We start from the raw sequence: 57,671 nt of genomic DNA, 5'->3' as shown, positions 1-57,671 counted from the left end.
ACACCGCAATTGTCAAATTCGTTGAGGATTGGCATCCACCGTCTCGCCAGTTCCGTAAAACCGGCATCAACCAGTCCTTCCGGGCGCTGAGGCCAGGGGTGGAACATGTGCCAGAGCAAGGATCCACTGAAGGTGGCGTGTGCATTTAAACCCAGGTTTTGGGATGCTTTGGCGGCATATTTTAATTGCTGTACCGCCCATTCTGTACGTGCTTTGGGATTGTTCTTATATTGATCTGGGGCAAAAGCATCAAAGGCCAGGTCGTAAGCCGGGTTAACGGCTACGAGTTGTCCTTGTAAATGTGTAGATAGTTCTGTGATTTCCAGTCCATAAGATGCAATTTTCCCCTTCAGCTCGTCTGCATAAGTTTTGCTTTCAGCAGCCTTTTGCAGATCGATAAACCTTGCGTCCAGTGTAGGCATCTGAATGCCTTTGAAACCGAGTCCCGCAGCCCATTCGCAGATGCTGTCCAAAGAGTTGAAAGGAGCTTCATCGCCGATAAACTGTGCGAGGAAAACTCCAGGTCCTTTCATTGTTGTCATGATCTATACCTTAAAATCTGTCCATTTTTCATTTGACTCGCTGGAAGCCACTACGGTGTCGATGAAGGCCATTCCCCTTACACCATCTTCTACACGAGGAAAATCCAGCATGGCTTCAGTAGGCTCGGTACCACTTAGTTTTGCGCCTACAGTTAAAGCGAAGTTCCTGTAGATATTTGCGAATGCTTCCAGGTAACCTTCAGGATGTCCGCCTGGTACCCGTGTGTTGTGTTTAGCTGCGTCTGACAGATAAGCTTGTCCGGCACGATAAACCTGTGCTGGCTCGCTCAGCCATTTTACGATCAGGGTATTTGGTTCCATCTGGTGCCATTCCAGGCCGCCTTTTTCACCGTATATTTTAATTTTCAATGCATTTTCTTCACCGGCTGCTACCTGTGAAGCGATCAATACGCCATTGGCACCATTATCAAACTTCAGCAATACGTTGCCGTCATCATCTAGTCCTCTTCCCGGAACAACAATGTTCAGGTCTGCACATACTTTTGTGATTTTCAGGCCTGAAATGTATTCTGCAAGTTGTGCAGCATGTGTACCTATGTCGCCCATACATCCGCTCTTGCCACTTTTCTTAGGGTCTGTACGCCATGCAGCGCCCGCATTTCCTTCTCTTTCGGTCAGGGTACTCAGCCATCCCTGAGGATATTCCACCATGATCTTCCTGATTGCGCCAAGTTTTCCCTCTTTTACCATCGCTTTTGCCTGCTTCACCATTGGATAGCCGGAATAAGTATGGGTCAGGCAAAGTGTCAAACCAGTTTCTTCTACTTTTTGCTGCAATTGTTTGGCCTCTTCCAGTGATAGTGCAATTGGTTTTTCAATTACAACATTGAAACCTTTGTCCAGGGCAAGCATTGCAGGGGCAAAGTGCGCAAAGTTTGGTGTAACTATCGTGACAAAATCGATGCGTTTGTCGGCCGGGAGCTGACTTTCCTTCTCGATCATTTCTTCGAAGTTCATGTAAATCCTGTCTGCAGGAAGATACAACATTTCGCCAGATTCTTTGGCTACTTCCGGATTGATACTCAAGGCTCCGCAGCAAAATTCTACCTGCCCGTCGATGTTTGCGGCAATTCTGTGAACGGCTCCGATAAAAGCATCTTTACCGCCGCCAACCATGCCCATTCTAATTTTTCTATTCATTATTAAAGGTTACCTTTTTTTAATTCTGTTACTGCAAAATCACAAGCCCTGGCTGTGAGGGCCATATAAGTTAATGATGGGTTCTGGCAAGCTGCAGAGGCCATGCATGAACCATCTGTTACAAATACATTTTTTACTTCGTGCATCTGGTTCCATTTGTTGAGGACAGATGTCTTAGGGTCGTGTCCCATGCGTGCTGTACCCATTTCATGGATGGCCATGCCCGGTGCAGAGCCATTATCATAAGTTTTTACATCTTTCATTCCTGCAGCCTCCAGCATTTCTGCTGCATCATTCATCATGTCTACACGCATCTTGCGCTCGTTGTCCTTGAACTCACAATCGATGGCCAAAACCGACTGTCCCCACTTGTCTTTTTTACTGTGGTCAATGTAAACCTTATTTTCGTAATAAGGAAGAGACTCTCCAAAACCGCCCAAGCCCATATTCCATGCACCCGGAACAGTCATCTGATCTTTAAATTCGGCACCGAAAGCCATTTCTGCTACTTCAGCATGCCAGTTGCCACGGCTTGCGCCTCCCTGATAACCAAAGCCGCGCACATAGTCGCGGTTTTTCTTATCGCCGGTCATATTTTGATACCTGGGGATGTAAATTCCATTAGCTCTGCGGCCATAAGTGTATTTGTCTTCATAACCTTCTGCACGCCCTGAAGCGCCGCAACGGAAATGGTGATCCATCAGGTTGTGACCCAGTTGGCCACTTCCATTACCCAGTCCGTTAGGGTGTTCGTCTGAAGTAGAGTTCAATAGCAGGAAAGTAGATCCAAGTGTTGAACCGTTTACAAATACAATCTTTGCGAAGTATTCTACTGTTTCTTTCGTTTCGGCATCAATTACCACTACACCTTTAGCTTTCTGTGTTTCTTTATCGTAGATGATCTGGTTTACAATAGAGAAAGGGCGTAAGGTAAGGTTACCTGTAGCTACCGCAGCTGGCAGGGTAGAGGATTGTGTACTGAAATAAGCCCCGTATGGACAACCCCTGCTGCACAGATTCCGGTATTGGCACTGGCCACGGCCACCATGGGGAACGGTTAGGTTAGCGACACGACCCATGATCATGATCCGCTCATCTTTCCATTGCGTTTCTATTCTTTTCTTTACATCTTTCTCTACGCAGTTGAAAGCCATGGCAGGAAGAAACTGCCCGTCCGGCAATGCTGGCCAGTTCTCTACAGAACCGCTGATCCCGGCAAACTTTTCTACATAATCGTACCAGGATGCCAAATCTTTATAGCGAATAGGCCAGTCTACTCCATGACCATCTTTCTTATTGTCTTCGAAGTTGATGTCGCTCAGGCGGTAACTCTGTCTGCCCCACATGAGTGATTTGCCACCAACGTGGAATCCACGGTACCAATCGAAGCGTTTGACTTCGGTATAAGGACAGTCGTGGTCATTTACCCAGAAACTCTCGTTGAATTCCTGGTAAGGATAATCCCGTTTTTGCACCGGGTGCGCTTCTTTTTGTGCTTCTGTAAGTCGTCCCCTGTGCTCAAATTGCCAGGGGTCTTTCATGGCTGTGGTATAGTCTTTAACGTGCTCGATGTTTCTGCCTCTTTCGAGAAGCAGTACTTTAAGCCCTTTTTCTGTCAGTTCTTTGGCGGCCCATCCACCGCTGATTCCCGATCCCACTACAATGGCATCGTAAGTATTATTGGCCGTAGCCTTAAGATTTAAATTGCTCATTTGAATAGTTTGAATTTACGTTGCCCATACCCTCTGACCCGGTTTCAGGTCTACACATCCATCATAGCGTCCCGGTATAGCGATGTACTGGTAAGCTTTAGTGGCGCCGATCTCAGAAGTAAAATACCCCAATAAGGTCAGGTCCCTGACGATACCAAAAAAACGTGGTTCCATTTTCGGCTTGTCTTTTGGAAGGATGGAGATTACACCTGCATTTTCCGTCTGTGATTTTGCTTTTTCCGGATTGGTACTTTGCTTTTCGAGTTCCGCTGCTTTCTGTTTGTCGAGATTTTCTGTCTCCGCTTTTACAGCCGCGATCGTTTCCTCTCTGAGTTTGTTCAGCAACTGCTGTCTCTGCTCAACTGTAATTTCAATAAATGATTTTTTGAATGCCTCTTTGGATTGTTTTTCAAGGTCTTCCAATCCTTTGGTAAAGGCTTTTTGCGCATCTTCCGGATAACAATCCTTGACCATCATGGCAATGAATGGCCCTACACCCGCTGCTTTCGCTCCAGGTGTACTGGTTGTAGGAATGATGATGTCTGCAACCTCTGTGATCAACAATTGTTGGTCTTCAGTAAATAAGCTGCCGCTGGTTTTTGTAGATGGTGAACTGCAACCTTCCAGGAATACTCCGATGGTGGTCGCAGATAAAGCTCCTCCCATGAGGAAGGCCATATTTTTCACTGCTGCTCTTCTGTCCATATTTGGCTATTTAGGTGTTTTGGTGTGCTCTGACTGTGTTTTGTTTTGTAATATTAAGAAAAATTAAATAGTTAGTGTTCAAAATACACGATTAAAGTAAAAATATATTGTTTTTGTTACTTAATCAAATGAACGCAGTTTCGGTGTGCTCTGATATAAAAAAAAGCTTAATTTTTAATAGGTTTGTTCATTTGATTACTTTTGCCAAAACTGAAAGACATCCATGACAGAAAAAATAATAGTATTGGGTTCCAATGGTCAAATCGGTACCGAATTGGTGACTGCTTTGCGGAAAGCCTATGGTGAAAATAATGTGATCGCATGCGATATACGCAGACCGGATTATGACATCAAGAATTCGGGGCCCTTTGAGTTTGTCAACGTACTGGAGAAAGAGATTTTGAATGGCTTGTTCCAGAAATACAGGCCTACACAGGTGTATTTACTGGCAGCCCTTTTATCCGCAACCGGTGAACAAAATCCAAAGCTGGCTTGGGACTTGAATATGAATGGGTTGCTGAACATATTGGATCTAGCCATTACCTATAAGACTGCGAAGGTTTACTGGCCGAGTTCTATTGCGGTGTTTGGTCCTAATTCGCCAAAAAATCATACCCCTCAATACTGTGTCATGGATCCGAACACGGTCTATGGGATTAGTAAACTTGCAGGTGAAAGATGGTGTGAATACTACAACCAAAAGTTTGGCCTGGACGTGCGTAGCATCCGTTATCCTGGTCTGATCAGCTGGAAAGCAGCACCAGGTGGAGGAACCACAGATTATGCCATCCACATTTTTCATGAAGCATTGAAGAAAGGCAGTTATGCGTCCTTCCTAAGCGCGGAAACAGAATTGCCAATGATGTATATGGATGATGCCATCCGGGGGACTATAGAACTTATGGATGCTGAAGCTGGCCGGATTTCCATTCGCTCCAGTTATAATTTTGCAGGTGTAAGTTTTACACCAGAAGTTCTTGCGGCGGAGATCAGGAAGCATATTCCGGAATTTACCTTAACTTACACCGATAATGACCCGCGTCAGGCTATTGCCAATAGCTGGCCGCAGTCGATAGACGATAGCTTTGCTGTGAAAGATTGGGCATGGAAGCCCGAATTTGATCTGGCAGCAATGACAACAGATATGTTAAAAAATTTACAAAATAAATAAGCACCCCGTTGTCCTGAATAAATCCAGGTTGACGGAAAAACTAAATAGGAAATGGGAAGAGCATTTGAATTCCGAAAAGAAAGAAAATTTAAGCGCTGGGCCAAAATGGCTGTGCAATTTACCAGGATAGGTAAGGATATCGTGATCGCGGTGAAAGAAAATGGCCCGCATCCGGAAACGAACTCTCGCCTGCGTACAGCTATACAGAATGCGAAGGCTGTCAACATGCCCAAAGATAGGGTGGATGCAGCCATCAAAAGGGCTTCTGATAAGAGTATGGCCAATTATGAGGAGATCGTCTATGAAGGGTATGCACCGCATGGTGTAGCAGTACTGATCGAGACGGCTACTGACAACACCAACCGTACTGTGGCCAACGTACGTAGTTATTTCAACAAAACCAATGGTACCTTGGGTAAGACGGGGTCATTGGATTTTGTATTCAACAGAAAATCAATCTTTAGGTTTGTACCGGGAGAAATCGATTTGGAAGAACTGGAGTTCGAACTGATCGATGCCGGACTGGAAGAACTTTATGTAGAAGCAGACGAAGAAGGAAATGACATCGCCGTTGCGCAAGGTGCATTTGAAAGCTTCGGTTCGCTACAAAAAGGACTGGAAGAAAAAGGTATCGAACTGAAAAGTTCCAAGCTGGAGCGAATCGCCCTTTCACATCACGAAGTGACAGAAGAGCAAGCTGCTGACGTCTTGAAACTGATCGATAAACTGGAAGAAGATGATGATGTACAGGCCGTTTACCACAACATGGCTGAATAAACTATTTCTTATAATTAGAAAATAACCAGGGCAACAGTTGGGGTTCAGCGAAAGCGGAATCCCAACTGTTGTGATTGGCCTCAGGATATAAGGTCAATTTCGGTTCATAGCCCAATACTTTCAATTGATTCACGACTGTCATCGAATGTGATACAGGCACCACATCATCTTTCTCTCCATGAAAGATCCATAGCGGCACTTTTTTATAGCGTTGTACATTGGCCACATGATCACCTCCACAGATGGCGAAGGCTCCGGCAAAGGTCTTTGGTTTTCTTCTCAATAGCTCGTAAGTACCCATACCGCCCATCGAAAGTCCCGCAACATAAACGCTCTTTTGATCTATATACGGCTTATCCAGCATGTTGTCTACCATCCCGAGCAGAGCATGCATCGCCTTTGTCGGTTTTCCGCCTTTGCGGAAGTGAAACTCGCGCTTGCCATTTACTGTTTGAATATCTACATTGGCCCAGTAGCTGTCTGCCGGGCACTGGGGGAATACAATAATAGCTGGATGGTCTTTTCTGAATTGCGGAGTCAGAAACTGTTTGGCGCCATGCGTCAATTGTTTTTCATTGTCGCGCCCACTTTCGCCTCTACCATGTAAAAAGAACAGTATGGGATAAGACTTTTTGGGATCAAAGTTTTCCGGGAACAGGATCCGGTAGTCAATGCTGTCTTTACCCTTGATGTAACTTCCTTTATCGTACTTTTTCAAATCCTGCGCTTTTGTGCCAGTTTGTAGTACGAAAAGCAGAAAAAGTAATGAGGCGACGAAATTTAGTGGTTTCATATGCGAATGTACAATTCTGATTTATTTTGTTAATGTGAATTTAAGCATATTCAGGTCCCTGGAATTGCCCCCGATGTAGAGATTGAAATCTCCCGGCTCCGCAAGGAATTTCAGGTCGGAATTGTAAAACTTCAAATCTTCTGCACTGATGCTGAAATTGATGGTTTTGTGCTCTCCCGGGTTTAAGCTGATCTTCTGAAATCCTTTAAGTTCTTTTACCGGACGGGTAGAACTACCCACCAGATCCCTGATGTACAATTGGACAACTTCTTTCCCGGCCACCGTGCCGGTGTTCTTTAGGGTAATGCTGGCAGTAATGGTTTCACCTGGTTTAAAACTGGTCCTGCTCAATTTCATGTCGCTGTATACAAAGCTCGTATAGCTAAGACCATAACCAAAAGGATAGAGCGGTTCATTACTGACGTCCAGGTAATTCGATCGGAATTTGCTGAACCATTTGCCTTCTTCCAAAGGCCGACCCGTATTTTTATGGGCATAGTACAGTGGAATCTGTCCTACATTTTGAGGGAAGGTGGTCGTCAGTTTCCCTGATGGGTTGACATCACCAAAGAGTACATCAGTGATCGCTTTGCCAGTCTCCGTACCACCAAACCAAACATTTAGAATGGCTGGCACATTTTCATGCTCCCAATTCAATACCAATGGCCTTCCGGTAAACAGTACCAAAACCACAGGTTTGCCTGTTTTAAGCAAGGCCTTTAAGAGCCGCTGTTGTACCGCCGGTATTTCCAGGTTGGTACGGGAGGAGCTTTCTCCACTCATTTCTGAGGACTCTCCCAGGGCAGCAACTATAACGTCCGCTTTTTTAGCGAGGTTGACTGCTTCTTTAACAACCTCTTCTTCGGGACGATTGTCACGTTGAATGTCGCGGCCAAACATGGTTGCCCTTTGCTGGTATTCTGCATCGTCAATCAGGTTAGACCCCAGGCTATGCAAAATTTTCACTTCATTACCCAATGTTGCCTTCATGCCTTCCAAAAGAGAAAGGGTATTGTTTAAATCGCTGTTGACGCTCCAGGTTCCGGGCATATTGGGTCCGCTATTGGCCAATGGACCTATTAATGCGATCGTTCCTTTTTTCTTTAGTGGAAGCGTTTGTTTTTCATTTTTGAGTAGTACAAAAGATTGTGCAGCCGCTTCCCGTGCAAGAGCAAGGTGTTCTGGTTTTAATATCTCTGTTTTTGCGCGTTCTTCATCGCAGTAGCGGAAAGGATCGTCAAACAGGCCCAATTTATATTTGGCCTGGAGGATCAGCCGGCAGGCGTTGGTAACCTGGGATTCCTTTACCTTTCCCTCTTGCACAGATTTTTTTAGGGTTGTGAGAAAGCCCTCGCCAACCATGTCCATTTCTACACCTGCATTCAGGGCGAGCGCTGAAACCGTCTTCAGGTCGCCTAAGCCATGGTCTATCAGCTCATTTACACCAGTATAGTCTGAAACGACAAAACCGTTGAAGCCCCATTGCCTGCGTAAAACATCAGTCAGCAACCATTTGTTGGCAGTAGCAGGAACACCGTTGATGTCATTGAAAGAGACCATCACACTCCCTGCTCCAGCGTCCACGGCGGCCTTATATGGGGGCAGATAATCGTTGTACATCCTATCCAGGCTCATGTCTGTGGTGTTATAATCGCGACCTCCTTCTGCAGCACCATATAGTGCGAAGTGTTTCACACATGCCATGATCGTATTGTATTTGGAAAGGTCATCGCCTTGAAAGCCCTTCACCATCGCCCTCGCGATTTTTGAGCCGAGATAGGGGTCTTCTCCCGAACCCTCTGAAATCCTTCCCCAGCGCGGATCACGTGAGATGTCGACCATTGGCGAGAAAGTCCAGTTGAGCCCATCTGCGCTAGCTTCTATCGCCGCAATGCGGGCCGTCTTTTCTATCAAAGACATGTCCCAGGTACAGGATAGTCCCAAAGGGATCGGAAAAGTAGTTTTATAGCCATGGATCACATCCTGACCAAATATGATTGGGATTTTCAACCGCGTTTGGTTGATCGCAATTTCCTGTGCTTTGCGAATTTTTTGAGGCGTAGTAAAACTGAACATACCACCCACCTGGCCTTTTTTGATCTTGCTTTCTACATCTGTACTCATCACTGATCCTGTGGTGGCCTCACCCCCCGTAAGCAGGTTCAATTGTCCTATTTTTTCATCCAGAGTCATTTTGGATAGCAATTGGCTGATGAATGTATTCATCTTCTGGTCGGCAGTGGAAATCTTCTGTTTTTGCTGGGCAAAAGCTGGAAAAGTAAATATGATCGTTAATGCAACAATAAGTTTTTTCATCTGCTAGTAGTTTATTTTGAATAAGTGAAACCAAGTTTTGTCAATCCCTGCTGTATTTCCGGGGCACTCATGAATAGTTTCCACAAGAGTCCGCTGCGACCATTTTCTATCATCACCACAATAGGACCTTGATCTATGCCAATATACCTTTTTGGATACCAGTTAGCGCTTTCGCTGTAGGCATCGTAGAACCCGAATTCGCCCCATACTTTAGCTTTCATATCATCATAGAGGTGCCGAATCATTCCCATGCTCTCTTTGGGCGTGTAGGGGTAGGAAGAAAGCGCGGCGGTTGGACTGATTACTCCCTTATCTTCTAAAGGCATGTGGGCAGCATAGCCGTCCACGGAATAGCTGGCGGTTAATCCCCAGGAATTTTTACCATAACCTTTGAAATGATTGGGATTGGCAATCGCATGGTCATAGTTAATTAAAGTATGGCTTTTGTTTTCCTGCCAGTAGTCGGCATATTTATCTTTAAGCCCCTTCGGATTTAAGCCCAGATAGGAGTAGTGTGCCCAGAAGAGTGGACCTACGCTTTCTCCCACCACATTATGTTTTAGTTTTACAGGATGGCCATATAAGGAGATATCGGTATTTATTGCGCCATTTTTTGCCCAACCCTGGTGATATACTTCTGAGGGCACTCCGTGAGTAGGTGAGCATGCGGCCAAAACATACGTGATCAAACATTCATTATAACCGGTTATTGCAAAATTCATTTTCCATCCGGAATTGGGTGACCAATGCCAGTATAATACATTTTCGTTGTCTTTTCTATAGAAATTCCAGTCAATATCTTTCCATAGCCGATCTGCCTTTTTAGCCAAAGCCTTTTCCTGAGTATTGCCATTGGCATAGTACTGACGTACGCAGATCAGTGCCTGTGCCAGAAATGAGGTCTCTACCAAATCTCCTGCATCGTCATCTTTACCAAATGTCTTAGCTTTCCCTGAGGGTAATATCCAGTGAGGCCATGCACCGTGGAACCTATCGGCCTTTTCAAGAAAATCGATGCCTTTTTTAAGGTGATTATATCCTTGTTTTCTAGTGATGAATTTTCGCTCGATCGCTACCAGAGTTCCCATTAGGCCAAATCCGCTTGCACCTGTAGCAATTACATTTTTGTCATTTTGAGGATAAACTCCATCACTATGATAGCGCTCTCTGGCTAATCCTGAGGTAGGTTCGGCACCTTCATAAAAATATTTATAGGTTTGTTTTTGAACAAGATTTAGCAATTGATCGTCGGTCAGTTTCTTTTGGGCGTAAGCCAAAGTTGAGATGAGTGTAGCTGCAAGTAGTACTGATGTAAAAAATAAATTTCGTTTCATGTTCATAATCTATAAGTTGGGGCTGCTGAAACCCAATTTAAGTAATCCTGTTTTCACTTCCGGAGCGCTCATGAATAAATTCCAAAGCAATTTGCTTCTGTAGTTCTCTATCATGATGATTATAGGTCCCTGGTCTATAGCCAGGGTAGAAGAGGCAAACCATTGCTCCTGTATGGAAAAGGCGTCTACAAATCCATACTCTTTAAACAATTGATCTCCGAGTTTATAATAAAAGAACCTAAGGGCCTGCATGGACTCTGTAGGGGTATAGGGTAGAGAAGATATTGCTGCGGTAGGAGCTATAACACCGCTGTCATTGGCTGGTGAACTGGCTGTATATCCATTAGGGATATCACTAGCTGTGAGTCCCCAACAGTTTGCGTTATAGCCAGCATATTGCTTTGGATTGTTTACACAATACTGGTAGTTGGTTAAAGTATGTGTCCGGTTTTGGGTTTCATAATTGGCATAGCTGTCTGCTAAACCCATCGGATTGATACCCAGGAAGGAGTAGTGAGCAAAAAATAGCGGAGCATTGTTATTGAAATTTATAGTTCCATTTTGTGCCCATCCCTTATCGTATACGGATTTCGGAATGCTATGGCTGGTTGAGGCAGCTGCCATCACGTAGGTGATCAGGCATTCATTCCAGCCCCTGATGGGAAGGTTCACCTCCCAGTTGTATTGTGGACTCCAGTGCCAGTACAATACCTCACTGTTGTCTTTCCTGTACCAATCCCATTCTACACCGTTGTATATCGAGGTGATGTCAGTCCTCAGTGTCGTTTCAGCAGCATTGTTACCAGAGAAATATTGGCGGGCAGTGATCAGTCCCTGCATCAGCAGGGAAGTCTCCACGAGGTCGCCGCCATTGTCCTTGGTACTGAAAGCGATTGCAGCTCCCGTATTGCCGTCTATCCAGTGCGGATAAGCACCATGAAATCTGACCGCCTTGTTTTTTAAGAAGTCTACTATTTTTTGCATCCTGGCCAAGCCTTCCGCCCGACTGATAAAATCGCGGTGTACGCCTGTGACCAGGGCCATGATTCCGAAGCCGGAGCCTCCTGACGTGACCGTGTTACCGGAGGTATTTCTTTCCCTGGCCAACCCGCTTAGTGGGTGACCGAAATCGTAGAAATACTTAAATGTCTTTTGTTGAACGAGCGTAAGTAGGTCCTCGTCAGAAATTCTAGGGAATTTATCAGTATCGTCAATCCCGGTGTTTAGGACAATACTAACTGGGTTGATCAGTTTTCCACCGGCGGCAGATTTTAAGGTATTGCCGATGGATAAGGTGTACTTAGTAAAGGATTGTAAGCTGTTCTGCGGAGTAATGATGAGTGCTTTATCATCTTCTTGAATAGTAGTGATGAAAGAGATTTCAGCATTTGCACCGTCAACGAGCTTAATTGCTGAAGCTGCACTGTTGGCGTCGATTGCAGCAGTAAAGCTTAATTTAACAGTAGGCTTAGCACTTATTGCATAATTCAAAGTGCCATTGTAAACTCCGTCTACAGAAAAAGACAAAGATACATCTGATGAACCAGGGGCAGAAATAGTATTCTTGCTACAACTGCTAAGAAGAGCCAACAGAATAAAAAACGAGAAAGATGTCCTGATATAGGTTGTCATCGGATTCGTATTTTTGAAATGGCAAAAAATTAGGGTGTCCGGCCTTTGGTTATTATGCCGAAGCACCCTATTTAAATTATTTACCGGCAAGGCCGAGATTGTATAAAGTTTTGATATATGCATCAGGCAGTACCGTGTCGAAAATTCTCAACTCATCAATGCTCCCTGTCATCGCGGCAAAATTTGCGTCAGTGCCAATCGCTTTTCCTGGAATTACATTATAATTGCCTCCAATTATAAATTCGCTAGGCTCATAGGCTTTAAAAAGATTGTTGCCTGTACCACGATTATTGTAAGAACCAATTTCAACTCCATTAGCCCACTCCCTGAATATACCATTGGTAGCATTGTAAGTCAGCAGTAAATGCGTCCATACATCTGCTCCGATTTTAGGCGACTTGTCTGCATTTAAGTTATCTTGGGTACCACCACCAACTGTTGCAAAAACTGGATTCACTTTTAGTATATCTGTGTTTGTAGCGGGATAGGCATTTGTATTCAAATGAAAGTTAAAACTGCCGCTAAAAACTCCGGGACGGGTAATTTGCATCAGCATGGTTCTTTTGGAACCGTTATTGGTAATTTGGATCCAGGCGCTGATGGTGAAGCTTTTTAAAGAGTCAGTTTTAAATGCGCCAAATTGTTTTGCGAAATAGAGGTAGCCTGCATTTAATTTTAAGGCTTTTCCCTTAACACCATTGATGAAACTATTATTTATAGCTTGAGAAGGTGCTGAACCAGACTTTAGCTCATTGTTTGTGTCATCGAATGACCAGTAAGCTTTCAGGTTCTTAGGATAAATCTCATCAGCACTGGAAAAGCCATCGACTTTTCCGATATAGTCGTCCGGGCTCACAGCGGGAAGATCATTTGGATTGTCGCTTTTTTTACAAGCAGACAACGTCGCTAAGCAGATAGCCGTGCTAAAGGCGAAGCGAATGAAATATGGTTTTGAAAAATTCATGTCTTTTATCTTTAGTTATAACCAGGATTTGGAACTAAAACTCCGTTACTTAAATCAATTTGTTGTTGGGGTATAGGAAGTAAGTTGTCTCTCGAAGCAACAAAATTTGGCCTTCCGGAATTTGGCAGTACTTCTCCGGAAATACCCCAGCGAACTAGGTCAAAGAACCGGTCGTGTTCCATTCCCAACTCGACCCTTCTCTCTTGTCTGATTTCCTGTCTGAGTTGTTCCTGATCTGTAGTCGTTCTTGCAGGAAGTATTCCTGGGAGACTGGAGCCTTTTCTGGCTCTTTCGCGTACGGTATTTAATGCATTGCGCGCATCGGTAATGTTAGACTCTCCCCCCAATTCGTTTGAAGCTTCGGCATACATCAATACCACATCAGCATATCTCAAAATCCTAATGTTCATCCATCTGCCAGCCCTGTTGTTGTATTTGGATCTATAAGTAGGATTAGAGTATACTTTATGGTTGTAGATTGGATTCTCCCAATTGGTGGGGGTAGTTTCTCCATATACCGTTTGATAAGTCTTGGATGTAGTGCTTCTGTACAACAAAGTTCTATCTTTTCGCGGATCGTTTGGTTCATAGGCATTTTCCAGGTAGGAATTAGGGACATTAAATCCATATCCTAGATTCCAATCGCCTCCAGCCCTTACGCCTTGCCATTGGATAAATTCTACCCCGTTAGCAGTTGGTATTGCAGCACTTGCAGTTGCCTGCACTTCAAACACCGATTCAGAACTATTCTCTCCGGTTTCTCCAAAAATGTCTTTGTAAGGGGTATTGAGGTTATACACCCCAGAGTTCATGACCAAATTGGCTGTAGATTTCGCCATAGCCCAATTTTTTTGTGTAAGGTATACTTTCGCGAGCAGACCGTTTGCAGCACCTTTAGTTGTGCGCCCAACGAAATCTGCATTATAATTGACAGGAAGATTGGCTGCGGCAAACTGAAGGTCAGCTTCTATAAAAGCATATACTTGTAATACAGTGCTTTGTGGGATGTTTGTTTCCTGAGCTGACAGAACCCTGTCTATCAGGGGAACTCGTCCGAAAAATCGTACGAGATTAAAATAGGCATAGGCTCTTAAGAATCTTGCCTCTGCCTCTGCGCTTAATTTCTGCGTTTCAGTAGCAACAAGTTTTGTATTGTTCTTAATTTGGTCAAGCACAATATTGCAATTACTGATCATATTATAGTGACCTTTCCACATTCCGTTCATAAAGCCGTTACTCGGAGATAAGGGAAATAGATCAGCACTGGATGCATCTGCACCTCCGTCTGTGGGGCTACTTCCTTTGTCTGCATCGTCGCTTCTCACGCTTGTCGCGAAAAAGAAGGCGGGACCGTGTACATCGTAGGATCTCAAATCGTTATATGCGGCATATAAAAAAGGATCGTAAGGTCCTGAACCCTGTGGGTAGGGGTAATTGTCTATGGTATACTGGCCTTGGCGCTCTGTATCCAGGAATTTTTTGCAACCACTCGAAAAAAGGATCATCATAGTGGCAACAAGTACCAGTAAGAAGGTTTTTTCCATTAGAATTTTCTTTTTCATTTTATTTAGATTAAATGAGTGCTGATTAAAGAGTTACGTTAAGCCCAAAAGTGTAGATAGCCGGAATCGGGTAAACTCCGTTGTCACGGCCACTTGCCAACACGTTACCTATTTGAGCTTCTGGAGAATAACCTGTAGCTTTGCTCCAGGTTTTCAGATTCTGAACTGAAATGAATAGTCGCAGATTCTGAATGCCGGCTTTTTCGAGCTTGCCAAAACTGTAGCCCAATTGGACGTTACGCAAGCGGAAATAACTTCCAGACTCCAGATAATAACTACTAAACAGCAAGTTATTTGCTCTCGAAGCCATAATAGGCTCAATGTTGGATGTGCCTGGGCCTGTCCATGCATTCAATCGATTAGATTCGTAATTTACAGGTGCAAAATTGGCAGTTCTTCGTTCGGTAAAAATTTTATTCCCTGCAACTCCTTGTCCCTGTATAGTGGCATCAAATCCTTTGTAATTTAAGATAAGATTTAAGCCATAGCTGTATGGAGGGAAGGGCGTGCCCAGATAAGTCCTGTCTGCATCAGTAATTCTGCCATTGCCATCGGTGTCAGCAAAAGATATATCTCCAGGCAATGATTCTGGTCGAGACGGTAATCTATCCAGATCAGCTGTAGTTTGATAAATTCCGGTTTGTTTGTACCCATAGAAGTAGCCGACAGACCTGCCTGATTCTGTTAAGTTAGCCCCATTGAGCAATTGAAAACCCGACGTTGTACCTATTGAGTTAACTACATTTTTATTATAACTGAAGTTACCTGACAAATTATAGCTGAAATCCTTGCCAATTTGATCATTCCAACCAAGGCTTACTTCCCATCCTTTGTTGGTGAGCTTTCCCGCGTTAGTGAAATATTCTAAAGTCGTGTTTGGCCGAACGAAAGAAGTCAGAATTCTGTCAGTGGTCTTATTGTAGTAGTTGATCTCTGCACTCAGGCGATCGTTAAACATCCTTAAATCCAGGCCGAGATCGAAGCCTTGAACAACCTCAAACTGCAAGTTTACATCAGGCTCATATGCGTTTTGTATGGCCGGATAAATTCCGTCCCCGAATACAGCATTAATCGCATTAGAAACCGTGGTTTGATAATAATTCTGATCTACACTATTAGAATTACCTAATCTACCCCAAGCTGTTCTCAGTTTTAAATAACTGATTCCACTAACTGCGTTTTTGAAGAAATCCTCATCACTGGCTATCCAGCCTAGACCGACGCTTCCGAAGGTACCCCATCTATTTTTAGGTGCAAACCTGGAATTGGCATCTCTCCTTACAGTTCCATTGAATAGATACCTATTCTTGTAGGCATAGCTTAAACGACTGAATACCCCGACCTGTGATTCTTCATTTCCTTTTCCGCTGTTACCTAAAGGGTTGTCTGCATTGATAATATCCAAATACCAAAGATCTGGGCTAAAAGGTACATCTAATCGATTGTCGGTTCTTCTGCCGCTTAGCTCGGTGCTCGAAGTGTATACGCTGGTAAAGCCCAGCATTGCTGTAATCCTATGATCATCATTTATTGCTTTTTCATAGGTTAATGTATGGTCCTGCTGGAACTTTCTAAACTCCGCTGAAGATTGGTCAATCGCCGTTTTAACGGCAGTATCAATATTTACTGAATTATCTTCAAGATGCACCAACGGGAAAGCCAAACGGTTAAATTTCCGTACACTGTTGAATCCAAGATCGGTATACACAGTAGATCTCAAAGTAAAATCTTTCAAAAATTTGACTTCAGCAAATAAACTTCCATTTACCCTGTAGCCCCTGTCGATCGCAGTATTCTTTGAACGTTCCAATGCGTAGAGCGGATTTCCGACCTGTGTGCGTTGGAATTGAGGAGTGGCATTGAATAAACCATTTTCGTTTCTAGGTGAGATAACTGGGGCGGCAAACAAGCCGGCATTGAGTCCCACACCAACGGGCTGTTTCCTAAAATGAAAACCGTTAATGTCGGCTCCAACTTTGATGTTGTCATTGATCCTGATTTCCTCATTGATCCGGGCCATGTATTTCTGAAAATTGTTATTCTTAATTACCCCATCCTGATTCGTGTAACCAAGACTGATCAGGGTAGTCGTTTTTTCATTGTTGTTAGAAATAGATAGCGCATTGGTGCTGATTACACCATCTCTAAGCAACTCGCGCTGCCAGTTCGTATTTCCAGTATAGTTGTCAAAATTAAACGGCGCACCATTGGCATTCGCTACAGCGGTATTATAAAGACGTTTAAAGCCTTCAGCATCTACTACGTCAATAATGTCATTTACATGCTGAATCCCGATAGAGCTTTGCAGATTGATCGATGTCTTTCCTCTGGCTGCGCGCTTTGTAGTAATGGCTATAACACCATTCGCACCTCTCAATCCATAGATTGCTGTCGAAGAAGCATCTCGAAGAACGTCAATTGTTTCTATATCTCCAGGATTTAGATAATCGATGTTATCCTGCAATAACCCATCTACTACATAAAGCGGATTTGAATTCTTAGTGCTGGAGATACCACGCAAACGAACAGTTGGGCTATTTCCCGGATCTCCCGAGTTCGAAATAGTCATGCCCGGCACCTTACCCTGTAAGGCGGCCACAGGATTGGTTACGTTGAGTTTCTCGATTTCTGAGCCCTTAACACTCGAAACAGAACCTGTCACGTCTTTTCGCTTCTGCGTACCATAACCCACCACAACCACCGCTTCTAAATCTTGGGAAGCTTCTGACAGCGCTACATTAATTGTTGTTTGATTGTTTACCGGAACTTCACGCGTGGTATAACCTACGTATGTGAATACCAGTGTCGCATTTGCAGGTACACTTAAAGTGTAGCCACCATCCGCATTTGTCGTTGTTCCTGTTGTCGTTCCTTTTACCAAAACGCCGACTCCCGGAAGGGGAAGCTTATCTGCCCCATCCGTAACCACCCCCTTCACAGAGATATTCTGTGCTGAGGCCGCGTTCATAAAAAGTAAACATAGAAAAGTGAAAACAGAAAATTTTGTAAAGATTCCTTTCATGCTGCTTAAGTTTATTTTTAGTTAGCCTAAATCTCCGTCAGTAATCAGCTGAAAACAAAAAAAACGCCTCTACATCATTACATCAGGAAATCATTTATTAATTTGATAACAAATGAAGGCTTGTTTTGTTTATTTAAGATTTTGATTTACAGTTGATTATACTGTGTTTCTCCTGCTAAACTGATTGAGCAGTCAATTGAGCTAAATGAGTGTGATGAGAGGTAATGATGTAGTGTTATAGCTCCATTAAGAACTCTGAAAGGTTCTTGTCATGGGGTACATTGAGCTTCTTGCGAAGCCGATAACGTCGGATTTCTACTCCGCGTAAAGTAATATTGAGCAGGGAAGCCATCTCTTTACTGCTCATATTCATGTGCAAATAAGCACAAAGCTTCAGGTCATTGGGTACCAGATCGGGATAATTTGCCTTCAGTTTTTTGAAGAAGTTCTCGTGAGCCTCATTGAAACTATGCTCGAATAAATTCCAGTCCCGCTCGTCATTCATGCCTTCTTCGATCACCTTCTGGATCTTTCGGGTCTGGTCTTCTGCAAGTGGTTTGCCATTTCCATCTTTGAGCTTCAGGATTTCTTCACTGAGTTTTTGCAGCAATTCATTTTTATAGACCAGGCTCATAGCAGAATTGGCGAGCTCTCTGTTTTTACCTTCCAGCTCTACCTGGAGCTTCTCTGTCTGTAGGGCGATGATCTGTCTTTCGTTTGCCTCAGCTTCTTTTCTAAGGTGTGCTTCCTTCTCGGCTTGCAGTCGTTCTGTGATTCTTTGTTTGTCGATCTGCAATTTACGGTCATATAGCTTTTTAGAGCCATAGATCAACAAACCAAAGATGATGGCATAAAACGCGAAAGCCCATATCGTTGCATAAAATGGGGCCGGGATGCTAAACTTCATCTCCGTTATTCCCGTAGCAATTTCCTCGTTGATCCTTGCCCTCAGCTTAAATACATAGTCTCCACTGCTGAGGTTGGTGAAATCTTTCTCCGATGCTACGGTCCAGTCTGACCAGTCTTTTGAATACCCTTCCAAAAAATACTGGTATTGAATCCTGGCCTGGCGATAATAAGGGAGTGCGTAAGAAATGTGTTTGCTGTTGCGCCCGTCTTTGATCTCATTGATCTCCCTGATCAAAACAGCAGGGAGCGTGACACGGTGTTTTGCCGATGACGCCGCAGCATTGTAGATGACAAAGCCATCGTCTACGCTGATGAGGTAGCGGTTATCGCTTATGCGGCTGATATTTTCATAATATTGCACCATACGGCCATCCAGGATGCTAAAGCGACTGGAATCTATACTAATCTTGCCAGACTGACGGAAGTCGGCCAGGCTCATTCTGCCATTGCCGATCAGCCAGTACTTGGATGTTCCTGCGGGAATAATCTTACTGGAGAATGCAAAGCTGCCCAATCTTTTATTGAGCTCCGTATAGACCGAAAAGCTGTTGCTGATCTCGTCATGTACAAAAAAACCTTTTGTAGTGGCGTATAACAGTCTTTTCTCCAGGTTGAAAACATTAACGGTATAGTCGCCGGGCAACCCATTTTGCGCACCATAGCTTTCGCGGCGAACTACTTTTTTCAAATCTGCACTTAATTCCAGTTTATAAAGTCCGCGGTAAGCATGGCTCACCCAGATGTTGCCCTTTGAGTCTTGTTCAACATAGCGCGAGGGTTCCGTAAATCCAGCTACTCTATGACTGAAACCCCATTGACCAGAAGCATTTTTTTTATAGAGGGACAGACCCGTATACGTGCCTTGAACCAGGTAGTCTGGATTTGAGTTCAGTTTCTTGATCGTCCATCCACCACTGATGTCAGAGATTTTTTGAATGCTACCGTTCATCACTTTGAAGGTGCCATTGTTATGCCCGCAAAACACCTGCCCGTCGATTTCTGTCAGTTCCCAGACTTGTCCTTGTGAGCCAGGGATGAGTTTGAAATCAAAACCATTTGAGCCAAGGCTCAGTTCGCTGTAAAACAGACCCTGGTTGGTGCCAAGATAGATTTTGTTACCGTAGATCAAGCTGGAATAGACAGTGCCAAATGCTCCGCTTTTATCAAAATAGAAATAGAGCGACGAGTTGAGTTCTATTCTGTCAATTCCGTTATCAAGGCCTGTCCAGAGGTTTTGGTCATCATCTGCATACAGACTCAGTATAGTGTTATTTTGGAGACCGGATGATTTGCTGAAATGTTGCAGGATCTCACCTTGGTCATTAGTGATGATGATGCCGTTAAGGATAGTACCAAAGGCATAATAGTTGTTTAAAACCCGGACGCCATTGTTCAGTTGATAGGTTTTGAGGAAATCCGTGGCCTGCACATTTAAAGGTTGGTAGTCTTTACCATCGTATATATATAATCCGTTCTTACTGGTTCCAATCAGTAGTCCCGCATTTTTATAGGGGAGTACGCTGAGGATATCTGCTGGTACGGAGGCCGATTCATGAGGCAGTGCAATCAGTTGCTGCTCCCTCAATTCAAATAAACCTCTGCCGATCACCTCGGCATATAACTTTTGACCGACCTGATGAAGGAATAACAAGGTCCCCGGACCTTTAATGACTTCGATCTTTCCATTTTCATAACAGTAGATCGCGGAAAAAGACTGGAAGTAGACGCGCTTACCTGATACATAAATCTTCCAGATTTCTTCATTTAAGGCATTTGGTTTGCGAATCAGTGTGGAGAGTGAGGTATAGCTCAGCCGGGCATCGCTGCCAGACCAATAACCAAATTCACCAAATGCACCAACATAGATCTTGCCATCTGCCGATGCCGCTACAGAACGGATAATTTGCCTGTTAGGCATCAGGTATTGATGCCAGTACTGGCCATCATAACTGAGCAGACCGCGCGTATTTCCATAATAAAGTACGCCATTTTTGTCCTTGGCAACAGACCAATTCTGATTTCCGGCCTTGTAGTCCGACTTAGAATAGTTTTGAATATAGGGTACGCCTATACCTTTCAGTTCCTGAGCATCGAGTTTAAGCCCGATAAGGGTCAGGCACAAGAAAAAACGATATGCCAGTCGGATGTTTTTCATCAAGCTTTTGCGGCTTTGTTCACCGGTTGTGGTACCTTTACATAATATCCAGTCCCATCATAGGGGCGTTTCCTAGGGTTCGTTGTGCAAGCTACCGAACAGCATCCCTGCAGTTCTTCTCCGCAGTCATCGCATTGGGTTACATGCTCATTGCATTCCGGGTTGGCACAATTGATCATCTTAGGACTTATCTTGCCACAGTTGTAGCAAGTAGAAATCACTTTCGGGTTTACCGTATTCACATCCACGGCGATCCTGTTATCAAACACATAGCATTTGCCTTCAAAATCTTCTCCCCCTGCTTCTTTACCATATTTGATGATCCCGCCATGCAGTTGATAGACATCATTGAATCCATGATGGAGCAATAGTGCTGAAGCTTTTTCACATTTGATACCGCCCGTACAATAGGTGAGTACCTTTTTATCTTTGTATTGAGCGAGCTCATTGATCTTCTCAGGAAAATCCCGGAAGTTCTCAATATCAAGTGTCACTGCATTTTTAAATCTGCCTAAGTTGTGCTCATAGTTGGAGCGTACATCCAGGATGACCACATCTTCCTGGTCAATCATCTTCTGAAATTCTGCAGGCTCCAGGTGTTTACCGGTCTGTTTATTTGGATCGATGATGTTTGGGTCCCGCAATCCCGAGTGCACGATCTCCGATTTGTACCGGCAATGCATTTTGATGAAGGATGGCTCCTCTACATCGTCTATTTTAAATTCGGTCTTTGCAAAGCGCTCATCTGCGTGTATCGCATCCATATAGGCTTTGCAGTCTTCTGGTGCTCCAGAAACTGTTCCGTTTAATCCTTCGTCGGCCACGATGATACGGCCCACCAGGTTTAAAGATTTACAAAAGGTTAAGTGATCTGCAGCGAATTGTTCTGCGTTTGCTATAGGACTATAGCAATAATAAAGTAAAGTCTGAAATTGTGTCATAAATCATTGATACCGTTGCAAATGGCGTTTAATGCATGGCAAAGATAAGCTTTTTTATTCATTCCATTCATTGCAGCAAGATCCATAACCTAAACTGTCGTGGTGTTGTTATAGTCACAATGCAATTGTTTGTGAAGAACTTCCCGTTTTTTGCGCTACTCTTAACCTTCCTGTTGAGTTGGCAAAATCTGCGTGCCCAGGAGGGGATGGATGTGATTTTTGGTTTTGAAAGCGATACGGTATTCATCAATTCGGGACAAAGCTTTTCTAATAAATTACTGCTGGAGAACCGCCTCGACAGGGCAGTGACATTGAAGGTGTCTGGCGGCAATACAAAAACTCAGGACGGGCTGATCAGCATCCCGCCTGAAATTACCTTAGCGGCCAAAGAAAAGAAGGCCTTCCCAGTCAAATATATGGCAGATCGTAAGACGATTCTGCAGCAGGTTCAGGCTTTTAGCCTTGCTATTTCCGGTTCAGCGGGGATAAGGATGGCATCGCCAAAGAGTTTTTACACTAAACTTCGTGATCAGCTTTTGTTCAGTATGAGCAGCGACCAAACGGAATATTATCTGGATCAGAACACAAACGAAACGCGGATCTTACTCCGTGCCAGAAATCTTGGCTTAGTTGCCATCAACTTCAGGGTTTTGCTGTCGGAAGTTCCGGAGGGGCTGGAGTTTACTGGTGAAATGGGTATGCTTAGCCTGCAACCAGGTGCGCAGCAGGTTATTCCTTTCGTTGTTCGCAACCGGGCATCCCGGCAAGTTGCCGATTATGTGGTAACCATACAGGCCGTGGATCCTACTAACCGTCAACTGTCGCTGAGCAGAATTCGCATCATGAGTCTAAGCCATGTACGGAGGTTTGGTGCAGGCAACCCTACAGGGGAAGGGAGCCCCAACAATACTTTTGCCTTGCGCTATGTAGATATGAACCAAAACTCGTCTTTCTATCAGCTGCAAGCTTCAGGGCAGCTTAATTTGGAGGGCGAAAGAAAACTGGAGTACCGCTTTAATCTCGATCATTATCAGGACATCGCTGCTACCAGTTTATACGATACTTATCTGGACTACCAGGAAAAAGATTGGGGAATAAAGTTGGGCAATGTGTATGATAATTTTGATTATGCCATCAATGGGCGGGGACTAAAAGCTAACTTTCGGTTCCGGAATGGCAACGTAGCAGAGGTTTTTGGCGTCCAAAATAATTTCCTGCTGTACAGCAGGGGCATCAACACCATATCCGGCGCCAACATTGCCGGCGCTAACTATAAGTTTGTAGATAATCAGGAAGATATAGGACAGATCAGCTACTTACACAGCAGTCAGAAGTTTTATGGGCTGTTGTCCGACCAATTGAGTGGTAAGACCCGGCTGCGGCTCAATGAACTGCATGAATTCAATTTTGAAGCTGGTTATAGCCAGGAAAAATCAAGGTCATCCACAGCAAAACAGGGCTTGTCTGCCGGACTCAATTACAATTTCAACAAGGGCAATTTTAACATCTCCAGTATCAATTATTACAGCACGCCGTACTATACCGGACTTCGCCGGGGTCTTTTGCAGAGCGATACCCGTATCATGCGAATGGCGGGGAATGGAAGTCATATCTCAGCACGGGTTAGCTTACTGAAGAATCGCCCGGAGTACCAGTTGGAGCGGGGAGGGCTTGTTTTTAGAAGTAACAAGAGTGTGATCGACATTTACGAACTAGGCTATGGCTTTCGTAAAGGAATTGTGAGCTTGGATTTTCGTCCTTATTTCATGAAACAAAACCTGGAAAATAACATACAGATGAACCAGTTTCCAAATGGTGTGGAATGGAACTCCTCAGCAGCGCGAATTCAGTTCAATGCAAATCTAAACCATCGCCAGCACAGCCTGTCCTTTTACTCAGATTATGGCTACGTGTTTCAAAATACCGCCAATCGTCCCAATCATCCTTTTCATTCTTTCAAACTTAATGCAAATTACAGCAACCCTATTTTCGGACTCAGTAGCTACCTGCAGTTAAATCCTTATTATTTGAGCGATGCACTTTCTACAAACGAACGCTCCAATTATCAATTGTATTCCATCGGCCCAAACACCAAAATCACCGCTTTCAAGAACCAGTTAAATGCTCAGCTCTCGGCGATGTACAACTATTATGGCTTTTCACAGTCTAAAAACTACACACTCACAGCAAACATGCAATGGCGGATCAAAGGCAATTGGTTCCTCACCACAGATGTATTCTACACGCTGATGAAAATGCAACCTGTAATGTTACAGCCTGATGCCAGGATGGACCCGATCAATTTTAGCAACAGGCAAATCAGGCTAGGACTACAAAAGCAATTTAAGGCCCTGGGCGCTTCCGAAGGCAAAAAACTTCAACTGCGTTATTTCTTGGATGCAAACAACAATGGCATCAAGGACGAGAACGAGCTGGATGCAGCTGGTGTGACCATTCGCCTCAATAATGAGGCAGCTGTAACCAATAAGCAAGGCATGGTACGCTTTTATAATTTAGAAGCAGCCAGTTATAACCTATATACGCTAAACAACACGGGATGGGGGATGCTGGAGCCAGTTCAGGTGGTCATGACCAAAAATAAATCTGTAAGTTTACCCTTGGTGAAAACACTTCCTTTGACAGGTCAATTGATCTTATCAGGCAGAAGTTACGCAGATACGGCACCCACACTTTCAGGAATTATGGTCTTTGCCAAAGATGCATCTGGTAAAAAGTATAAGACATTGACAGATGCTGAAGGACGGTATGCCATGCAACTTCCTCCTAACGACTATACGGTTTATATCGAAACTTCAGGAATGCCTTTCGCTATCAAAAATGTCAACAATAAAATCAGTTTGAACAAAGAAGGCCTGGAACTCAATTTTGATTATAGAGACGAACGCAGAAAAGTCGAGTTGAAACGTTTCTGATGCCTAAAGTGCAACAAAACTGTAGATCACTGTGTTGCTGTAATTTCCGGGGCTTTTCCCTAGTAATTGCTGTGTCTGAGCAGCGGGAATTCTATATTGGAGGTTCAGGTTCCGGTCGATTACAGGGCTTGAACCGTTCACCAACAATTGGGGGGTGGTAGATAGTGTTACGGTATTTACCCCCAGTTGTCCAGCCATTGGGCCAATTTGCATGACTCCAACCGGTACCGTATTTGCACCGAAAGTAAAATTTGGATTGGTAGCCCTTACATAAACATTGTAGGGAATAGTGCGGCTGACGCGGATGTGTGCAGGCATATCCTTAGAGATGCCTTGTTGATAGGCTGCGGTACTGTTGAAATTTAAACTTACTGTATTTTGGTTGGCCACGATCTCTGCCAGATCTGGTACGACCACCTGTAAATCTCCACTCCTTTGTACTTGCAAAGCCGTACTGGGATAGGCAGAACTCAACTTCGTCCAGCTCAGGGTATAGCGCAGGGTGTAAGTGCCGGCCTGTACAAAGCCTTGACTTAAATCTGTTCCACTGATGCTGAAAACATTGTTCAGGATTTGCGTATTGCTTGCGGGCACAGCTATTCCTGTGCTGGAAGTGATGGCTTGACTGCTGGTAGAAAGTGCCACATTGACCGCGCCTGTAACGCCGCTCAATGTAGTAGAAACCCGGCCGACTGAGGTGTTTGGTAACTGGCTATACGGCTGACTGGTGCTAAAGCTCATTTGCGGATTTTGAGTTTGGATGTTTAGCGTATAGGGAACAGTGTTAGATACCGTAATGGCGGAAGTGGCAGAAACACCGGCGGCAGCACGGAATATGGCCAGGCTATTTGCATTCAATGTCAGGAGTGGCAAAGTAGCCTGCGGGCTGATGAATGAAGGAACGGTGATGTCCAGATTTTGAACTACAGGTGTCAGATTGGTTCCTCCCAGTGTAGATGTTCGGAATTCCATCGGAGCGCGATATATCCCTGCAATCCAGGTTTGTGGCGCGGTATTGATGCGGTAATTGATAGAAACCGCACCGGAACCTATGGAGGCTACTGCTACGTAAATTGACTGGAAAGCTGTCGTTAAACTTCGCTCTGTAGAGCCACCCAGCAGGTTTGCCGAGCCAATACTTTGTAAACGTAAATTGGCCAAACTAAGTGGTATTGTTGTGCTTCCCCCGACTGTACTTGCAAAGTTTGCGCTATTTGCTTTCACGCCAATATTGGGGATTAATGAAAGCGTGTTGGTGTAGGTTCCCGTACTCAGTACCACAGCGTAATCAGTTCGGTTGGTGATGTTCGCTTCAGGTAAAGTGACTGCCACTTGAGCATGAGAATGCCAGCTCAGCCCCAAAGCAAACATCCACAGGCTAATATGTAATTTCTTTCTCCGCAACTTTTAGATCATATTGACTACCTGCATCCAGTATAGCGACAACCAGATATTTGCCTTTAAGCTTAGCTGGTAAGTTCAGATTTACCCACTGTTCCGCATTCGGCAGCATGGCAATAGCTACCGGTTTCATTTGAATCTCTTCGCCGCTGCTTGTATTTGTCAATTCAAAGCGCACATAAGCATCCTTATTGATACTTCCAGTATTCTTTATTTTTACAGCCATTTTTCTTGTCGTATCTGCCGAATTCGTTTGGCTCCGTTCTTCAAATGCCAGAAACTCGAGCTCCCCGGCAGATAGTCCCTCCGGGATATGGTAAACTTGTATACCCATTTCAAATAAAATGTCTACACCCATATTTGCCGTTCTGGCGCTCGACTTCTGTGCTTTGACCTGCGTAAAAAATAGCATGCTATTGCTCAGACGGTTAGAAGTACTGTCATTTGGTATTTTTAGGTTTAAGTTGATCTCCTTCGTTTCGCCGGGCGCCAAGCTCACACTATTGGAAGATAGGGCTAGCCATTTTGCATTCGAACTGGAAAGCTGACCGCCTGGGTAATATTGCTTTAGGCCTGTGGAGTCCCGGTTCCAGTCTTTTATTGATGAGATAAAATTCATCTCCGTTTTACTGGTATTGCTGAACGTGATCACCTGAGTAACTGTTTCACCAGGCAGACCTTTAAAGAAAAGTCGCGATGGTGAAACAGATATTCCCTGGGCAAAGCTGGCCGATACCATTGAACCTAAAAATAGGAATAGTGCAATTGCTTTAGCCATGGTCCTACAATTGCGTAGCGGTATAAACTACAGTAGTCGAATAAATAAGCGGCGACCTTCCCAGTAAAGGTGTGGCATCCGGTATGCTATAATTTACGTTATAGGTGGCGCCTCCTGTTGGAGTTGCTCCTGAGACCACCGGTTGCGCTGTACCACTGAGAATAACCGGCGCTACAGCTCCGCCATTAGCCGTCGCCGGATCTACAGCCACCGTCACTACATTCAAAGGAATTGGTGTTGCACTGTTGGCATTGCTAAAAGGTGCCGTGCCGGATACGGTCACATCATAGTTTTGATTGCTGATTACGGTAAAGTGACCCAGCTTAGGCACTGTTTGTGGTACAGTATAGGATGCCGCTGTAGGATAGTTGAACGTAACATCTGGCGATCCTCCGAGGACAATCGATATGACTTCGGCACTTAAGTTAATGTTCACAGTAACCGGATCTGTGGAGGCAGATTGCGCATTGGCCCGACCTGCTAACAGGAATATGGGCAACATTGAAAAGGCGAGGAGGGATAATTTCTTTTTCATGTTTATAGTTTTAAGTGTTAATGATGATTATTTGATTTGACAACAAATCTTGGCAAAACCGAGTTTTGTTCATATTGTTCAGTATTTTAGCCTTATGAAAGGCTTCTTCAGATATTTAATTTTAGGGTTTTTAGTAGTGATGGCATCGCCCTTGCTCGCGCAAAAAAAGAACTCCTTACCCGCATCAAAGAAGAATACGGCACCTGAAATCAAATCGTTTACGCTGGATGGAAAGTCCTCGGGTAGTCGCATTAAATTAAATCCACAAGAGAAATATATGCTCAGCTTTGTGCTATTTGATGCCGAGGGCGATAAAATAAACATGGGATGGGAACTGTTTTCTGTTACCGCTCTCGAGAGGGACAAAAAAGCGGAAGCGATAGCAAATGCCATAAGTCCAGTATCCCGGGAGCGGGCTATGCTGCATGTCCCTATTGAAGAAGGTGAATATATCCTTTGGTTATATGTAAATGATGGCAAGGGAAATACCAACAAAAGCAGCATCAAGTTTACCGTCCTGCCCAATTAATAGAATTTTTACACAAAATGTTCATGAATGCTTGTGCGCTTTAATTAAGTTTGCACATACATATACATCAAATAGGGCATACAACTAACTTTTAAACATACAAATGACTAAAACAACAATGAAATCCTTGTGGATGGCTGCTGGTCTTCTACTTGGCTCTACTGCGGTTTTCGCGCAGGACAATCTGGTAAATTCTTTAAAAAACAATGCAAGTGAAGATAGCAAGAACAGCTTTACCTTCACACCTGTAATCAATGTAGAAGCTACATCAGTAAAGAATCAAAAATCTTCAGGTACTTGCTGGAGCTACAGTACCAACTCTTTCCTGGAATCAGAAATGATCCGTATGGGCAAAAAGCCTGTGGATTTGGCTGATTTGTTTACAGCACGCAACGCCTATATTGAAAAAGGAATCAACTATGTGCGTATGCATGGCGCATTGACTTTAGGTGACGGCGGTGCTTGTCATGATGTGACCAATATGTTTGCAAAATATGGTGCATTACCACAAGATGCTTACAACGGTAACGATTACGGCAGCCCGGGATCATCTGACCGTATGAACAAATTGACAGAGGCAATCCTGAAAAAAGCAATTGATGGTAAGTTTGATCCAAACTGGAAAACTAAATATATTGCAACTATCGATTCTTGCATGGGCGCTGTACCTGAAAAGTTTACCTATGAAGGAAAAGAGTATACACCTAAAACTTTCGCTAAAGAAGTAGTTGGGATCAATGCAGCAGATTATGTAGAACTTTCTTCATTCAATACTGCTCCTTATTATACTAAAGCTGTTTTAATGGTTCCAGACAATTGGTCTTTTGATCAGGTGTACAATGTGCAAATGGATGACATCACTAAAATCATAGATAATGCATTAAAAGGTGGCTTCACTGTAGCCTGGGCTACTGACGTAAGTGAAAAAGGTTTCAGCTGGAAAAATGGCGTTGCTTATGTTCCGGAGAAAGATTTTGAGAGCATGACTGCTGATGAGAAAAAAGCGATGTTCAATGGCCCTAAGCCAGAGAAAGCAATCACAGTAGAAATGCGTCAGGCTGCTTTCGATAACTACGAAACTACAGACGACCACGGCATGCAGATCACTGGTTTGGCAAAAGACCAAACCGGTAAAGAATATTACATCGTTAAAAATTCATGGGGCGCAACCAACGATTACAAAGGTTACCTGTACGTGAGCAAGAACTTTGTGAAATACAAAACAACTGCCTTCTTGTTGCATAAAAAAGGAATTCCTGCCGATATCAGGAAGAAATTAGGAGTTTAGATATCCATATTTTTGTCCTTACATTGAAATTATATCACTCTAAGGGCATCACACCATCAATGCGAGGTACGAAGTAATCTGCTTAGGAAAGAATTGCTTCATACCCCGCATTGATGTTTATTACAAATTTTAAAATCCGTAACTCAGCCTAAAGCCATGATTCACACGCTTATTGCCATCATAGCCAAAGCCATAGGTCGCTCTAAAGATCAGGCGTTGTAAGCCGAAATAGAATTCATAATAATTTCGCTTGACCGGCTGGCTCAGGTAGCTGCCTCCAATGAGTTCTTCCAGCTTTAATTTACGCAACAAAGGTACCTTATTGGTGAACAGCCCTGAGAAGTTGTGTTCATAGTGCGCCTCTACATATTCACGGTCTGTGCTGAACAGGTAAAAGTCAAGGAACAGGAATTTGCGCAAATCCGGTCGTCCAAGTAATGCATTATTCCCCCGGAAATGTTTAGCTTCAGGATAGAAAACCTGATTGTTGTTGAGGAATTTTCCTACACCGGCTACAAAAGAAGAATAGCCCCACATACCTGCACTCAGCCTGTTTTGAGAAACCTCGAGAGACACCAGATCGTAATCTACATCACTGCCAAATGGCCCTTTAATGCCTTTCTTATAGGAAAGATCAATGGTCGGGTATTTAGAAGGCTGGTAGAAACGTCCGTCAGGCCTGGTGATGTATTGTTGACCTATCGTATAGTTCAGACCCAGGCTGAGGGTAAATGCTTCGTAGGTCGGGAAAAGCGGGATTTCCGCTCCAGGTGAAAATGGGTTGTTCGAAGTGAATTCCTCACCTTTGAGGTCTTTGATCTTATAGCTGGTGGTATTTATCAGGTTATAATTCCTCGAATAATCGATCGCTGCCCGGGCCTGCAGACCATTTGTAAGGTCGCGGGTAGTGTTCACATTCACAAATTCCTTCTTGTAGAACTTCGAGAAATTGGTCTCAAAAAACAGGGAGTTAATAGAGTTGCCCAATAAACTCATAGAGCCATAGTTGTTGAGGTCATAGATGCCTGAACCGGCGCTGAAACCAATATTGGCACGCCTGATCGGATCATAAAAGTAGTTTGCAGTTAGATTCGCTGTAAGTGTTTTGTTGGAGAAGCCATAGCGTGCTTCGGGACGGATGCTATACTGACGTCGGTCTTCGAGTGTTTTTGTATAGGTCAGTCCATATTTTAGTGCGAAACCCTCCACGGTATTGTAAAAAACAGAGCGGAAGATGGGGTCGAAACTGTATGAAGTCTTATGATAGCGGTCGTTGATGGTGTAGCCGCTCACGATTAGTTTCAACGGACTGAACTTATTATTACTGCGTTCTATAGAGTCCAGGTAATGTTTGGATGTTCTGAGTGCAGCTATACTGTCTTTGCGGATGTAATCGCGTTTTTCTTCACTGGTCAATGGGATTGGACGGTTGTTCAGCCAGAACAACGAATCCTTTTTATTCACCGCCTTACTGATCTTCAGGATTTCGCCGTTAAAGTAATTGTCAGGGAATTCAGGATGGATATTGTAATTGCTGTACACGCCAACGTAATAGCCCTCAAACTTGAAGCCCAAAACGTTTCCATTGAACTGAAAATTGATGTTGGAAGGCATGAATGTATTTTCAACTTTGAGGAACTGCTGCCTGATGTTGAGGGTATCTAAGAGATTGATACCTGTATTTTTTGTTAGGAAAACCTCCGCACTCAACAAATGCCAGCTTTCTTCCCGGATGTAAATAACGCCCCGGAACACCGGATCGTGTTCCCTGCGGGGAATGATTTCAATCTTGTTTACCCTAACTCCGTTTTCGGTATTGGTCCCGAGCAATTTGTAGCGGTAGTACAGCGTCGCATTGTCTGCAATCGGCGAAACAAATCCTCTGGCACTCAATGTGTTTTCTAAAAGTATGTTGTGGTAGAAGTTGATGATCAGGTCAGATGCCTTATTGAAGCTAAAGGCATTATTGCGGCCCGCAGTTTTAGAGGAAACCATTTCCTCATGAATCTTTCCAGGCTGTTGGAAAGCGAAGGTAGAAGTGGATTCCGAGAGGTAAAGGATACCCTTTCTATTGGTGTCCAGATCGAGCGTCTTTTGAATGTCGCGCCCAAAGAATTTCTTCGGAGCACCAACTAGTTTTTGAACGCCTTTAATATATACATCTGTGCTATAGGCATCTACTTCAGTTAAATGTGTCTTACGCATTTTAATGGCCTGCCTGATAATCTCGTAAGCAGGATCTTCTCCTTTTCCGGTAATGGTTACACCGCTGAGGGTATAGGCTTCTGGGCTGAGGGTTACATTTTCCGTCAGGTTTTCCGTAACATTCAGCATCCGTTCTACACCTTTATATCCTATGGCCCTGTAAATAATGGTATGGGAACCCTTTTCTACCGTGAAGGAATAGATGCCATCAACATTTGCCGAGGTTCCGGTCGTCGTATTCTTGATGTAAACCGATGCAAAAGGTACAACCTCTCCATTGGAGTCTCTGATGCTACCACTGATTTTGATCGTTTGGGCAAAGCCGTTGAGTACCCCTATACACAGGAATAGCGTTAAGTAGATGTTCTTCATGCGATGTTTAAAGCTTAAATATCGGTTTGTTTCTGATGTAAACACAATTATTGTGCTAAAGTTTATCCCTGCTGTCAATTGTGTGGTGGTCAGAAGACGAGAATTTTATAACTTTGGTTGCAATATTGGCAATAAATAAATTTACATATGTACAAAACCCTACAACCAGCACTGCAACAGGAACTGGAGCAAATAGAAAAAGACGGTTTGTTTAAACGCGAAAGGATTATTGTAACGCCGCAGGGTGCAGACATTAAGGTAAGCACGGGCCAGGAAGTGGTCAATTTTTGTGCAAATAACTACCTTGGTTTGTCATCACATCCTGCAGTCACTGAAGCGGCAAAAAAGGCTATAGATAAGTATGGCTATGGCATGTCTTCTGTACGTTTCATTTGCGGTACTCAGGACGTTCATAAAGAGTTGGAAGAAAAATTGTCTGCATTTCTGGGAACAGAAGATACCATCCTATATGCCGCAGCTTTTGACGCCAATGGTGGGGTTTTTGAGCCCTTATTCAATGACCAGGATGCAATCATTTCTGATGAGTTGAACCATGCCTCGATAATTGATGGGGTCCGCCTGTGCAAAGCCAAACGTTTCCGTTATAAAAACGCAGACATGGCAGATTTGGAACAGCAACTGATTGCTGCCAAGGATTCGAGGCACCGCATCATAGTTACCGATGGTGCTTTCTCTATGGACGGGGTCATCGCGCCGCTGGATAAGATCTGTGATCTTGCAGATAAATATGAAGCCCTGGTAATGATCGATGAGTCTCACTGTACCGGGTTTATCGGCAAAACTGGCCGCGGTACTCATGAGCATTTTAACGTAATGGATCGTGTAGATATCATTACAGGAACATTGGGCAAGGCATTAGGTGGTGCATCGGGAGGTTTCACTTCCGGTAAAAAAGAAATCATCGACATGCTGCGTCAGCGCTCACGTCCCTACCTGTTCTCAAATACATTGGCACCCGCAATTACAGGAGCTTCAGTCGCTGTATTGGATATGCTCAGTGAAACTACCGATCTCCGCGATAAGTTAGAACGCAATACGGTTTATTTTCGTCAGAAAATGACAGAAGCGGGCTTTGACATCAAAGAGGGCGTGCACCCTATTGTTCCGGTGATGCTCTATGATGCAAAACTGGCGCAGGAATTTGCCGCTAAAATGTTAGAAGAAGGCATCTACGTGATCGGTTTTTATTATCCGGTAGTTGGTCAGGGCAAAGCCAGGATCAGGGTACAACTTTCTGCTGCGCACGAACAACACCACCTGGATAAGGCGATCGCTGCATTTACTAAGGTCGGAAAAGCACTGGGTGTATTGAAATAGCAATCTGAAATTGTTATTAAAGTAGAATTCCTGCTTTTATCTTGCCCCGGCTCTATAAAAGCAGGAATTTTAATTTCTCAGCGAATTCGCTTAACAGTGGTTAAACAAGCTTTGCGCTAGTCCCCACCCGAGCCAGCTCTTGATAATGGATCAGGCTTTTTAAGCACATCAACATAGTTTTTGAACTCAGTCGACCAAAAAATAGCCCTGCATTTCCTGTTATTAATTCTATAAATAGCTGTATATTTGACGCATGTTACAGGATAAGATCACACAATATACTGCAGAGATCAATGCGTTTTCTACAGAAAATGCAGATGAGTTGGAACAATTTCGTATTAAATTCCTTGGTACAAAAGGAATAATCAAAGATATTTTTGACGAGTTTAAGGCCGTGTCACCGGAGGAGAAAAGAACCTTGGGAAAGGTTTTAAATGAGTTTAAGCAATTGGCAGAGGCCAAATACCAGACGCTAAAAGAGGACAGTAATACGACAGAAGGCAGCAAGGATTCCGGTCTGGACCTCACCTTGCCGGGCGAAGGCTTCGAAATAGGTGCACGTCATCCACTTGCATTAGTGAGGAGAGAGATCATCGAGATTTTTAATAAACTAGGTTTTGTAGTAGCTGAAGGTCCTGAGATCGAGGACGACTGGCACAACTTCTCTGCTTTGAATTTCCCTGAAGAACATCCTGCACGTGATATGCAGGATACCTTTTTCATTAAGAAAGGTGGAGAACACGGCGATATCGCGCTGCGTACACACACTTCTTCAGTGCAGGTAAGGATGATGGAAGCTGGTCAGCCGCCTTTCAGGGCGATAATGCCTGGCCGGGTATACCGAAATGAGGCCATCTCTGCACGTGCCCATTGTTTTTTCCATCAGGTTGAAGGCTTGTATGTGGATGAAAATGTTTCCTTTGCCGACTTAAAGCAAACGCTGTTCTATTTTGTGCAGGAATTGTACGGGGAAGGAACAAAGGTGCGTTTCCGTCCATCTTATTTCCCTTTCACGGAACCTTCTGCAGAGATGGACATCTCTTGCACAATCTGTAAAGGCGAGGGCTGTCAGATGTGTAAGCACAGTGGTTGGGTAGAAATCCTGGGTTGCGGTATGGTTGACCCCAATGTATTGGAAAACTGCGGTATAGATAGTAAAAAATATAGTGGGTTTGCATTTGGAATGGGAATTGAACGGATCGCGAACCTGAAGTTTGAGATCAAAGACCTGCGCCTGTTCTCAGAGAACGATGCCCGTTTCCTAAAGCAGTATAAAACCTCTTTAATATAAATAATGTTCAGGAATCTGTCTGTTTTGTTTTTTCTGCTGCTCACGCTGTGCAGCTGCGGTAAGGAAAGCGAAATGATTCCTAACGTTTTTGTGGAATACAATGTCACCGTTCAGGAGTTCAATATCAAAGCAGTGAACGGCGTTTTGCTGGTGTCAAATCAAGGGGTAAAGGGTTTGATGATCGTAAGGTCGGGCAGCGGGTACGTGGCTTTCGACCGCTGCAGTTCTGTGAACCCGAAAGAAGCATGTGCAGTAGAGCCGGACGTCAACGGGATCACTGCAACTGACCCATGTACAGGTGCAAAGTTTTTACTCATGGATGGTACACCCCAGAAAGCCCCTGCTGTGCGTAATTTGAAATCCTATAGCACTTCCCTTCGCGGTGGGCAGACGATAAACGTAAGTAATTAATGGAACCAGAGAAAATAAAAGAGAGCATCAGCAGGGCTGCAAAGGAGTTATTCAGGAAGTATGGCTACCATAAAACGAGTGTAAACGAAATTGCCAAAAAAGCCAGGATTGCCAAAGCTACGATCTATAAATATTTTGAAAGCAAAGAACAGATTCTGGATGCCATTCTCATGAATTATCTGGATTTGAACCTGCATGAAATTCTGAAAAACCAGGGGCAGTTTGCCGATGAGGAAGAACACCTGAAGGCCCTTGTCATGAAAACCTGCAGGTTGACCTATACGGTTTGCAACGAATTCATCGGATGGGATTTTGTACGGGAAAATACCAATTCACAGGAGTTCCTGAAGCACCTGTCAGATCAATTGGAATCCCTGTTGCTTTCAGCCTATCTGGAGCTCGATCATTTTAAGAATAACCCTTCCCGTAAAGAAGGCCTGGCTTTTCTGCTCAAAGCCAGTAAAAGCATCTGCTTCTCTTTTGCCTTTACTTCTGTAAGCGACTCTGATGTGCGCAAGAACTTTGTGAATTTTCAAAAGGAAATTTTGCCGTTCCTGGTCAAGGCTGCCCTGTAGTTTCTTTACAAAACCTTAACTTATACCGTTTTGGTATTTGGTTCAAAAGCGCTTATATTTGTTATTATTCATCAGATAACAATGAGCAAAGAAGTATTAGAAATTTCTGTATTGGTTGATGAGAAATTCGATGTCAGCTTTGACCTCGTAGAAGGTATTTTTGGTTTTATCCTGAAATTCTTTGCGAAGTAAAAGCTGATTTTTTAATTTCCTGCGAGAAAGGTATACCCAATATATCTGCATGAAATCTTTTTGTCTAAAATTAGCTACTTTTGCAGCATAATGGGTAGAAATAGAAAATCAGGAACGGTAACGATCATTCCAAATCTAAGTATTATTGATATTGCCGAAGAAGGCAAAGGTGTTGGAAAAGCCGATGAATTGGTGGTTTTTGTAGACAAAGCTGTACCGGGGGATGTGGTCGACGTGAAGGTGGTGAAGAAGAAAAAGAATTTTGCAGAAGCTGTAATTGAACAGTTACATACTCCTTCTGAGCTTCGCACAGATCCTTTTTGTCAGCACTTCGGTACTTGCGGTGGCTGTAAGTGGCAGCACATGGGTTACGAATCGCAATTGAAATTTAAACATAAAAATGTAGAGGCCGCCTTGCAGCGACTTGCGAAAATAGATACCTCTTCCATGGAACCAATTTTAGGTTCTGCGGAGAATAAATATTACCGGAACAAACTGGAATATACTTTTTCCAACAAACGCTGGTTGAACAAGCAGGACATGGCCGACAGGCCTGAAGATTTGGAGGGGCCAAATGAGGAACTTGAAATGAATGCTCTGGGCTTCCACGTGCCCTTGCGCTTCGATAAGATCCTGGACATTCAGCATTGCTACCTTCAGGCTGAACCAAGTAATTCCATTCGAAACAGTGTACGCACGTATGCGCTGAACAATGGTCTGAGCTTTTATGACCTCAGGGCACATGAGGGAAACCTGAGGAACCTCATCATCCGCACATCTTCAACCGGTGAAGTGATGGTGGCTGTCGTCTTTGCTTATGTCACACAGGAAGAAATCGACGGGCTTATGGAATTTCTGAAGGTTAATTTTCCGGAGATTACGGCTTTGTTGTACATCATTAACCAAAAGAAGAATGATACGATCTTCGATCAGGAGGTAATCACCTATGCAGGCAGGGACCACATTTTTGAAGAAATGAATGGACTGAAGTTCAAGATTGGTGTAAAGTCTTTCTACCAGACAAATTCCGATCAGGCATACGAATTGTATAAGATTACAAAAGAGTTTGCTGGTTTTGAAGGAAACGAACTGGTGTACGATCTGTATACAGGTGCAGGAACTATAGCAAACTTCGTAGCCGGAGCTGTAAAGCAGGTAATCGGCATTGAATACGTTCCAACAGCCATTGAAGATGCAAAATTCAATTCTGCCCTGAACCAAATCGACAATACGGTTTTCTACGCTGGAGATATGAAAGATATCCTGACCAGGGAATTTATCGCCAGTCACGGTAAGCCTGATGTAGTGATCACTGATCCTCCGCGTGCGGGAATGCATGCAGACGTAGTGGAACGTTTATTGGAGATGGAAGCTGAAAAGATTGTGTATGTAAGCTGTAATGCTGCGACCCAGGCAAGGGATCTGGCCTTGCTGAAGGAGAAATACGAAGTCCTGCGGATTAAGCCTGTAGACATGTTTCCGCATACCCAGCATGTGGAGAATGTCGTGTTGCTGAAGTTTAGAGGGCTTCAGGAGATTGTTTAAAGTATAAATTGAAGACATGGATATAGAAGAATTATTACCGCAACAACCAGAAGGAGAGCAGCCGGAGCAAAAGAAACAAAGCCCTTTGGTCAGTCTGGAAAAAGACCTGGAACTCTATGCAGAGTCTATCAGGGAGGTAGCATTGGAAATCATGACGCAAGGAATATCCGTTAATCCGATCTTCATTGCACACCAGTATACAGTAAGCATCGGTGAGGTAATCCTCGACAGAAAGGAACTGAACACAGAATGGACCATTCAGGCATCAACATTTGAGGAATTTGTAGAGAAAGGCATCATTCAGCCAGAAAAGAAGAGCTTGTTCCTGAAGAGCTACAAAAAGCCGGAAGATTACATGTGTGTATTTGTCATCGTTCCGGAAGGAGCCAATTTCATTTATTATCCTTATAAGGCAAGAGGGTAAATCCGATTAAAAATGAAAGTCCCTATCACACATCCGTGGGATAGGGACAACTAAAAACTAAACTTTCCTAAATCTTATTGTATTCTGCTTACATCGCCGCTCTTCGAAGAAGTGTTTTTGACGGAAGCATTACCTTTATAATTGATGTCGCTGCCACCACTGGCCATTGCATCCAGGGCTTTTGTGACATGAATATTTACATCTGAGCCTCCGCTCGTACGAACCTTTGCATACTCACTGAGTAGTCCTAATGCATCGATATCACTCCCGCCAGTTGCAGAAAGGTCCATGCTGGTTGCAGTACCTTTTAAGTTTACATCAGAACCGCCGCTGCTCTGAACTTTCAATTCTTTCGTACGGACAGCCAGGTCAATATCCGAACCACCGGAAGAAAGGATGCTCAACTGGTCGGTCTTGAGTTCATTTTCTCCGGTCACGTCACTGCCGCCACTTGCGGTAATGGACCTCAGGTTTTTGTAATTAATGAAGACCTTGATGTTCTGTCCTTTGAAAAGGCGGCTCCAACTGACATTATCTTTATAGCGGACGCGCAGGTTGCTTCCTTCCTTTTCTACAATGACATTTTTCAGCAGGTCCGGATGGGCACTTATCTTGACATTTTCATTATTGCTTTGTGTCAGATAGATATCAATCCCGTTGGAAACACTGACGCCAGTGAAATTGCTGATCGCAATGTTTTTACTTTCTTGGGCCTGGCTGATGCTTCCTAAGCTTAGGACGACGCCGGTAACGATGAGCGGTAGGGAAATTTTCATAGTGGTACGTATAGAGGCTTATATGGATAAGACGCAGAAAGGTGTGAAACGTTGCAGGAATTGTAAATTATTTCAACAAAATTTTAGCTAAGTTTGAATATGAACCTTAAAATCGTTCTTTTTGTAGCATAAAACAATGTGATACCAGATGGCAGAATCTCAATTACTTATTCTAGATAAAAAACAAATACAGCAAAAGATCAACAGAATAGCTTATCAGATCCTGGAAGATAACCTGAATGAGAAGGAGATCGTATTGGCAGGAATATGGGACAGAGGGTATAAATTGGCTTTGCGTCTCAAAAAAGTGCTGACTAAAATATCAGATTTAAAGGTGACGATGCTGAAGGTAGAGCTTGATCGGGTAAGTACGAAACTGATTGCAAGTACCGATCTCGATGAAACACATTGGAAAAATAAGGTGATCATCCTGGTGGATGATGTATTGAACAGCGGGAAAACCCTCGCTTATGGCCTCGGTGTATTCCTGAATACGCCGCACAAGAAAATCAGGACCGTAGTGCTGGTAGACCGCAGTCATAAGATCTTTCCGATCGCTACAGATTTCGTAGGTCTGCAGCTGGCCACTGTGCTGAAGGAGCACGTCGACGTGGTAATGGATGTTGAAGGAGAGGAAGATAAAGTATATTTAAGTTAATCTTAGCGTTTAAAACAGTATGATCACATTTGTCTATGCTGTTTTGGTTTTTCAGGTCCTGCGGTTTACGGTTAGCCTGTTCAATTTTCTTTCGAATCCGAAGCTTGGTTATTATGGTAAACATTTTACGGAGCCGGTGTCTGTGATCATTTCGGGGAAGCGTGCAGAAGCTACAGCGCTCCTGCAATCTATTCAGGAGCAGGATTATGATCAGATTGAGATTTTTTTTAAAGAAGAACAGGAAGAAGAAACTTTGCTGCATCAGGCCAGGGGCCGGTATTTCCTGTTTCTTGATGCAGGTAATACAATCAGGAAGGGAATGATCAATAATTTGATCCAGCGTACTAAAGTCTTCGATCTGGATTTACTGAGCCTGATCCCCAACCGCAAAGACCTGAGCTTTTTGGAGCGCTGCACGCTGCCCTTGCAGGATCTCTTATTACTCAATCTTTTTCCGCTGAGATTTGTGAAACTCAATCAAGCCCTGCTGCTTTCTATAGCCAGTAAGTCCTGCATGTTTTATAATGCACAACGCTACCGGTTGCACCACCGCAGTAGCCCTGCGGCTGAACCGATGAAATTAAAAGCCGAAATCCTGCTGGCGAATAAGTTTGTTTACGCCAATGATCATCCTGATCTGGATGAACAGGGCAGGGGCTTGCTGCGTACCCTGGGCAGATCAGTTCCGGTTGCCCTGCTGTATTTGCTCCTGTCACTGGCAGGCCCATTGCTGATGCTGCTCAATTATGACTATGTTTTTCTATTTCTGCCACTGGGGCTGATCTTTCTTACCAGGATGATGACTTCTTTCCTGACTGCACAGAACCCTCTGTACAACGTGCTTCTGCATCCCCTGCAAATGCTCATGTTGGTGCTGCTGCTGCTTAAAGCGTGCTGGATGAAGGTATTTACATCAGTTCAACATTAGCTTCATAATATGAAACTCTTTTTGTGTAATTTTGTTCCTTCATGAACTCGACACCAACAATGAAATACGATCTGACCGTTACGATAGACAAAGCTTCCGGCTTCTGTTTTGGGGTAGTGTATGCTATTGATATGGCAGAAGATATCCTGGATCAGGAAGATTACCTCTATTGTTTGGGAGATATCGTGCATAATGATGAAGAAGTAAAGCGCCTTACAGATAAAGGGCTGCGGATCATCGACCATGAGCAGTTAGCTGCATTACGCAATGAAAAGGTATTGATCAGGGCACACGGTGAAGCACCATCAACTTATCAGTTGGCCCTGGAGAATAACCTGACGCTGATTGATGCATCCTGTCCCGTAGTATTGAAATTGCAAAATCGCATTAAAAATTCCCATGACGATAATGAGCAGATCCTCATCTTTGGCAAACATGGACATGCGGAGGTGGTAGGTCTGCAGGGGCAGACGGATGGTAAAGCCATCGTCTTCATGGATATTGCAGAACTCGACGAGGTTGATCTTCCATCTAAATTTACCCTATATAGCCAGACCACGAAAAGCACGGACAAATTTTATCAGATCAAAGAGGAGCTGATCAGCCGCGGCTATGAGGTAAAGGCCAATGATACCATCTGCAGGCAGGTTTCTAACCGTTATGGTGACCTCGAGAAATTCGTGGGTAATTTTGACAAAATCCTCTTTGTATCTGGAAAGAAATCATCCAATGGAAAAGTACTGTATGACGTTTGCAAAAAATTCAACGATGCTTCTTATTTCATTTCCAATATTGAAGAGATTGATAAAACTTGGTTTTCTGCAAAAGACCGGGTAGGAATTTGTGGAGCGACCTCTACGCCTATGTGGCTGATGGAACAAGTCAAACAGGAATTACTCAGCTACTAATCGGTTCATTTATCATCATTAAAAAGTAATTATCCTGCCTTGTGGGAGGATGCCAAATCATAATCTGTTAATTTCGCGCCATAATGGGAAAAAAGGGTGTATTGTTAGTGAATTTAGGAACTCCGGATAGCCCGGAAGTTGCAGACGTACGTAAATATCTGGATCAGTTTCTGATGGATGAACGGGTGATCGACATCAATGCTTTTAACCGTACTTTATTAGTAAAAGGCATCATCGTCCCTTTTCGTAGTCCTAAGACATCGAAACTGTATAAGGAGATCTGGGATGAAAATGGCTCGCCGCTGTTGTATTTCAGTAAGATACAAGCTGCATTGGTTCAGGAACAATTAGGCGATGATTACCATGTAGAGCTCGCCATGCGTTATCAGAATCCCTCTATTTTATCCGCTTTGGAAAAAATGAAAGCTGGTTTAGTGGAAAGCATCAGGGTGATCCCGCTGTTTCCGCAGTATGCTTCAGCCAGCTCAGGTTCGGTGATCCAGTTGGTAATGGAGTATGTCAGCAAATGGGCTACGATCCCTCCGGTCACCTTCGTGAATTCTTTCCACGACAATGAACTGATGATCGAGACATTTGCCGAAAATGCAAAAAAATATCAGCCGGAAACTTATGATCATATCCTGTTCAGTTTTCATGGTTTGCCGGAGCGCCAGTTGTTGAAATGTGACCATACAGGGCATTACTGCTTGAAAAAGGACGACTGTTGCGCCAGCCTCAATGATACCAATAAATTCTGTTATTCAGCTCAGGGGCATGATACGGCTCGTTTGATCGCGTCAAAATTGGGTATTAAGAGAGAAGATTATACCGTATGCTTCCAGTCGAGACTGGGGAAAGAGCCCTGGGTGCAACCCTATACAACCGACGTGCTGAAAAAACTGGCCGCTGAAGGCAAGAAGAGGCTATTGGTATTCAGTCCGGCCTTCGTAGCAGATTGTCTGGAAACACTTTATGAGATTACGGTAGAATACCATGAGGAGTTCAGGGCGCTTGGAGGAGAACATGTGCAATTGGTAGAAAGCCTGAATGACAATCCTAAGTTCATCACTGCACTGGTCGACATGGCTAAAGCGTAATTAAGAAAGAATCATCTGGAGGATTTGTCCGGTAGCCCCGGTTTTGTCCTGGACATATTTTTGAGCAAGGATTCCCGGTTGGGAGTCCTTTTTTAGTTTAGTGAAAGCCTCATTCAATTCTTTCTGGTTACTAATGGATACAGCTGCCCCGATCTCGATCAGGTCTTTCGCCTCCTGAAATCTCTGGTAATTGGGGCCGAACAATACCGGCAGACCGAAGGCTGCAGCTTCCAGTGTATTGTGAATGCCTACTCCAAAACCTCCGCCGATGTATGCGATTTGTCCATAAGGATAAATGGAAGACAGTAAGCCAATATTATCGATGATCAACACCCTGGCTTCGGTGAGTTGTACCGTAGGAGCAGAATAGCGCTCGGAGTTTGGAAACAGCCGCTCAATTTCTTCAAGGTGTGTTTTGCTGATCTCGTGCGGAGCAACAATGAGTTTCCAATCAGAATTTTTGTCCATCAGTCCTTTTAGCAACTGCTCATCGGCGGGCCAACTGCTACCTGCAATCAGGGTTTTTTTACCCTGGCAAAATTGAGCTACAATGTCCAGTGGTTTTGCCGAAGCAGCATGTGCCGCAACCCGGTCGAAACGGGTATCGCCACTAATGCTCACGTTGTTTAGTCCGATGCCAGCCAACAGACTGCGGCTCTCCATGTTCTGTACAAAGAAATGGCGTACATAGTTCAGGATTTTGCGGTTGAGGCCACCGTACCATTTGAAGAAAATCTGGTTGGGACGGAAAATTCCCGAAATGATATAGATCGGAACCTGTTGCTGATGCAGTTCTTTAAAGTAATGGTACCAGTATTCATATTTAGTAAAGATGGCCATATCGGGGCGGATCAACTGGACCAGCTTTCTGGCATTGGCAGGGGTATCCAGCGGCAAGTAAAAAACTCCTTCAGCCAGCGGGTAGTCCTTGCGGATTTCATATCCAGAAGGTGAGAAGAAGGTAATCACTATTTTTAGCTCAGGACGTTGGGCTTTAAGTTGTTCCAGTACTGGTCGGCCCTGTTCAAATTCGCCCAGGGAGGCAAAGTGAAACCAGGTATGGAACTGGCCCTCGGAGAGCTCATTTTGTATTTCGCTGAAAATATGCTTTCTGCCTTTGACAAAAAGTGCTGCCTTGCTGTTGAAAAGCGAAAATATCCTAACCAGAAAGCCATAGAAATGAATTCCTATATTATAAAGCCAAAGCATTTTGTTTGTTTATTTGTTATCTTAGCCGAAGATACTTTAATTAACTCAAAACAGAATTAATATGTGAAAATCCTGCATTTGAGTACTAATTGCAAGTGTTTTACCGCAGCGTTGGATATAAACTGGTTAAATAAATGGAACGTAAAAGAGTATTAATAACCGGTGCTGCCGGTTTCCTGGGATCACATTTATGTGACAGGTTCATCAAGGAAGGTTATCATGTGATCGCCATGGATAATCTGATCACCGGAGATTTGCAGAACATTGAGCATTTGTTCGGCCTGGAGAATTTTGAGTTCGCACATCATGATGTGTCGAAATACGTGTATGTATCTGGCGAATTGGATTATATCCTTCATTTTGCCTCTCCTGCAAGCCCGATTGATTACCTTAAAATCCCCATTCAGACATTAAAAGTAGGCTCTTTAGGTACGCATAACCTGCTTGGACTGGCAAAAAATAAAAATGCAAGAATGCTGATCGCCTCTACTTCAGAGGTATACGGAGATCCAAGTGTCAATCCTCAACCGGAAGAATACTGGGGGAATGTGAATCCGGTAGGTCCAAGGGGTGTATACGATGAAGCGAAACGATTCCAGGAAGCGATGACCATGGCTTACCATACTTTTCATGGAGTGGAAACACGGATTGTACGGATCTTTAATACCTATGGACCAAGAATGCGCCTTAACGACGGACGTGTATTACCTGCTTTTATCGGTCAGGCTTTGCGTGGTGAAGACCTCACTGTCTTTGGCGATGGTTCACAAACCAGGTCATTCTGCTATGTAGACGACCTGATTGAAGGTATTTACCGGTTGCTACTGAGTGATTATGCACAACCCGTGAATATCGGTAACCCTGATGAGATCACCATTAAGCAATTCGGCGAGGAGATCATCAAATTGACTGGAACCAGTCAGAAGCTGGTGCTTCGTGACCTGCCTGTCGACGATCCTAAACAACGCAGGCCAGATATTACGAAAGCAAGGGAAATTCTGGGCTGGGAGCCCAAAGTGAGCAGGGCAGAAGGTTTGAAGATTACCTATGACTACTTCAAGTCATTACCCAAAGAAGCATTAACCAACAAAGAACATAAAGATTTTACAACCTACAACCGTTAATCATTAAGAATGGCTAAAATATTAGTAACAGGGGGAACAGGTTTCATCGGCTCTCATACCGTAGTGGAGTTGCACAACGCCGGGTATGAAGTGGTGATCGTGGATGACCTCTCCAATTCCAACCCTAAGATCCTTCAGCAACTGGAAACCATCACAGGACAGCAGCCTGAATTTGTAGAACTTGACCTGTGCGATGAAGCTAAAGTAAAGGCTTTCGCTGAGCAGCACTCCGATATTAGTGGAGTAATTCATTTCGCCGCCTTCAAGGCAGTGGGTGAGTCGGTTCAAAAACCCTTAAAATACTATAGAAATAACTTTTATTCGTTGATCAACCTGATCAACGCTTTCAATAGTGAACTGAACCTCGTATTCTCTTCTTCATGTACCGTATACGGTCAGCCGGATGTATTGCCGGTAACAGAATTGGCGCCTACGAAAAAAGCAGAGTCTCCATATGGCAATACCAAGCAGATTGCAGAAGAGATCCTGCAGGAGACTTGCGCAGTAACACCTTCATTAAAGGTCATTTCCCTGCGTTACTTTAATCCGGTTGGCGCACATGAGAGTGCTTTGATCGGTGAATTGCCTATCGGTGTTCCACAAAATCTGGTGCCTTTTATCACTCAGTCGGCTATAGGCAAACGTGGTCCGATCACTGTACATGGCAATGATTACGATACCGTAGACGGCAGTGCAGTAAGGGATTACATCCATGTGGTAGATCTGGCGAAAGCACACGTAGCGGCAATCAGGAGACTGGAAGCGGAAAAGGCTGCCTCAAATTATGAAGTATTTAACCTGGGTACAGGTACAGGTACTACAGTTCTGCAGGTAATCGCTGCTTTTGAAGAATCTACCGGTGAAAAACTGAACTATACCATCGGCGGAAGAAGAGATGGTGATGTGGAAAAAGTATGGGGAGACGTTTCGAAAGCTTCCAATGAGCTGGGCTGGACCGCTGAACTGGGCATTGCTGAAATGATGTCTTCGGCCTGGAACTGGGAAAAATACCTCAGGGACAATCCATTCTAGTATGCTGTTAAGCGAGCATAAGGAGCTCAAAATGGAGATCAGGTCCTTGCCGGAAAAGGAAAAGGACAAACTATTGCTCAGGCTGATTGCAAAGGACAAGGTGCTCACTGAGCACCTGCATTTCAAACTATTGGAGGATGAAACGGATCTTGCAGACAGATACAGGAAATTGCTGGAAGAGATTGATGAGCGCATCGCCGAGATGATGGGTATGAGAAAGCTGACTTCGAAAGAAGCCATGCTGAAAATGAGAAAGCTGAACGGGAGCATCAGTCATCATTTTAAGGTGACTAAAGACGTGACCACTGAGATGGAACTTAGGATTCACCTGCTGAAACATATGCCCATTGATTTTAAAGATGGTGTTTTCTCTCCGATGTATAAATTCAATGAAAAGCTGAACATCTACTTTGTGAAATCCTGTGTGTCGGTATGGAATAAATTCAAGAAGCTCCACGAAGACATTCAGTTTGATCTCCGCGGTGATTTCAATGCAGTGCTGCATAAAGTGTACAATTATAAAACGGCAGATGTTGCTCAGGAGCTGGGTTTGCCAAAAGAGTTATAAAAATGAAAAAAATACTAATAACAGGTGGTGCCGGTTTTATAGGTTCTCATGTAGTCAGGAGATTTGTCAATCATTATCCGGATTATCACATCGTCAACCTGGACAAACTGACTTATGCAGGTAACCTGGCCAATCTGAAAGATATTGAGGACAAACCCAATTATCATTTTGTAAAAGCCGACATTACAGATGCTGCTGAAATGAACAGCCTGTTTCAGAAAGAAAATTTTGATGCAGTGATTCATCTGGCAGCGGAGTCTCATGTAGACCGTTCAATTACCGATCCTACTGCTTTTGTGATGACGAACGTAATCGGTACGGTAAATTTGCTGAATTCCGCAAGGGAATTCTGGAAAGGTAGCTACGATCAAAAGCGTTTCTATCACGTGTCTACGGATGAGGTATATGGGGCCTTAGGAGACACAGGTATGTTTACCGAAACTACTGCTTACGACCCGCACAGCCCTTATTCAGCCTCTAAGGCTTCATCGGATCACTTTGTAAGGGCTTATCATGATACCTATGGTATCGATGTGGTGATCTCCAACTGTTCGAATAATTATGGGGCTAATCATTTTCCCGAGAAACTAATTCCGTTGGCAATCAATAACATCAAAAATAACCAACCGGTTCCGGTATATGGAAAAGGAGAGAACATCAGGGACTGGCTTTGGGTAGAAGACCATGCAAGAGCGATTGATGTCATCTTCCATCAAGCGAAAAGCGGACAAACCTATAACATTGGTGGGCACAATGAATGGAAGAACATCGACCTGATTCATTTGCTTTGTGAGATCATGGACAAAAAACTGGGTAGGGCAGAAGGAGAATCAGCGAAACTGATTACTTTCGTAACTGACCGTGCCGGGCATGACTTACGTTATGCAATCGATTCTACTAAACTTCAGCAGGAACTCGACTGGGTGCCTAGCCTCCAGTTTGAAGAAGGTCTGGAAAAGACAGTGGAATGGTACCTGGAAAATGAAGAATGGCTGAACAACGTCACTTCAGGTAATTACCAGGCTTATTACGAGAATCAATACCAAGGCAGATAATTCATCTATTTGCTTTATTCATACCTCAAGGCTTCTACTGGATCCAGTTTAGAAGCCTTTTTTGCGGGGTAATATCCGGAGATGATGCCTACAAATACACAGAGTACAAATCCGCCGGCGATCCACATCCAGGGAATGATAAAGGAGCCGCTCATCAGGAGCGAAATCAGGTTTCCGATAGAGATCCCGAGAAAAATTCCAAAAGCACCACCTATAAGGCAGATGATCACGGCTTCAATCAGGAACTGTTTCCTGATCACGGAAGGATTTGCTCCGATAGCTTTCCTGATACCAATTTCTCGTGTCCTTTCTGTAACTGACACCAGCATGATGTTCATTAAGCCAATAGAAGCACCGATCAGTGTGATCCCGCCAATGGCGATTCCGCCCATGACGATATAACTCAGGTTTTCAAATAAAGTCTGGGCCATCGCATCACTTTTCGTGATTTCAAAGTTGTTGGGTTCGGCGATCTTTACCTTTCGGATGTTCCGGAACTCAGCGGTCGACTCTCCAATGATGTTGTCCATCATTTCATTGCTTGGTACCATAACCGTTATGGTATAAGATGGATTTGCGTTAGAGTTGATCAGCTTGGCTTTAAACAAAGGAACGAATACGCCCCGGTCACCGCTAAAGCCCATGCTCTGACCTTTAGAAGCCAACACACCGATTACCTTTAGTCGGCTGTTTCCAACATTGATGATTTTATCTATCGGAGATTCTTTCTTAAACAATTTGCTGCTGACCTCACTGCCGATGATGCAAAGGTTATTGCCCGACTGGATTTCAGCAGGGCTGAAATTCCGGCCCAGGGTAAGGTCCAGGCCTTGAGATTTCAGGCCATTTTCGTCTATTCCCTGAATTCCGATATTGGGATTGGTCTTTTCTGCTTCATATTTGGCAGTAGCACCGCCACTTGCCATTACACTAATGGCTACTGTAGCCGGAGTATTCAGTCTTTGTTTGAATTCTATGGCATCTTCATAACGAATGGCCCTGAAAGGTTTCGGTCGCTTGCCACCACCGCCCACGCGTATACCAATTCCCCGGTTCCTGATGGTAAAAGAGTTAGCTCCCATACTGGAAAAAGTTTCGGTCATGCTTTTCTTAACCGCATCGAGCGTGGTCAGAATCCCAACCAGGGCGGATAGACCAATAGCGATGATCAAGGCAGTGAGCAAAGTACGTAAGCGGTTGCTCTTGATGGATTGCAGTGCTAGTTTTACATTTTCAGTATAGGTCATTCCAGAAGAAAATAAGATGAACAGGGATAAAAATAAAAAGTCCCGCTGTTAAGACAACGGGACTTGCTATAATGTTACAAATTTAATGTGATTAAACGGAAAAGCTGGTGCCGCATCCACAAGTACTTGCGGCATTTGGATTGCTGAAGGTAAAGCCTCTGGAATTCAATCCATCCTGCCAATCTACCTGCATACCCAAAAGGTACATCTGGTGTGCTTTATGCATGAAGACTTTGATCCCCTCGATGATAAATTCCTGATCACCCTCTTTTTTCTGGTCGAAGCCAAGTATGTAATTCATTCCTGAACAACCACCTCCCTCAACGCCGACGCGCAATCCGAAATCCTCGGAGATTTCCTGCTGATCTTTTAATTTAAAAAGTTCTTTAACGGCCCCTTCTGTGAAGGTCACTGGTGCAAATGCGGTATCAACTGTATTACTCATGGTATTCTGAAATTAAGAATTCAACTAATGTGTACCTCTTTTGGTAAAAATTCGTTTTGTGGGGTAAATATAAATAATTTGTACATTTTTGTTGGGACTAATACCTAATTATTACCATTTATAAACAAAACTGAATGAACATACAACTCTTTTTAATCCAGGTAGCTGCGGCAGTAGCGGGAAGCACGTTAACGTTGTTGCTCGGCTATGTATTGATTAAAGATAAATGGCCTGCTGCACCAAAACCTGCGGCGGAAAAAGAGGCGCTGCCCAATGACCGGAAAGAGGAAAGGCTGCAGTTGTTGACCCTCCGCTTACAGGCACACGAACGGCTCATCCTGTTCATCGAACGGATCAACCCATCCAATTTATTTGTGAGGCTCCATCAGCAAGGCATATCAGTTGTAGAACTGCAATCGCTGATCTTGAATGAAGTCAAAGCAGAATACCAGCATAATGTGGCGCAACAGCTCTATGTAAGTGCTACAATCTGGGATGTAGTACGTAAACTGAAAGAAGATACCCTCGCGATGGTAAATAACGGTGTAAGGGCCCTGCCAGCAGAGGCAGAAGGGATAGACCTCAGTAAAAAAGTACTGCAGCATATGGCAGGACTCCAGGAGAATCCTTATGAGTTGACGCTGAATTTAATCAAAAAAGACATCCATCAATTGTTCTGATCATGGCAGCTCAAAAACACAGCACCACTTCGGGTATAGAGATCAAGGCGCTATACACCACTGCACCGGCTTCCGACGAACGGCCCGGAGAATTTCCTTTCACCAGAGGAATCCAGAAGGACATGTACAGAGGACGGCTCTGGACGATGCGCCAATACGCCGGTTTCTCTACAGCTGCAGAATCAAACAAACGCTACCATTACCTCCTGGCCCAGGGAACTATGGGACTTTCTGTAGCCTTTGACCTGCCAACACAAATTGGTTATGATTCTGACCATGAAATGGCAGAGGGGGAAGTAGGAAAAGTAGGCGTGGCTATTGATTCACTCAAAGACATGGAAATTCTGTTTGAAGGGATCGAATTGCAAAAGATCACAACATCCATGACCATCAATGCTACTGCATCCATATTGTTGGCTATGTATATTGCCCTGGCCAAAAAACAGGGTGCAGACATCCGGCAGATTTCCGGAACCATACAGAACGACATTCTAAAGGAATACGCGGCCAGAGGTACTTATATTTATCCTCCTAAGCCCTCTATGAGGATCATTACCGATATTTTTGAATACTGTAGCAGGGAAGTGCCAAAATGGAATACGATTTCTATATCCGGTTACCATATTCGCGAAGCAGGTTCTACCGCGGTACAGGAATTGGCTTTTACCTTGTCAAACGGCAAAGCTTACCTGAATGCTGCCCTGGAAAAAGGACTCGATATCAATGTATTTGCGAAACGGCTTTCTTTCTTTTTCAATTGCCACAATAATTTCTTTGAAGAAATTGCCAAATTCAGGGCTGCGAGAAGGATGTGGGCTAAGATCACCAGGGAACTGGGTGCAACAGATGAAAAAGCGCAAATGCTGCGCTTCCATACTCAGACCGGAGGCTCTACCCTCACTGCCCAGCAACCACTCAATAACGTGGTCAGGGTAACCAATCAGGCAATGGCAGCAGTGCTTGGCGGAACGCAGTCGCTTCATACCAATGGATATGACGAGGCTTTGTCGCTACCCACCGAAGCCGCCGCCAGGATTGCCTTGCGCACCCAGCAAGTCATCGCCTTCGAGAGTGGGGTGACGGATACGGTCGACCCACTAGCTGGCTCGTATTTTGTAGAGACCTTAACGGATGAGATTGAAGCAGCAGCACAGCTCTACATAGATCAGATAGATGCGATGGGTGGATCGGTCAATGCAATAGAGAACGGATACATCCAAAATGAAATTGCAGCGGCAGCTTACCAATACCAGATTGAAGTGGAAAACGGAAGCCGGATTATAGTCGGTGTGAACCACTTTACTCAGGAGCAGGAAGGCATTACAGAGGTCTTTACAATAGACGAATCTATACGTGCCATTCAGACTGAGCAACTTAGGCAGTTGAAGGCAGGGCGAAACACCGAAGCAGTGCACAAAACACTGCGTGATCTGGAGGTCGCGGCGAGAGGAAAAGACAACCTAATGCCCCTTATTTTGGCCGCTGTGGAGGTTTATGCCACTCTTGGAGAAATAGCAGATGTGCTGCGTAACGTTTTCGGAGAATATTAAAAAGGATGTTAATAAATAGTTATCCACACAAAAAATTGAAGTTAACAAGGGTATGCTGCTGCTGATTAAGTACTTACAAAATATGTTAGATTTAAGTTTTTTTTGTTGATAATTTTTTGAATATTCGATCTCTCGAAACAGCAGTTTTTTTGTGCTCGTATCGTCACTGTAAACCAATAAATTATAATAATACCTATGGAAAAAACTTGTACCGAAGTATGGAAAAACTGTCTCCAAATCATAAAAGATAACATTCCGAACCAAAGTTTCAAAACTTGGTTCGAACCGATATCTGCATTAAAATTGGAAGGCAAAGTTTTGACTATACAGGTGCCTAGTTTGTTCTTTTACGAATGGCTTGAGGAGCATTATGTAGGCTTGCTGAGGAAGACTGTAAAGAAGCAGCTTGGAGATGAAGGAAGGCTCGAGTACAACATCGTTGTTGATAAGTCATCCAATACTGGTAACCCTTACACCACTAACATGCCGAGCAACGGCAACGGAGCAGAAGCAAAAAATCAGTCTATGCCGATTCCGGTGTCTATTAACAAGGACATCAAAAATCCCTTTATCATTCCGGGACTGAAAAAATTAAATGTTGATCCGCAATTAAATTCCAATTATACTTTTGAGAATTATATAGAAGGAGATTGTAACCGTCTGGCGCGCTCTGCAGGTTACGCTGTGGCTGCTAAACCTGGAGGTACTTCATTTAACCCGCTGATGATCTATGGAGGGGTAGGCTTGGGTAAGACCCACCTGGCCCAGGCAATCGGAAATGAGATTAAACGCAACATGCCGGATAAGCTCGTCATTTACGTATCCTGCGAAAAGTTCTGCCAGCAGTTTGTGGATTCATTGAAAAACAATACCATCAATGACTTTGTGAATTTCTACCAAGCAATGGATGTGATCATTATGGATGATGTGCACAACTTTGCCGGTAAAGAAAAAACTCAGGATATTTTCTTCCACATCTTCAACCACCTGCATCAATCAGGTAAGCAGGTCATCTTGTCTTCAGATAAGGCACCCAAAGATTTGGCAGGATTGGAAGAGCGCTTGCTGAGCCGTTTCAAATGGGGCCTCTCGGCTGATCTCCAGATACCTGATCTGGAAACCAGGATTGCAATCCTCAGAAAGAAAATGTATGCAGACGGCATCGAACTGCCTGCAGAGGTAGTGGAATATGTAGCCCACAATATAGACAACAACGTAAGAGAACTTGAAGGAGCAATGGTTTCCTTACTGGCACAATCTACCCTCAACAAAAAAGACATCGACCTGGCCCTGGCCAAACAGATGCTGAAGAATTTCATTAAGAATACTTCGAAAGAAATTTCTATGGAATACATCCAGAAACTGGTCTGTGAATATTTTGAAGTACCAGTGGATATGGTGAAATCGCAAACCCGTAAACGTGAGATCGTACAGGCCCGTCAGATCTCTATGTACCTGTCGAAAAGCCATACCAAATCATCATTGAAAACTATAGGCGCTTTCTTCGGTGGAAGAGACCACTCTACAGTGATCTATGCTTGCCAGACGGTAGAAGATCTGATCGATACAGATAAGAAATTCAAAACGTACGTGCACGACATTCAAAAGAAATTGAAGATGAGTTAATCATCAGCTCGTTTGACCATAAAAAAAGTCCCGGTAATCTCAGATCACCGGGACTTTTTTATTGTTCCAATGTCGCTTATTTCAGTTCGCCTAAAGCCATAAGGCCATAGAACAAGGCGGTGCAATGCAGCGATTGTGCAATTTTGTTCTCCCTCAGCAGTGTTTTTACTTCTGTTAAGGTATATTCTTCAACTTCCAGGATTTCATGCTCGTCCAGGTGTTGTTCCTGAGTTTTAATCCCTCCCTTAAGCAGATACATATAAGTCACATTATTTGCCGTTGCCGGATTGGGGTAAGTAGTGCCCAGAAGCTCACAGCTGTCAAAGGAATAGCCGGTTTCTTCCAGTAGTTCCCTTTTGATGCCTGTTTCAGGACCTTCATCTCCATCTATGACGCCACCAGGAATCTCTAGGGAGATGATGTCGCCACCATGCCGGTATTGCCGCACCATGATCACCTTGTTATCGGCAGTCAGCGCTACAGCATTTACCCAATTGGGATATTCCAATACGTAGTAGTCGTCTTTGACCGTCCCGTTTTGCAGGTCGCAGGTATCCACACGTAGTGTAGCCCATTTTTCTTTCACCAGATACCTGGATGAAAGCTTTTTCCATTTGAGGATTTCCATTAAATATAGTTATGATGATGAATTCTTACCAATTGCCGCTGCTTCCGCCACCGCCAAAGCTTCCGCCGCCAAAACCACCAAAGCCTCCGCCTCCGCTGCTTCTGCCGCCACCGCCCCAGCCACCACCGGAACTCCTGCCGCCACCTAGCAACATGCTCCAGAACAACGCATCAGCCACTCCTCGGCCACCAATGACCTGGCCACCGCCTCCACCACCGCCACCTCTTCTCAAAATGATGATGATGACAATGATGATCAGTACGATAATCCCGATGCTGGAGGCACCGCCACCTTTGCGGTTTGATTTTGGATTTTCGTTCTTGTATTCTCCTTTGGTATATTTAATGATGGCATCTGTACCATTGTCCAGGCCCTGAAAGTAATCTCCCGCTTTGAAAGAAGGCTTAATCTCGTTTTCTATGATCCGCTTGGCGTAAATGTCAGGAAGCACCCCTTCCAGGCCATATCCGGTCTGAATGGAGATTTTTCTGTCGCCGATAGCTACGAGGATCATGATCCCATTGTTTTTGCCGGCCTGACCCACGCCCCATTTTCTGCCCAGTTCGAGGGCATATTCGTTGATGTCGTAATCACCTACCGATTTGACGATCGCAATGGCGATTTGCGTAGAGGTAGAGTCATCAAATGCCACCAGTTTTTGCTCCAGTCTTTGCACTTGGTCTGAAGATAGGCTACCTGTATAATCGTTCACCAGCTTGTTAGGCTTGGCAGGGTAGTCCTGGGAAAAGCCCGAAAATGAAAGCATGCTCAATAATAAGCCTAAAATCAGTTTCCTCATCGCTGTTGATTTTGATCCATAAAAACAATGTCATTAGGCAGTTCATTGATGTCATCGCCCTGCGATGGAAAAAAGGTCGCCAGTTTCTCTCCTGCCAGCATGATTCCTGCAATGATGCCCTGGGCCAGATTGCCGGAAGCAAAATGTGCACTCATCGCTACTTTGGTAGTTTCCCAAAAGTCTGGCGGAACGACCCTGTTGATGCCACTGTCGCCGATAATGGCAAATTTGTGGTCTACATGTGCAAGATAGATCAGCACACCGTTGTGTCTGGATGTCTTATCCATATCGAGTTTGCTGAAGTAGGATGTAGCCCTCTCCATTGCATCCCCCTCACAATATTTATCTATGGCTATTCTGATTTCACCTGATGTGGCCTTTTCCGCTGAGGATATGGCATTGGATATCTGTTCCTGTTCTTGCTCTGTAAATAAGCCCATGATTGGATGTTTTAATAAAGATAAGGCTAAGGGTATTTTCCAGATGGAAAACACCCTTAGCCTATTAAATATTATAGATAGGTATTAGAATTCGATTTTCGGTGCATTTTGCGCGCCGGCATCAGCCTTAAATGCAGCCTTAGTGCTAAAACCGAACATGCCTGCAGTCAGGTTACTCGGAAAGGAGCGTACCTTGGTATTGTAAGTCAATACCGATTCATTAAAGTCTTTGCGCGCTACAGCGATTCTGTTTTCCGTACCTTCCAATTGGGCAGATAGTTCGCTGAACTGCTGTGTAGCTTTCAATTCCGGATAGTTTTCTGTCAGGACCATCAGTTTTCCCAATGCCTGGCTGAGTTGTCCCTGGGCAGCCTGGTATTTTTGCATGTTTTCTTCTGTAAGTTTGGTAGGGTCTATGGTGATCTGACTAGCTTTTGCGCGGGCTTCGATCACGTCTGTCAATGTACCCTGTTCAAATTTTGCAGCTCCTTTTACAGTGGCTACCAGATTTGGGATCAAATCTGAACGGCGCTGGTATTGAGTTTCTACCTGTGCCCATTTGTTTTGCACCGTTTCATCCAGCTTAACCAGGTTATTGTAACCACAGCCACTCACTACTACCAGTAAAACCAAGATTGCTACTACAGCTAATACTCCTTTTTTCATATTTTTGTTGTTTTTTAATGCCCATGAAATTTGATGGATAACACCGTCTTCCATGATTTCGTTTTTCAATCGTTAAATTACGCATTAGAACTCAACTTTTGTACCTTTGTTACACTTCGGGATAAAAACCTGACAAGAATATGCAAAAAGACATAGAAATTACCATCGCTCCGGAATTACTGGACCAGGAAGCGGAGATCAAAAGAAGCTTGTCAACTGCTTTAAAAGTTGACCTCAATAGGATTAATGCCTATAAAATCCTCAAGCGCTCCATTGATGCGCGATCCAGGAAGGTCATTTACCGGCTTCAGGTAAAGGTATTTATCGATGAGGCACCTTTGGCAGATATTTTCCGCATAGACTATCAAAATGTCAGTAATGCCAGACATGTCATTATAGTTGGGGCCGGACCAGCTGGCCTGTTCGCTGCCCTGCAATGTATAGAAAACGGCCTTAAGCCCATCGTTTTAGAACGGGGTAAGGATGTAAAGCAAAGGCGGAGGGACCTCGCAGCCATCAATAAAGAAGGATTGGTAAATACCGAATCGAATTATTGTTATGGTGAAGGCGGAGCAGGAACCTATTCCGATGGAAAACTGTATACACGTTCCAATAAAAGAGGTGATATCAATAAAGTGCTGCAGGTATTTGTGCAGCATGGTGCAGCTGAAGACATCCTGATCGATGCCCGGCCTCATATTGGTACCAATAAATTGCCCCATATCATCACGGCCATAAGAGAAACAATTCTGAATGCCGGGGGAGAGCTGCGTTTCGATCAGAAAGTGACCGACTTGCTCATTGACTTTGGTAAGATCAAAGGTGTGGTGGTCAATGGAGAAGAAAAGTTGCTGGCTGACTCGGTCATCCTGGCCACCGGTCACTCTGCCCGCGACATTTACGAGTTGCTTCAGCATAAAAATATCCTTGTAGAAGCCAAGCCATTTGCACTCGGGGTACGCATAGAACATCCGCAGGCCATTATAGATGCTGCCCAGTACCATTGTGACATCAGGAGTGAATTTCTCCCGCCGGCCTATTATAGCTTGGTTGAGCAGGTGGGGAGCAGAGGGGTATTCTCTTTTTGCATGTGCCCTGGTGGGATCATAGCGCCATGTGCTACCCATAAAGAAGAGATTGTGGTCAACGGTTGGTCGCCTTCCAAGAGGAACAATCCTTACGCCAATTCAGGTACGGTGGTACAGATCACCCTGGAAGATGTAAAAGGAGAAGATCCGCTTCGGATGATGCATTTTCAGGCTGAAATAGAAAAAACTGCTTTTCAATTGGGCGGAGGGAATCTGGTGGCACCAGCCCAGCGCATGGTCGATTTTGTGGAAGGTCGGATATCTGCTGATCTCCCCAAAAATTCTTATTTGCCCGGAACCAGAAGTGTGATGCTCAAAGAAACGCTGCCGGATTTTGTAGCTTCCAGTCTGAAGAATGCTTTACCTGTTTTCGGAAAGAAGATGAAAGGTTATTATACCAATGAAGCTATTCTGGTAGGCGTAGAGAGCCGTAGTTCCTCTCCGGTGCGGATTCCTAGAGATAGAGAAAATTTCCAGCATCCACAGGTGCAAGGGCTTTTTCCCTGTGCAGAAGGCGCGGGCTATGCCGGGGGGATTGTATCTGCAGCTATAGATGGTATCAATTGCGCTAATGCCATCCTGATTTAAGAAAAACACATCCTGTTCCCGGTTGTTGTATATTCAGGATCGATTATGCAGCTGAACCGGCAAATTTATCATTCCGGTTAGATTGCATGCTACTTAAATTTTAGATGAGATGAAAAAGACATTGATTATTGGTGCTACACCAAACCCTACAAGATATGCGTTCCGTGCTGCCCAAATGCTCAAAGCGAAAGGACATCCTATTGTAAACGTGGGCATCAAGAAAGGGGAGGTTGCCGGTGTGGAGATCGAGACAGCTGAAGAGATCCATGAAGATATTCATACCATCACCTTATATATTGGCCCCCAGGTACAAGATTCATACTTCGACTATATTCTAAAGACCAAGCCAAAAAGGGTAATTTTTAATCCCGGTACAGAGAACGATGAGCTGGAAACCCTGTTAAGGGAGAACGCCATAGAGCCGGTAGAGGCCTGTACCCTGGTCATGCTGGCTACAGGTCAGTTCTAGTAAAATTTCATATACCTTAATTTTTTGCTTCATTGAGCTTAGCGCGTTTGCACATGCTACCAGAATTTTTGGCAGCGCTCTGGCCGTTTGCTGGTATACCAGTATATATATAGCATATAGCAAGTCCTCACATACTGCACACATTCGCCACACTTTGTTCACAAAAAGGTACCTCTTTGTGGGTTTGTTGTGAAGGATGTGTGACTGAGGTGTGAAGAAGCCTGCTTCTTGTGAAGAACTGGTCTGCTTCCGGGTATGTATGGTGGATGATGTGTTTTCCTGAATTTTTGATCAAATCACTGAAGTCTTTTTGGAATTATTGAATGGTGCCTGTGCTTAGGGGGGATTAAAGATGCGTTAAGGGTGCGTTAAGGTCTACGTCGTATTTGAGATATACCTGCGATATGTTTGGATCATCCCGGGATATTTCAAGCATGAAGCATACATGTCCCTGACACGACGCAACTACGACGTAGACCTTGACGCACCCTTAACGCACCCCTACCGCTGCTTTAAGTCATGCTGACCCTTTTATGGGTATTTTATATCTGCCTTTTTTGGCCTGTACAATTAAGGT

The 57,671-nt window shown here is 44.1% G+C and carries 50 protein-coding genes (1 of these 50 running past the window's edge); 25 read left to right on the top strand and 25 right to left on the bottom strand.

The features are described from left to right. The 4 genes in view from WAE59_RS24205 to WAE59_RS24190 are tightly spaced (at most 15 nt apart) and all read right to left on the bottom strand, a layout consistent with a single transcriptional unit that may run on beyond the window. Positions 1-542, bottom strand: partial view of a sugar phosphate isomerase/epimerase family protein gene (locus WAE59_RS24205; RefSeq protein WP_337858587.1) — the 5' portion only. The gene continues 514 nt to the left of window position 1, outside the view; only the first 542 of its 1,056 coding nucleotides appear in the window; its start codon is at positions 540-542; the stop codon falls past the left edge of the window. Between the two features lie 3 nt (positions 543-545). After that, complete coding sequence (locus WAE59_RS24200; RefSeq protein WP_337858586.1) at positions 546-1,703, bottom strand: Gfo/Idh/MocA family protein; 1,158 nt, start codon at positions 1,701-1,703, stop codon at positions 546-548. A gap of 2 nt (positions 1,704-1,705) precedes the next feature. Then, positions 1,706-3,415 carry a GMC family oxidoreductase gene (locus tag WAE59_RS24195; protein ID WP_337858585.1) on the bottom strand — a complete coding sequence of 570 codons (1,710 nt, stop codon included), beginning with the start codon at positions 3,413-3,415 and terminating at the stop codon, positions 1,706-1,708. Positions 3,416-3,430: 15 nt separating this feature from the next. After that, positions 3,431-4,120: a gluconate 2-dehydrogenase subunit 3 family protein gene (locus WAE59_RS24190; RefSeq protein WP_337858584.1), complete on the bottom strand. Its 690-nt coding sequence runs from the start codon at positions 4,118-4,120 to the stop codon at positions 3,431-3,433. 223 nt (positions 4,121-4,343) lie between these two features. Between WAE59_RS24190 and WAE59_RS24185 the strand changes: the two genes are divergently transcribed. Next, positions 4,344-5,291 (top strand): NAD-dependent epimerase/dehydratase family protein, encoded by a 948-nt coding sequence (locus WAE59_RS24185; protein ID WP_337858583.1) that lies wholly within the window; start codon positions 4,344-4,346, stop codon positions 5,289-5,291. Positions 5,292-5,342: 51 nt separating this feature from the next. Then, on the top strand, positions 5,343-6,068 hold the full coding sequence (locus tag WAE59_RS24180) for a YebC/PmpR family DNA-binding transcriptional regulator (RefSeq protein WP_337858582.1): 726 nt from the start codon (positions 5,343-5,345) through the stop codon (positions 6,066-6,068). Position 6,069: 1 nt separating this feature from the next. On the opposite strand, the gene WAE59_RS24175 is transcribed toward WAE59_RS24180, so the two are convergent. The 9 genes from WAE59_RS24175 to trhO form a co-directional block, all read right to left on the bottom strand. Then, positions 6,070-6,861 (bottom strand): prolyl oligopeptidase family serine peptidase, encoded by a 792-nt coding sequence (locus WAE59_RS24175; RefSeq protein ID WP_337858581.1) that lies wholly within the window; start codon positions 6,859-6,861, stop codon positions 6,070-6,072. 21 nt (positions 6,862-6,882) lie between these two features. Next, positions 6,883-9,177, bottom strand: a complete 2,295-nt coding sequence (gene bglX / locus WAE59_RS24170) for a beta-glucosidase BglX (RefSeq protein WP_337858580.1) — start codon at positions 9,175-9,177, stop codon at positions 6,883-6,885. Positions 9,178-9,188: 11 nt separating this feature from the next. Then, positions 9,189-10,511, bottom strand: a complete 1,323-nt coding sequence (locus WAE59_RS24165; protein ID WP_337858579.1) for a glucoamylase family protein — start codon at positions 10,509-10,511, stop codon at positions 9,189-9,191. A 9-nt stretch (positions 10,512-10,520) separates the two neighbouring features. Then, entirely contained in the window at positions 10,521-12,143 is a 1,623-nt protein-coding gene (locus tag WAE59_RS24160; RefSeq protein ID WP_337858578.1) for a glucoamylase family protein, read from the bottom strand. A gap of 76 nt (positions 12,144-12,219) precedes the next feature. Continuing rightward, a complete protein-coding gene (locus WAE59_RS24155; protein ID WP_337858577.1) occupies positions 12,220-13,107 on the bottom strand; it encodes a LamG domain-containing protein in 888 nt (295 codons plus the stop codon). Positions 13,108-13,118: 11 nt separating this feature from the next. After that, positions 13,119-14,669 carry a RagB/SusD family nutrient uptake outer membrane protein gene (locus tag WAE59_RS24150; RefSeq protein WP_337858576.1) on the bottom strand — a complete coding sequence of 517 codons (1,551 nt, stop codon included), beginning with the start codon at positions 14,667-14,669 and terminating at the stop codon, positions 13,119-13,121. A 25-nt stretch (positions 14,670-14,694) separates the two neighbouring features. Beyond that, complete coding sequence (locus WAE59_RS24145) at positions 14,695-17,637, bottom strand: SusC/RagA family TonB-linked outer membrane protein (protein WP_337858575.1); 2,943 nt, start codon at positions 17,635-17,637, stop codon at positions 14,695-14,697. Between the two features lie 289 nt (positions 17,638-17,926). After that, positions 17,927-20,755: a triple tyrosine motif-containing protein gene (locus WAE59_RS24140; protein WP_337858574.1), complete on the bottom strand. Its 2,829-nt coding sequence runs from the start codon at positions 20,753-20,755 to the stop codon at positions 17,927-17,929. Next, entirely contained in the window at positions 20,755-21,696 is a 942-nt protein-coding gene (gene trhO / locus WAE59_RS24135) for an oxygen-dependent tRNA uridine(34) hydroxylase TrhO (protein WP_337858573.1), read from the bottom strand. Before trhO ends, WAE59_RS24140 begins: the two co-directional genes overlap by 1 nt. A gap of 35 nt (positions 21,697-21,731) precedes the next feature. On the opposite strand from trhO, the gene WAE59_RS24130 reads away from it, so the two are divergent. Then, on the top strand, positions 21,732-24,629 hold the full coding sequence (locus WAE59_RS24130; RefSeq protein WP_337858572.1) for a hypothetical protein: 2,898 nt from the start codon (positions 21,732-21,734) through the stop codon (positions 24,627-24,629). A gap of 3 nt (positions 24,630-24,632) precedes the next feature. Here the strand turns inward: WAE59_RS24130 and WAE59_RS24125 are convergent, their stop codons facing one another. The 3 genes from WAE59_RS24125 to WAE59_RS24115 are packed head-to-tail and all read right to left on the bottom strand — an operon-like array spanning position 24,633 to position 27,343. Next, complete coding sequence (locus tag WAE59_RS24125) at positions 24,633-26,000, bottom strand: hypothetical protein (protein WP_337858571.1); 1,368 nt, start codon at positions 25,998-26,000, stop codon at positions 24,633-24,635. Between the two features lie 7 nt (positions 26,001-26,007). Further along, on the bottom strand, positions 26,008-26,808 hold the full coding sequence (locus tag WAE59_RS24120; RefSeq protein ID WP_337858570.1) for a hypothetical protein: 801 nt from the start codon (positions 26,806-26,808) through the stop codon (positions 26,008-26,010). A gap of 4 nt (positions 26,809-26,812) precedes the next feature. Beyond that, positions 26,813-27,343 (bottom strand): hypothetical protein, encoded by a 531-nt coding sequence (locus tag WAE59_RS24115; RefSeq protein WP_337858569.1) that lies wholly within the window; start codon positions 27,341-27,343, stop codon positions 26,813-26,815. Between the two features lie 94 nt (positions 27,344-27,437). Here WAE59_RS24115 and WAE59_RS24110 point away from each other — a divergent pair, with 94 nt between their 5' ends. Together WAE59_RS24110 and WAE59_RS24105 are read left to right on the top strand one after the other, a co-directional pair. Then, positions 27,438-27,872, top strand: a complete 435-nt coding sequence (locus WAE59_RS24110; RefSeq protein WP_337858568.1) for a hypothetical protein — start codon at positions 27,438-27,440, stop codon at positions 27,870-27,872. A gap of 103 nt (positions 27,873-27,975) precedes the next feature. Next, on the top strand, positions 27,976-29,160 hold the full coding sequence (locus tag WAE59_RS24105) for an aminopeptidase C (protein ID WP_337858567.1): 1,185 nt from the start codon (positions 27,976-27,978) through the stop codon (positions 29,158-29,160). 129 nt (positions 29,161-29,289) lie between these two features. On the opposite strand, the gene WAE59_RS24100 is transcribed toward WAE59_RS24105, so the two are convergent. Then, complete coding sequence (locus tag WAE59_RS24100) at positions 29,290-31,737, bottom strand: DUF5686 and carboxypeptidase regulatory-like domain-containing protein (RefSeq protein ID WP_337858566.1); 2,448 nt, start codon at positions 31,735-31,737, stop codon at positions 29,290-29,292. Positions 31,738-31,884: 147 nt separating this feature from the next. Between WAE59_RS24100 and kbl the strand changes: the two genes are divergently transcribed. The 7 genes from kbl (at position 31,885) to WAE59_RS24065 (ending at position 37,513) form a co-directional block, all read left to right on the top strand. Beyond that, positions 31,885-33,075: a glycine C-acetyltransferase gene (kbl, locus tag WAE59_RS24095; protein ID WP_337858565.1), complete on the top strand. Its 1,191-nt coding sequence runs from the start codon at positions 31,885-31,887 to the stop codon at positions 33,073-33,075. A 253-nt stretch (positions 33,076-33,328) separates the two neighbouring features. Beyond that, entirely contained in the window at positions 33,329-34,366 is a 1,038-nt protein-coding gene (gene pheS / locus WAE59_RS24090; RefSeq protein WP_337858564.1) for a phenylalanine--tRNA ligase subunit alpha, read from the top strand. Between the two features lie 3 nt (positions 34,367-34,369). Beyond that, entirely contained in the window at positions 34,370-34,777 is a 408-nt protein-coding gene (locus tag WAE59_RS24085; RefSeq protein ID WP_337858563.1) for a hypothetical protein, read from the top strand. Further along, positions 34,777-35,352 carry a TetR/AcrR family transcriptional regulator gene (locus tag WAE59_RS24080; protein WP_337858562.1) on the top strand — a complete coding sequence of 192 codons (576 nt, stop codon included), beginning with the start codon at positions 34,777-34,779 and terminating at the stop codon, positions 35,350-35,352. Before WAE59_RS24085 ends, WAE59_RS24080 begins: the two co-directional genes overlap by 1 nt. Before the next feature lie 81 nt (positions 35,353-35,433). Then, positions 35,434-35,544 (top strand): phenylalanyl-tRNA synthetase subunit alpha, encoded by a 111-nt coding sequence (locus WAE59_RS24075; RefSeq protein WP_337858561.1) that lies wholly within the window; start codon positions 35,434-35,436, stop codon positions 35,542-35,544. Positions 35,545-35,634: 90 nt separating this feature from the next. Beyond that, entirely contained in the window at positions 35,635-37,089 is a 1,455-nt protein-coding gene (gene rlmD / locus WAE59_RS24070) for a 23S rRNA (uracil(1939)-C(5))-methyltransferase RlmD (protein ID WP_337858560.1), read from the top strand. 16 nt (positions 37,090-37,105) lie between these two features. Continuing rightward, complete coding sequence (locus WAE59_RS24065; RefSeq protein ID WP_337858559.1) at positions 37,106-37,513, top strand: hypothetical protein; 408 nt, start codon at positions 37,106-37,108, stop codon at positions 37,511-37,513. Positions 37,514-37,587: 74 nt separating this feature from the next. On the opposite strand, the gene WAE59_RS24060 is transcribed toward WAE59_RS24065, so the two are convergent. Beyond that, positions 37,588-38,289 carry a head GIN domain-containing protein gene (locus tag WAE59_RS24060; RefSeq protein ID WP_337858558.1) on the bottom strand — a complete coding sequence of 234 codons (702 nt, stop codon included), beginning with the start codon at positions 38,287-38,289 and terminating at the stop codon, positions 37,588-37,590. Between the two features lie 148 nt (positions 38,290-38,437). Here WAE59_RS24060 and WAE59_RS24055 point away from each other — a divergent pair, with 148 nt between their 5' ends. The 4 genes from WAE59_RS24055 to hemH all read left to right on the top strand — a co-directional run bounded on the left by WAE59_RS24055 (position 38,438) and on the right by hemH (position 41,880). After that, positions 38,438-38,947: a phosphoribosyltransferase family protein gene (locus tag WAE59_RS24055; protein ID WP_337858557.1), complete on the top strand. Its 510-nt coding sequence runs from the start codon at positions 38,438-38,440 to the stop codon at positions 38,945-38,947. A 19-nt stretch (positions 38,948-38,966) separates the two neighbouring features. Continuing rightward, positions 38,967-39,875: a hypothetical protein gene (locus tag WAE59_RS24050; RefSeq protein WP_337858556.1), complete on the top strand. Its 909-nt coding sequence runs from the start codon at positions 38,967-38,969 to the stop codon at positions 39,873-39,875. Positions 39,876-39,934: 59 nt separating this feature from the next. Beyond that, a complete protein-coding gene (locus tag WAE59_RS24045; protein ID WP_337858788.1) occupies positions 39,935-40,783 on the top strand; it encodes a 4-hydroxy-3-methylbut-2-enyl diphosphate reductase in 849 nt (282 codons plus the stop codon). 83 nt (positions 40,784-40,866) lie between these two features. Further along, positions 40,867-41,880 carry a ferrochelatase gene (hemH, locus tag WAE59_RS24040; protein ID WP_337858555.1) on the top strand — a complete coding sequence of 338 codons (1,014 nt, stop codon included), beginning with the start codon at positions 40,867-40,869 and terminating at the stop codon, positions 41,878-41,880. Here the strand turns inward: hemH and WAE59_RS24035 are convergent, their stop codons facing one another. Continuing rightward, positions 41,881-43,089, bottom strand: coding sequence for a 3-deoxy-D-manno-octulosonic acid transferase (locus WAE59_RS24035; protein ID WP_337858554.1), 1,209 nt, complete (start codon positions 43,087-43,089; stop codon positions 41,881-41,883). 134 nt (positions 43,090-43,223) lie between these two features. On the opposite strand from WAE59_RS24035, the gene WAE59_RS24030 reads away from it, so the two are divergent. The 4 genes from WAE59_RS24030 to rfbB are packed head-to-tail and all read left to right on the top strand — an operon-like array spanning position 43,224 to position 46,868. Then, positions 43,224-44,213, top strand: a complete 990-nt coding sequence (locus WAE59_RS24030; protein WP_337858553.1) for a UDP-glucuronic acid decarboxylase family protein — start codon at positions 43,224-43,226, stop codon at positions 44,211-44,213. 9 nt (positions 44,214-44,222) lie between these two features. Further along, on the top strand, positions 44,223-45,245 hold the full coding sequence (gene galE, locus WAE59_RS24025; RefSeq protein ID WP_337858552.1) for a UDP-glucose 4-epimerase GalE: 1,023 nt from the start codon (positions 44,223-44,225) through the stop codon (positions 45,243-45,245). Between the two features lies 1 nt (position 45,246). Then, positions 45,247-45,813: a hypothetical protein gene (locus WAE59_RS24020; protein WP_337858551.1), complete on the top strand. Its 567-nt coding sequence runs from the start codon at positions 45,247-45,249 to the stop codon at positions 45,811-45,813. 2 nt (positions 45,814-45,815) lie between these two features. After that, positions 45,816-46,868 carry a dTDP-glucose 4,6-dehydratase gene (rfbB, locus tag WAE59_RS24015; RefSeq protein WP_337858550.1) on the top strand — a complete coding sequence of 351 codons (1,053 nt, stop codon included), beginning with the start codon at positions 45,816-45,818 and terminating at the stop codon, positions 46,866-46,868. Positions 46,869-46,882: 14 nt separating this feature from the next. On the opposite strand, the gene WAE59_RS24010 is transcribed toward rfbB, so the two are convergent. Together WAE59_RS24010 and WAE59_RS24005 are read right to left on the bottom strand one after the other, a co-directional pair. Further along, a complete protein-coding gene (locus tag WAE59_RS24010; protein WP_337858549.1) occupies positions 46,883-48,115 on the bottom strand; it encodes an ABC transporter permease in 1,233 nt (410 codons plus the stop codon). Positions 48,116-48,206: 91 nt separating this feature from the next. Then, entirely contained in the window at positions 48,207-48,560 is a 354-nt protein-coding gene (locus WAE59_RS24005; protein WP_337858548.1) for a HesB/IscA family protein, read from the bottom strand. Positions 48,561-48,694: 134 nt separating this feature from the next. On the opposite strand from WAE59_RS24005, the gene WAE59_RS24000 reads away from it, so the two are divergent. The 3 genes from WAE59_RS24000 (at position 48,695) to dnaA (ending at position 52,416) form a co-directional block, all read left to right on the top strand. Then, positions 48,695-49,240 carry a DUF7935 family protein gene (locus WAE59_RS24000; protein ID WP_337858547.1) on the top strand — a complete coding sequence of 182 codons (546 nt, stop codon included), beginning with the start codon at positions 48,695-48,697 and terminating at the stop codon, positions 49,238-49,240. A gap of 2 nt (positions 49,241-49,242) precedes the next feature. Then, complete coding sequence (locus WAE59_RS23995; protein WP_337858546.1) at positions 49,243-50,790, top strand: acyl-CoA mutase large subunit family protein; 1,548 nt, start codon at positions 49,243-49,245, stop codon at positions 50,788-50,790. A gap of 195 nt (positions 50,791-50,985) precedes the next feature. After that, positions 50,986-52,416, top strand: a complete 1,431-nt coding sequence (gene dnaA, locus WAE59_RS23990) for a chromosomal replication initiator protein DnaA (protein ID WP_337858545.1) — start codon at positions 50,986-50,988, stop codon at positions 52,414-52,416. 76 nt (positions 52,417-52,492) lie between these two features. Here dnaA and WAE59_RS23985 read toward each other — a convergent pair whose 3' ends face one another. The 4 genes from WAE59_RS23985 to WAE59_RS23970 form a co-directional block, all read right to left on the bottom strand. After that, on the bottom strand, positions 52,493-53,044 hold the full coding sequence (locus tag WAE59_RS23985; protein ID WP_337858544.1) for an NUDIX hydrolase: 552 nt from the start codon (positions 53,042-53,044) through the stop codon (positions 52,493-52,495). A gap of 25 nt (positions 53,045-53,069) precedes the next feature. Continuing rightward, positions 53,070-53,843, bottom strand: a complete 774-nt coding sequence (locus WAE59_RS23980; RefSeq protein WP_337858543.1) for a TPM domain-containing protein — start codon at positions 53,841-53,843, stop codon at positions 53,070-53,072. Next, positions 53,840-54,283 carry a TPM domain-containing protein gene (locus WAE59_RS23975; RefSeq protein WP_337858542.1) on the bottom strand — a complete coding sequence of 148 codons (444 nt, stop codon included), beginning with the start codon at positions 54,281-54,283 and terminating at the stop codon, positions 53,840-53,842. The genes WAE59_RS23980 and WAE59_RS23975 overlap by 4 nt, the downstream gene beginning before the upstream one ends. Positions 54,284-54,367: 84 nt before the next feature. Further along, the gene (locus WAE59_RS23970) at positions 54,368-54,949 is read right to left on the bottom strand and encodes a LemA family protein (RefSeq protein ID WP_337858541.1); all 582 of its coding nucleotides are present in this window, start codon (positions 54,947-54,949) and stop codon (positions 54,368-54,370) included. A 140-nt stretch (positions 54,950-55,089) separates the two neighbouring features. Here WAE59_RS23970 and WAE59_RS23965 point away from each other — a divergent pair, with 140 nt between their 5' ends. Continuing rightward, positions 55,090-56,625: an NAD(P)/FAD-dependent oxidoreductase gene (locus tag WAE59_RS23965; RefSeq protein ID WP_337858540.1), complete on the top strand. Its 1,536-nt coding sequence runs from the start codon at positions 55,090-55,092 to the stop codon at positions 56,623-56,625. A 109-nt stretch (positions 56,626-56,734) separates the two neighbouring features. Continuing rightward, positions 56,735-57,094 (top strand): CoA-binding protein, encoded by a 360-nt coding sequence (locus WAE59_RS23960; RefSeq protein WP_337858539.1) that lies wholly within the window; start codon positions 56,735-56,737, stop codon positions 57,092-57,094. Positions 57,095-57,671 lie beyond the last annotated feature (577 nt).

The sequence above is a fragment of the Pedobacter sp. GR22-6 genome, assembly GCF_037402555.1.
In the GTDB taxonomy this organism is placed as follows: Bacteria; Bacteroidota; Bacteroidia; order Sphingobacteriales; family Sphingobacteriaceae; genus Pedobacter.
The sequence above is the reverse complement of the archived record's forward strand: the minus strand, read 5'-3'. Positions and strand labels throughout refer to the sequence as shown.

Excerpts from the sequence above, each read along its gene's own strand:
- WAE59_RS24200 (WP_337858586.1), bottom strand. The coding sequence starts at position 1,703 with ATGAATAGAAAAATTAGAATGGGCATGGTTGGCGGCGGTAAAGATGCT.
- WAE59_RS24195 (WP_337858585.1), bottom strand. The coding sequence starts at position 3,415 with ATGAGCAATTTAAATCTTAAGGCTACGGCCAATAATACTTACGATGCC.
- WAE59_RS24190 (WP_337858584.1), bottom strand. The coding sequence starts at position 4,120 with ATGGACAGAAGAGCAGCAGTGAAAAATATGGCCTTCCTCATGGGAGGA.
- WAE59_RS24185 (WP_337858583.1), top strand. The coding sequence starts at position 4,344 with ATGACAGAAAAAATAATAGTATTGGGTTCCAATGGTCAAATCGGTACC.
- WAE59_RS24180 (WP_337858582.1), top strand. The coding sequence starts at position 5,343 with ATGGGAAGAGCATTTGAATTCCGAAAAGAAAGAAAATTTAAGCGCTGG.
- WAE59_RS24175 (WP_337858581.1), bottom strand. The coding sequence starts at position 6,861 with ATGAAACCACTAAATTTCGTCGCCTCATTACTTTTTCTGCTTTTCGTA.
- bglX (WP_337858580.1), bottom strand. The coding sequence starts at position 9,177 with ATGAAAAAACTTATTGTTGCATTAACGATCATATTTACTTTTCCAGCT.
- WAE59_RS24165 (WP_337858579.1), bottom strand. The coding sequence starts at position 10,511 with ATGAAACGAAATTTATTTTTTACATCAGTACTACTTGCAGCTACACTC.
- WAE59_RS24160 (WP_337858578.1), bottom strand. The coding sequence starts at position 12,143 with ATGACAACCTATATCAGGACATCTTTCTCGTTTTTTATTCTGTTGGCT.
- WAE59_RS24155 (WP_337858577.1), bottom strand. The coding sequence starts at position 13,107 with ATGAATTTTTCAAAACCATATTTCATTCGCTTCGCCTTTAGCACGGCT.
- WAE59_RS24150 (WP_337858576.1), bottom strand. The coding sequence starts at position 14,669 with ATGAAAAAGAAAATTCTAATGGAAAAAACCTTCTTACTGGTACTTGTT.
- WAE59_RS24145 (WP_337858575.1), bottom strand. The coding sequence starts at position 17,637 with ATGAACGCGGCCTCAGCACAGAATATCTCTGTGAAGGGGGTGGTTACG.
- WAE59_RS24140 (WP_337858574.1), bottom strand. The coding sequence starts at position 20,755 with ATGAAAAACATCCGACTGGCATATCGTTTTTTCTTGTGCCTGACCCTT.
- trhO (WP_337858573.1), bottom strand. The coding sequence starts at position 21,696 with ATGACACAATTTCAGACTTTACTTTATTATTGCTATAGTCCTATAGCA.
- WAE59_RS24130 (WP_337858572.1), top strand. The coding sequence starts at position 21,732 with ATGGCAAAGATAAGCTTTTTTATTCATTCCATTCATTGCAGCAAGATC.
- WAE59_RS24125 (WP_337858571.1), bottom strand. The coding sequence starts at position 26,000 with ATGTTTGCTTTGGGGCTGAGCTGGCATTCTCATGCTCAAGTGGCAGTC.
- WAE59_RS24120 (WP_337858570.1), bottom strand. The coding sequence starts at position 26,808 with ATGGCTAAAGCAATTGCACTATTCCTATTTTTAGGTTCAATGGTATCG.
- WAE59_RS24115 (WP_337858569.1), bottom strand. The coding sequence starts at position 27,343 with ATGAAAAAGAAATTATCCCTCCTCGCCTTTTCAATGTTGCCCATATTC.
- WAE59_RS24110 (WP_337858568.1), top strand. The coding sequence starts at position 27,438 with ATGAAAGGCTTCTTCAGATATTTAATTTTAGGGTTTTTAGTAGTGATG.
- WAE59_RS24105 (WP_337858567.1), top strand. The coding sequence starts at position 27,976 with ATGACTAAAACAACAATGAAATCCTTGTGGATGGCTGCTGGTCTTCTA.
- WAE59_RS24100 (WP_337858566.1), bottom strand. The coding sequence starts at position 31,737 with ATGAAGAACATCTACTTAACGCTATTCCTGTGTATAGGGGTACTCAAC.
- kbl (WP_337858565.1), top strand. The coding sequence starts at position 31,885 with ATGTACAAAACCCTACAACCAGCACTGCAACAGGAACTGGAGCAAATA.
- pheS (WP_337858564.1), top strand. The coding sequence starts at position 33,329 with ATGTTACAGGATAAGATCACACAATATACTGCAGAGATCAATGCGTTT.
- WAE59_RS24085 (WP_337858563.1), top strand. The coding sequence starts at position 34,370 with ATGTTCAGGAATCTGTCTGTTTTGTTTTTTCTGCTGCTCACGCTGTGC.
- WAE59_RS24080 (WP_337858562.1), top strand. The coding sequence starts at position 34,777 with ATGGAACCAGAGAAAATAAAAGAGAGCATCAGCAGGGCTGCAAAGGAG.
- WAE59_RS24075 (WP_337858561.1), top strand. The coding sequence starts at position 35,434 with ATGAGCAAAGAAGTATTAGAAATTTCTGTATTGGTTGATGAGAAATTC.
- rlmD (WP_337858560.1), top strand. The coding sequence starts at position 35,635 with ATGGGTAGAAATAGAAAATCAGGAACGGTAACGATCATTCCAAATCTA.
- WAE59_RS24065 (WP_337858559.1), top strand. The coding sequence starts at position 37,106 with ATGGATATAGAAGAATTATTACCGCAACAACCAGAAGGAGAGCAGCCG.
- WAE59_RS24060 (WP_337858558.1), bottom strand. The coding sequence starts at position 38,289 with ATGAAAATTTCCCTACCGCTCATCGTTACCGGCGTCGTCCTAAGCTTA.
- WAE59_RS24055 (WP_337858557.1), top strand. The coding sequence starts at position 38,438 with ATGGCAGAATCTCAATTACTTATTCTAGATAAAAAACAAATACAGCAA.
- WAE59_RS24050 (WP_337858556.1), top strand. The coding sequence starts at position 38,967 with ATGATCACATTTGTCTATGCTGTTTTGGTTTTTCAGGTCCTGCGGTTT.
- WAE59_RS24045 (WP_337858788.1), top strand. The coding sequence starts at position 39,935 with ATGAAATACGATCTGACCGTTACGATAGACAAAGCTTCCGGCTTCTGT.
- hemH (WP_337858555.1), top strand. The coding sequence starts at position 40,867 with ATGGGAAAAAAGGGTGTATTGTTAGTGAATTTAGGAACTCCGGATAGC.
- WAE59_RS24035 (WP_337858554.1), bottom strand. The coding sequence starts at position 43,089 with ATGCTTTGGCTTTATAATATAGGAATTCATTTCTATGGCTTTCTGGTT.
- WAE59_RS24030 (WP_337858553.1), top strand. The coding sequence starts at position 43,224 with ATGGAACGTAAAAGAGTATTAATAACCGGTGCTGCCGGTTTCCTGGGA.
- galE (WP_337858552.1), top strand. The coding sequence starts at position 44,223 with ATGGCTAAAATATTAGTAACAGGGGGAACAGGTTTCATCGGCTCTCAT.
- WAE59_RS24020 (WP_337858551.1), top strand. The coding sequence starts at position 45,247 with ATGCTGTTAAGCGAGCATAAGGAGCTCAAAATGGAGATCAGGTCCTTG.
- rfbB (WP_337858550.1), top strand. The coding sequence starts at position 45,816 with ATGAAAAAAATACTAATAACAGGTGGTGCCGGTTTTATAGGTTCTCAT.
- WAE59_RS24010 (WP_337858549.1), bottom strand. The coding sequence starts at position 48,115 with ATGACCTATACTGAAAATGTAAAACTAGCACTGCAATCCATCAAGAGC.
- WAE59_RS24005 (WP_337858548.1), bottom strand. The coding sequence starts at position 48,560 with ATGAGTAATACAGTTGATACCGCATTTGCACCAGTGACCTTCACAGAA.
- WAE59_RS24000 (WP_337858547.1), top strand. The coding sequence starts at position 48,695 with ATGAACATACAACTCTTTTTAATCCAGGTAGCTGCGGCAGTAGCGGGA.
- WAE59_RS23995 (WP_337858546.1), top strand. The coding sequence starts at position 49,243 with ATGGCAGCTCAAAAACACAGCACCACTTCGGGTATAGAGATCAAGGCG.
- dnaA (WP_337858545.1), top strand. The coding sequence starts at position 50,986 with ATGGAAAAAACTTGTACCGAAGTATGGAAAAACTGTCTCCAAATCATA.
- WAE59_RS23985 (WP_337858544.1), bottom strand. The coding sequence starts at position 53,044 with ATGGAAATCCTCAAATGGAAAAAGCTTTCATCCAGGTATCTGGTGAAA.
- WAE59_RS23980 (WP_337858543.1), bottom strand. The coding sequence starts at position 53,843 with ATGAGGAAACTGATTTTAGGCTTATTATTGAGCATGCTTTCATTTTCG.
- WAE59_RS23975 (WP_337858542.1), bottom strand. The coding sequence starts at position 54,283 with ATGGGCTTATTTACAGAGCAAGAACAGGAACAGATATCCAATGCCATA.
- WAE59_RS23970 (WP_337858541.1), bottom strand. The coding sequence starts at position 54,949 with ATGAAAAAAGGAGTATTAGCTGTAGTAGCAATCTTGGTTTTACTGGTA.
- WAE59_RS23965 (WP_337858540.1), top strand. The coding sequence starts at position 55,090 with ATGCAAAAAGACATAGAAATTACCATCGCTCCGGAATTACTGGACCAG.
- WAE59_RS23960 (WP_337858539.1), top strand. The coding sequence starts at position 56,735 with ATGAAAAAGACATTGATTATTGGTGCTACACCAAACCCTACAAGATAT.